Here is a 57,671-nt window from a genome sequence, read left to right on the forward strand (position 1 = left end):
CCCTGGTGCTACCTCCAGCCCGACATCCATGTCGGTCGTGCGCTCGGGCGGAACTGCGTTCCTAAAACATCCTCGCTCACCCCCATGTGAGAGCATATATAATGAATGTAGCTCGGGCTTTAGCCCGTGGAAAAGGCGCACTGGCATAAATTCCAGCCTACATTCTTAACGGTGTAGCGCGGGCTTCAGTCCTTGGAAAAGGCGCGCTGGCATAAATTCCAGCCTACATTCTTAATGGTGTAGCTCGGGCTTTAGCCCGTGAAAAAGGCGTGCTGGCATAAATACCAGCCTACATTCTTAATGGTGTAGCTCGGGCTTTAGCCCGTGGGAAAGGCGTACTGGCATAAATTCCAGCCTACAATCTTAACGGTGTAGCTCGGGCTTTAGCCCGTGAAAAAGTCGGACTGGAATAAATACCAGCCTACATTCTTAATGGTGTAGCTCGGGCTTTGGTCGGTGATGTCATTTGCAGAGTCTCCTAATTCAACTCTGTCATATTTATTTCGTGAAAGTGACTTGTATGCATCACAAAACGGTAATCAAAATGAAACCAACTATACCTAACCTTGCGCGCGGTCTACGAGAAGCAGTTTTGTTCTTTCAAATAGGATTGTTACCAAAAACAAATTAAACAGGGTTTTAGTTAATGAAGTCTACCTCTAAATTTCCACATTTTTTTAAAACGACAATAGCAGTTAGTATCCTTTCACTTGCCGGGTGCAACGGTGATAATGATTCTTCGCCTGACAGTGAAGTTGAAGTTACACCTACGTCGTATATCAACTTTACTGTCCTACCATATTTGCAAAATCCAACGACAACGGAAATAACAGTTAGTTGGATAAGTAATTCTGAACAGCCTGGAACGGTAACAATTGAAGGTGTTGGTTCATTTGTTTCTGACGTAGAGATAGCAGACTCTTTGACTTATGGAACCTCTGAAATTGAGTATATACATGGCGACACTAACTTTGGTGAAACCCATAGCGACGTTGCTGAGGGAGAAACTCCGGCATCTAGCTACAAACATAGTGTTAGGGTAACTGGACTTGAGGCTAATACAACTTACGACTACACCGTTGAACAACCAGATGAAAGTGCATTTACGTCAACCCTAACTTCTGCGCCAGCTCAAGGAAGTCGTGAAACAATTAGATTTATCACTATGTCAGATATGGAAACTGAGCCAGAATCAACAGAAAAAACTGTTCGTTGGACAGCGAGTGCTTTAGCTATTGGGGGAGATAAATTAGGAACTGATCCAGATACTTATACTCGTCAATATCCTGTCGACCAAACCACCGGCTATAAGGCTAATTTGGTTTATGCTGCTCAAAGGAGCCCCGATTTTTGGGTTATCGCTGGAGATCTCGTCGAGAAGGGTGGACGTCAACTGGATTGGGATGAGTTTTGGAGACATAGCGCAGGAGAATGGGGAACTCTTGCTTCTACCACACCAATATTTCCTGCATTAGGTAACCATGAAAATTATTGGCACCCAGAAGCCCCAGGTTATAACGCAGAAGCCTCAATGTTGTCATACGATAAATGGAATACTTATTGGGACTTACCGAACAACGACGCATCAGATGAACGCTACGAGAAGCGATATTATCGTGTTGATTACGGTCCTGTAACCTTAATTACCCTTGATTCTTCAAATGGTAACGATGACGACCCAAGCCAAGACACCAATCTATATATCAATGGCGAAGAGTCCCGTGTTCCAGATTTTAATCAAGGTAGTGAACAGTGGAACTGGGCGGTACGAGAGTTGTCTACAGCTCAAGCTGAAGGACAAGTGATTTTTGTTCAATTCCATCATACCGCTTTTGGTACAGGCGTACATAGCCTTCCATCGGGAAGTGCTGGTATTGCTAATGGTGAAGATAGTCAATCTGGTGTGCCCATGAGAATTTATCAACAGCTTTTCGAACAATATGATGTAACTGCTGTTTTATCAGGGCATGACGAATTACTTGAATATGTAAATATCAATGGCGTTAGTTATTGGGATGTAGGTTTTGCTGGTGATGGTCTTAGAGGACCAGGTTATCCACCGACGACTGAGTACGTACCATTTGATTTACTGCCCCTTGAAGCTCAATTAACTCATTGGAGTGCACATGGAGATGCTCCAGAAGTTTGGGACGGAGAGCAGTTAATTTCTGGCGGTAAGCATTATGGTTTCTTAGAAGTCGAGGTGCGTCCTTCTGGCGATTATAATTATGAGGTTGTTATGACTCCTCGGTATGTTTTCCCTGTGACTGATGAAACTGGTGCTGCTACAGGTGAGTTCGATCACCGTCAATATGACAAAGTTGTACGTATTACAGTTCAGCGTTAATTGACACTATCATCTTGGATGAGTGATTTAACTCATCCAAGATTTTATTAGCTAATTATTGTTTTGTTAAATCAGGAACGCCAACCTGCCATTCAGACCAATTTTCTACGATAGTATCAACCACTTTACTGCCTACCAATACTATGTTTTCGACTGTCTCTTCAAAACCACCGGCTGTTTCGCCTGGTGCCGGATCCAAGTGTTCAAGAGTGCTTTCGTTGGGATTACCCTGGTCAAAATTTACCGCTCCTCGAAGACTCATTACTCGATTTGTTCCCACGGTTCTTGATAGAACTTGCGCTAAAGCAGTGGCTTCCATTTCAGTAATGATATAATCATCAGCCCCATATAACTTGGAAATGTATTGTGCTTGCTGGGAAAGTCCAGGACCGTGAAAGAATGTATCTCCGGTCACATGGGTTCCGGTGGTGATAGACGGACTGCGTCTAGCTTCTGTTTGAGGGTAGCGCATGCGATACGTCAGGGCTGAGTGTGAATCTGTTAATTCGACGGATTGACTTAAGGATAAGCACCACTGGACTAATTTTGCATTAAGTTGGTAGCGTCGAATGTCTTCATACCCCTTACGTGGCATAAAAGTGGGCTCACCTTTCTTTCCTTCGTTTGCTTTCCATCGATGTCCCAGATCATAGTCAATTAACCAGGTTGCCCAGCTTACATCGCCAATAGTACCTTTCGAAGGGGGTGTGCCACCTACTCCACTAAGCACGTAATAGGCCTGTGTGAAATCGAAATGAGGGGAAAGTAAAATAGCTTGCATGGATGCTGAAGAGGCGACTTTGCCCATTCCTAACACTGAACCACATACGCCATCTGAATTACAAAAAACTGGGCTCTGAGCGCCTTTAACGTGCAACGGCGTGCTGTCTTTAAAGTAGCGCTTGTACCAATGTTGGAACTCCCCTGCTTTATCCCCACTGTTTTTACCTATTTCAAACATGGCAGCGACAAAGACTTTAACTTCGATCCTGTTCTGGTCATTTTTTGCTAGGGAAGCTGGCGAAAATACACAGGTTAGATTCAACACCAGAATACATATCAAAAACTTCTTATTGAGCATTATATTTTCCAACACACTTAAACTCCTTATAAACTACATTAAAAAGAGTTAAGTGTAAGTAAGAAAGCAATCAAGTTTAATTGACGGATCTATTTAAGTTCAGCAAAAACATTAATTTCGCCAAAATAACGCGTTATTAAATAACTAATAGGAAGACCAATGAATACCCATGAAAAGTTAAATTATGTAGAGTTTGCTGCAAAGGATCTCAATGGTACAAAACAATTTTTTGAATCTGTATTCAATTGGAAGTTCGTTGATTATGGTCCCGATTACACTTCTTTTTCTGATCAAGGATTAGATGGTGGTTTTTATAAGGCTGATTTGTGTAATCTCAGTGAAAAAGGGGGGGCATTACTGGTTTTTTATAGTGCTAACATTGAACAAACCTTAACCAAGATTAAAGTCAACAACGGTAGGATTACACGTCCTATTTTTTCGTTTCCTGGGGGACGCCGTTTTCATTTCGAGGAGCCTAGCGGCAATGAATTTGCTGTCTGGTCTGAAGGCCAATAAATAGGTGGATTTGGGTATATTTAAACAGTTAAAGGTATTGAAATATAACGGAATTATGTTGCAAAAGTGTTAATTAAAAGACGTTTTATGTCTGTTTTAAAACACAGATAAATGGTTTTACTCAAATTAAGATTAAAAAGTTCTTTAAATTCGTAGCTGATCGTAAATTAGCCATTGAGATCGTTGCACGGATACTTTAATATCCAGCATCAGGTGTCAAATACTTTCAAGGAAAAGTGATGAGAAAAAGTTTAATTGGATTAGCCGTAGCTACAGCTGTAGCTTCTGTTAGTGTACAAGCTCAGCAAGAACAAACTGGCGGTGCTGGTGCTGGCGGCGGTGCTTTAGGTGGTTTAACAGCAGGTACTATCGCTGCTGGTGCAGTTGGCGCTACAATTTTAGGCGCTGTTGTTTCAAATTCAAATGGCGATGCTCCAGAGCGTCCTGTTACTCCTACACCGACTCCAACTCCTACGTGTGAAGGTGATGATGATTTAGTAGATGGTGTATGTATTGGTACTACCATTACCGTCACTACTACTGGAACTGCAACTAGTACATCAACTATTACTGTTCCTGTTACCTATACTTATTCGCCTTCGATCTAAGTTTGGTTAAAGATTTAAAGCCGCCTTTTTGGCGGCTTTTTTATTGGTTGTAAATATCTATTCTGGATAACAATGAAAATAATATTTAGCTTACTAATCTGTAGCTTAGTTTTTCTGTCGGCTTGCTCGTCTACTCAAAGAGCTTATCAACAAAATATAAAATTGTATTTTAGTAGTAAAGACAATGTGACGTTAAACAAAGAATCTGTCTTAACAAGCCCGGTCGATCTTCTTTATATAAAAGCGGGCGAACGCCCCTATGTGACTTTGGCATTAGCCTTTATTGAAAACAGCCAATACAAATGGGTGTCTGCAGATGATGCTGTAATGATTACGCAAAATGGCAGGTTAGTGCGTACTCTAGGTTTAGATAATAACTTAATTTATGTTGATAATTTGGATAATGATCCTATGGCGTCCAAAAGCAATATTACGGAAAATGCGACTTGGAATAGTTATTTAGACTTAGATCCCCAACAGTATGGAGTTAAACTCCATTCTAGCTTTAGCCGTGAAAGTAATATTCCTCTGGCAATATTAGAACAGCAATTTTTGACCATAAAAATAACAGAATATGTGACTACCCAAGACGCGTTAGGGAATACTGAAAATTGGCAGAATGAGTATTGGTATCATATGCAAAGTGGACAGTTGTTGCGCTCATCACAACAGTTTTCAGGCTTAACTGAGCGTTATGATATGCAATATGTTAGCAGAGCTATGCGCTTGTTGGAGACGGCTAATGACTAGATTAATTGATCTTTTTAAAGTTACCCTGTTAACATTTTGTATTTCAAGTTATGCACATTCTCAAGTGGAAGTAACCGTTAATAATAGGGTGTTGAATTTTGCAGAAAACCCTAGATTGACCGAAGTGCTAGAATCCATAGATTTGAAACCTAATTGGTATTGGCCTAATACTCAATTATTCAAATTAGATAGCGATTTAGCGGAAAATAAAAGAATCGAGCTTATCCAAAAACTTGAAAACCTCTCCCAAGACCTTGATTCATCTACCCAAAAGAAACTTATCGAGCAAATAAAAAGCTGGAAACTCGCTCAACGTATCAACATTACTATTGATTATGATTTTGCTAGGTTTGTACTTCGTTATAATCCCTTATTTGATGATGGTAGGTACAGCTTAATATTTCGTCAGCGAAATCCTTCCTTATATCTCTTTGGGGCAGTACCACAGCCCAAAGTGCTAACATATGAAAACAATCAATGTATTGAAAATATTGTGGCAAATATTCGTAAATTAGATTCTGCAGAGAGCAGTTTTATTTATGCCATCCAACCTGACGGGGTCATTCGTAAATTACCTATTGCCTATTGGAACCATGATTGCCAACAAGTCATGCCTGGCAGCCAAATTTATGTTCCGTTAGCCGAATCTCAATGGTTTTCGGATAATACCCAGCTTAACCAGCTTATTGCTGAACTGGCAGTAAATAGGACAGTAATTGAATGATTAGAATTAAAAAAATGTGGGGTTCTGCAGCAATCGCTAACCTTGCGTTAGGTGCGCTAGTTACAACAACAGTATCAGCTGCAGAGCAACCTTTTGACGACGATAACGGTAACCTATCGCAAATGGTTCGCGGTGGTACCGGCCTAATACAGACTCCCACCGCCAGAATGGCTAAAGAAGGCTCGTTTACGCTAAATTACAACGATATAGATGAATATCGATTCTGGTCAGCAAGTTTACAGCTTTTTCCTTGGATGGAATCTACCGTTCGTTATACTGACGTAAGAACTCAACTCTACAGTCAAGATGCAAGCTTTAGCGGTGATCAAACCCTTAAAGATAAAGGGATAGATGTTAAGTTTCGATTGATCAAAGAGGGCTATTACTTACCAGATGTGTCTTTTGGATTAATGGACATAGGGGGAACAGGTTTCTTTAGTAGCGAATTTCTAAACTTTAGTAAAAATTTAGGCCCTTTTGATATACACCTTGGGATAGGTACGGGGTATTTAGGTGCTGGAGGAAATATCACTAATCCTTTTTGTGAACTTAAAGATTCGTTTTGTGAGCGCCCTGGTGGGTTTGGTGGCCGCGGCGGAAAAATCGACTATAACGAATTTTTTAAGGGGCCGGCGTCCGTTTTTGGCGGAATAGAATATAAAACGCCATTGGAAGGGTTAACGCTCAAACTTGAATATGACGGCAATGATTATGTAAATGATCGTGCTGGAACCCTAGAACAAGACAGCGAATGGAATTTTGGAGCGGTTTATAAATATAATAACTGGGACTTTAATTTGAGTTACCAAAGGGGAAATACTTTTGGTTTTGGTGTGTCATATAATTTTAATATGCATACGGTGAAGCAGCATAAATTTGACCGCTCTCCTAGAGAATTAACGAATGCCAAACCTGCAGATTCGATAGCGACGCTCAATCGTGATCGTCTTTACGCCGACTTAGTTAACGAAGGTAGTTTTATCATCAATGCTACCCATACTAGCGAAGACGAAATGACCTTTTATGGATCACAATTAGGTTATCGTGATCACAAAGAAGCCACTGAACGAGTTGGTAGAATTCTAGCCTCTGAGTTACCTGATTCTATTAAGACCTACAAGTTGGTGGATACACTGGCTAATATTCCAATGTTAGAAACAAAAATTGATGCCGAGCAGTTTAAAATTGCAGCAAATTACCAGGGGTTAGATACGGATATTCATTCTACCTATGTGCGTCAAAACCCCAATCAGTCCACGTTTGATAATTATGAACCTAAAGATTACTCCGGGGGATTTTTCAGTATGGAGACATTTTGGATCCAAACCTTCGGTAATCCAGAAGATTTCTATCTTTATCAAGGTGGAGCATATTTAAATAGCGGTTATCAATTCAATCCAAACTTCTCTATACGGGGGGGATTAAAAGTAACCCTGCTTGAAAACTTCGATAAGTTTAATTTCTTAGTCGATTCTGAAACTGCAGTATTACCTAGAGTACGTACCCAAGTTCGAGAGTATGTGACTCGCGGTAACGTGACTATGGAAAATGCTTACTTGCATTGGTTCGATCAAATCGCAGAAGATACTTATGCTCAAGTGTATGGCGGATATTTGGAAACCATGTTTGGTGGTATTGGTACCGAAATTTTATATCGTCCAGTGGATAGTAACTTGTCTTTCGGTATTGACCTCAATTACGTTCAACAGCGTGATTTTAATAACGAAACAGGTTTCTTCGACTACAAAGCCTTTACCGGTCATGCGGGCGTTTATTGGACCCCTGAGTTTCTACCAGATATGCAACTTACTGTAAAAGCTGGTCAGTTCTTGGCGAAAGATAAGGGGGTTAATATCGATATTGCTAAACGGTTCGATAGTGGCATTATTGTTGGAGCCTACGCTGCCTTTACCAATGTTTCAGCGGAAGAGTACGGAGAAGGAAGCTTTACTAAAGGTTTCTATATTTCCATACCATTTGATTTGTTTTCGTTGGCACCAGCTAAAGGACGAGGAAAGATCCCATGGGTTCCCATTGGTCGTGATGGTGGGCAAATGTTACAACGTCCTGTTGAGCTTAGAAGTTTAACGGAAGTTAGAGCTCCATTTTACGATTAACAAAAGCGATAGTCCCTGCATATAGAGCTCGGTGAAAATGTAGGGGCTAGTCTTACTAGTGTTTTTAGGTTTGAACATGTCAACAAAATTTACTCGGGACGATTATAACGCTTTTTATTCCATGCAAACTCGCTGGGGGGATAACGATATATATGGACATGTGAATAATGTCCAATACTACGCATATTTCGACAGTGCAGTGAACCGCTACTTAATCGAAGAGGGTGGTTTGAATATCCATAATGATGGCGTGGTGGGCTTTGTGGTTGAATCACAGTGTCAGTATTTCTCACCCATTGCTTACCCCCAAGAGTTACACCTTGGTTTACGGGTTTCTCGTTTAGGTAGCCGTTCTGTGACCTATGAAATAGGGATTTTTGTAGAAGGGGAGAGCGCTCCTTCTGCCCAAGGTTATTTTGTACATGTGTTTGTTGATAAGCAAAGTAACCAGAGTACTGCTATTCCTAGTAATATCCTAGATGCATTGAAACGGCTTCAGATTCAATAAACCTTGCGTTTTATTAAGGGCTTAGTGGAAATCCCTGGAGGTCGTATTCAAATCTTCGAGTAAGTGACTTAAATCAGTAATTTTCCCTGCAATGATGTGGGTCACATCACCGTCACCGCGTTCCAAAATACCACTGACTTTCAGTATTTTCGATTTTAAAAAGGCTTTTTTTTGCGCCCGGGCGGTGGCTTGCCATACCACTACATTACTACAGCCGGTATCATCTTCTAAGGTCATAAAGGTGACTCCTGCTGCAGTACCTGGCGCTTGCCTTCCGATGACAACACCAATCACATTTACGACGGATTTATGCTGCTTGCCAGCTAACTGTTTTGCCGCTGTGTATTTACCTAATTTCCCTGCGTTGCGTAATAACTTAATTGGATGATGCGTTAATGACAAACTTGTGGCGGCATAGTCTTCAACCATTTCTTCCACATCTGAGGGAGTAACATCAAATAAGAATGATTGTTCCTGTTCTCTAAACAAGGGTAGCTCGGACTCGGTTTCCATTAATGCCCAGCGTGCTTTATAACGATTTTCAGCTAAGGCTGCTAGGGCATTTGCGCTGGCTAGGGCTTCCATGTGATCTCGCTGGAGAGCTAGGTGCTTTAGTTCAACAACAGACTTATAGCCAGTGGCAGGACGCTGTTTAACCATTAACTCTGCAGCCCCTTTGGGCAGCCCTTTAACCATACGTAACCCTAAACGTATGGCAAAGGTCCCCCCATTTGCTTGTAAAATATGTTCATAATCAGATTGATTGATACAAATGGGGAGTATCTTGATGTGATGTCGCTTTGCATCCTGAATTAACTGCGCTGGGGGATAAAAGCCCATGGGCCAACTGTTTAATAGGCCGACATAAAACGCCTGAGGGTAATAGTACTTTAGCCAGGATGAAACATAGGCAAGTACCGCAAAAGAAGCAGAATGAGATTCTGGAAATCCATATTCGCCAAAACCACATATTTGATTGAATATGCGCTGCGCATAATCTTGAGTATAACCTCGCTCAAGCATGCCATTGATGAGTTTGTGTTGGAACTGCATCAGCTGTCCATTTTTTTTCCAACTGGCCATTGCCCGCCTTAATTGGTCGGCTTCGCCACCGCTAAAACCGGCTGCCACCATGGCTAGCTGGATAACCTGCTCCTGAAAAATGGGTACTCCCATGGTGCGGCTCAATACACCTGCTACCTCTTCCGAGGGGTATTCGATGGGCTCTTTGCCATCACGCCTACGTAAAAATGGATGCACCATATCGCCCTGAATAGGTCCTGGTCTAACGATGGCAATTTGAATAACCAAATCATAATAGGTCTTCGGTTTGAGACGAGGCAACATACTCATTTGAGCACGAGACTCGATTTGAAAAACGCCTACGGTATCGGCTTGTTGAATCATTTTATACACTTGTGGATCATCTTCGAGTTTGGTTATTTGCGCGATGCTAAGAGCGTGTCCGTAGTGTTGTTCGATTAATTGGAAAGATTTACGAATGGCGGTGAGCATGCCTAATGCCAATACATCAACTTTCAACAGGCCAAGACTTTCTAAATCATCCTTATCCCACTGTATAACGCTTCTGTCTGCCATAGCGGCATTTTCAATAGGTACAAGCTGATATAAAGGTCCTGATGAAATAATAAACCCGCCTACATGTTGAGATAGATGCCTGGGAAAGCCCATTATCTCATTTACCAATGTGATAAAGTGCTTACCTTTTATCGAGGCTGGATCTAAGCCTAGTTCGGCAATTTGTGCTTGCCAATTGAGGCCACTATCTCGACGGTTAATGTTCTTAATAAAAAAATCTAACTGGGTTTCATTTATACCTAGCGCCTTACCTACTTCTCGCAATGCACTTTTAAATCGATAGCAGGATACTGTTGCCGCTATGGCCGTGCGCTCTCGTCCGTATTTAGAGTAAATATATTGAATGACCTCTTCACGCCGTTGATGCTCAAAGTCCACATCAATATCTGGGGGTTCATCTCGTTCTTTAGAAATGAAACGTTCAAATAACACATTAATTTGGCGAGGATCGACAGAAGTAATTTCTAAACAGTAACACACTACTGAATTGGCGGCTGACCCGCGACCTTGATACAAAATGTGTTGAGATTGAGCAAATTGCACGACATCGTAAATAGTGAGAAAAAAGAATTCATATTCTTGTTCCTCAATAAGCACTAGTTCTTTCTCAATAATATGCCGGATCTCAGGTTTGATGCCTTCTGGAAAACGTTTCCTAATACCTACTTCTACCAGATCTCGGAGATGCTGTTTGGGTGTTTTTCCTTCTGGGATCAACTCTGCTGGATATTCATAACGTAATTCTCGTAAATTAAAGTCGCACTTACGTGCAATCTCTACAGCGTTATCTAACCAAGTTCGTTTGAATAGCTTATTGAGCTTTTCCTGACTTCGTAAACTCCGCTCACTATTGGAGACTAAGTCGCGCCCAAGCTCTGCAACCGTAGTTCGGTGCTGAATAGCATTGAGTATATGTTGTAAGGGAAGGCGACTTGGATTGTGCATCAATACACCACCGCAAGCACAGATTGGAAGGTCAAATAGCTGACTAAGCTTCTCATAATGTGCGAGCATCACATGCTCATTGGCGGTAAGGTGACGTTGTGCAGCGATCCACAAACGGTTTTTATAGTGCTTTTTTAACCAGCTCGCCCATGGCTCGTCAACACTTAATACTCCTTTGGGCAACCATAATAGTAAGCAATGTTTGATGGTTTTAAGATCCCACTTAGCTAAGCTATATTCCCCCTTAGGTGAGCGTCTTCGGGCATTCGTAATGATCCGGCATAGTTCCGCATAAGCCTCTCGATTAGGGCATAACAAAACGCACTCTAAGCTGTTATCGAGCTTAAAGTAACTTCCAACGATAAGTTTAATTGCCAGTTGATGATCTTTTATTTCGGTGTAAGCCCTTACTACTCCCGAAACTGAGCATTCATCGGTAATTGCAATGGCTTCATAGCCTAAAAAATGGGCTTGTTGAACCAGCTCTTGAGGATGTGAAGCACCATGCAAAAAGCTAAAATTAGATTGGCAGAATAACTCAGCGTAGGCCATAGGTTGCTCTCGAATTAATCTTCTTCACTCACAGCTTAGCTAAAAAAACCATGGGCAAACCACAGGCTTTTAGTGGTGCGATATATCCATAGCCACTGGCCATGTTGATTACGAGCGATGAAATAATCGCGGGTGATTTGTTGGTTGTCCCACCATCCAGTACTTATGCGCTCTGGGCCATGTATGATAGATACTTTTTCCGTTAATGGCTGAGGAGTTTGTAGCATAAAGCTAGGTCGTAATGGATAGGTTGAAATCGACTTTGGTGTTACCTCTAGGTGTGGTGGTACATATTTATTCACTTTCTCGGGACGAAAGTCGTCATCTAATACCACCTGCGAAATCGCTTCCTCCCCTAGTTTGGCCTGGAGTAATGAAATTAACTGTAAATAGGTGAGAGTACCTTTACTGGCACTAAATAAATCAGCTTTATCGGGACTACGTAATTGGGTGTCAGGAGCACTTAGCTCCAGGGCAAATATGGGAGCCTGTAAAACCAAGTTGTCTAATTTTAAGGTGCTGAGATTCGTCCATTTGTCGGCGAGATACTCTCCTTGGGCTGATCCTACTTCTAGTGTCAGTGTTCTATTATCCCTTTGATATAATGTAAAAATAATTTTTTGAGTAAGTAAATCGCGGATTTTTAAAAACTGTTCTAATGCTGCTAACAACTGTCTCATTGGCGATAGCAGAGTGTCTGTGTGACTTATTTCGTAGAGTAGCTCTAGATAACGTTGAAACTTCGATTGGGGGTGATAAAAATCCACTGAATGGTGAAATTCACCACTTAGCCTACCCAAGTATGTCACTAAATCTATGTCAAACCGTTTGGCGACATCTTTTAGGGGCAACGCCATCAAATCTGCAAGATTATGGATACCCACTCGGGCTAATTTGCTAACGCTTTTCTTATCTAGCTCAGAGTCCGTTAGTTGTCGTATACCAATTTGATGTTGCAGCATAGGCAGATGATCACTGACCTGATTCCATGCTGTACGGGCGAGGATCCTCGCTGCATAAGGGGATTGTCCGCTGGCGTAATAATAGGTTACCTGAAAGTCTTTTAGTTGGTTCTTAATAACCCGCCAGTAACCATTTAGCCCATTATATAGCATCAGCATATTGTGGATCCGTAACAACAGACCATTCGGTGGAAAAAGACTGATATCTGAGGTCACTAAGTACAAATGTTCGGCTATCTCAACTAATTTTTTTTGTTCAACATCTCTTTTATAAGGCAATACCTGTAAATGTTGATCTAGTGCGGCGGCAGTTCCCAATCCCATTCCCATGCGGATACCTGCATCAATAGCAGCTTGATTTAACTGCAATACGCAATTTGACTGATGATGCAATATAACTAGTGCATGTTGAGTGCTCATTTGCGGGTTAGTGCCTTCAGCAGACGGTTCCTGAGACAAGGAGATCCCATGACATAGGCTGTCCAACTGCAAATGCGGAAAGTGTAAATATAACCAAAGGGGCTGCATATTAACTGACTTTCGCCTGCGGGAATGACAGCACATTACTGGCGCGTTGACTGAGGGCCAATTCGGGCCAAGTGTGAGTCATATTGATATTGAAGGGCTGGGCTGGCCAACCGCCCTTACGTTTGGTTATTTGTACTGCAACTCCCTGTTCATGGGCATTGAGTTTCATTGCTAAGCTGACGGGCAATGATAAGCTTACTTGTCGACTTTGCCGCAGCACAAAATGCAAAGCGTCACCTTGTTCTGCAGCCAGTTGCAAACGTTTGGTTTGGGCTATTTCAAGCTGTTGATGCCACATTAGCACACTATGACAGCAGCCGCTTTTAAGGCACTGTTCGGCGCTCCAAAGGGCGTGCTCTGCAGAATTAGGTTGTACAATTAACACTTGCTCAAGGCTGAGCCCAAAGTGCGCTAACATTTCACCGTTAATTTGCATTGGGGCTGCAATAAATACCAACAAGCGTTTGTGTTGCTGACGATATCGCAAAGCAGGCAATAACAAGCGTAACTCGCCAATCCCTATGGGAGTATGGATATCAATCATTCCCGATTGTGGGAAACCACCTTGAAGTGCATCATCAAGTTCAACATAACCGGTACTATTAGAGGTTAGGCAGTGTTCTTGTTGATTACCTTGCCAGACTAAGCGTTTATTTTTTAAGTGTTCCAATAGTGTATTCATAAATAACCTAAACTCCGGATAATTCGCGCCGAATAAATGAGCAGATAATATACTGTATTTATGTACAGTATATTGATCAATTTCAGAGATGCAAGTTTTGCGGTAACTTGAGGGAATAGTTAGTATGATGAACCCCGGTAATACCGAAAAGCATAAAAGGTAGGTTATGAATTATTGGTTATTTAAGAGTGAGCCGGATGCATTTAGCATCGATGATTTAGCGAATAAACCTAATCAAACAGAGCATTGGGATGGTATTCGAAATTATCAGGCGCGTAATTTTTTACGGGATAAAGTGCAACTCGGTGATCAGGTATTCATATATCACTCTAGCTGTAAAAACGTTGGAATCGCAGGTTTAGCTGAAGTGGTAAAAGAGTCTTATCCCGATCATACCCAGTTTGACCCAGAGTCAAAATATTATGATCCCAAATCAGACCCTGAAAATCCCAGATGGTATATGGTCGATGTTAAATTCGTCAAAAAATTCAAACATGTACTGAGTTTAAAAAGCATAAAAGCAATGCCGCAAATACAACAGATTGGTCTGGTCAAAAAAGGCCATCGCTTGTCTATTATGCCAGTGGATCCAGAGGAATTTGCTTATTTGCTTAAAGAGTGTAACAAGCTTTAATCCAAAATTGATTGCAGAGCATTGAAGCTCTGCATATTTTGCTATTTATAATGCTTTTTGTTGTTCAATAAATAGAGCGATATTTTCTCTAAGAACTGACAATGGAATAGAGCCATATTCCAACACCGCATCATGAAAAGCGCGTAAATCAAACTTATCCCCAAGGGCTTCTTCTGCTTCAGCTCGTAACTTTTTAATCTCCAACTCGCCAATTTTATAGGCTAGGGCCTGTGCCGGCCAAGAGATATAACGATCGATTTCCGTGGTCACATTGTGCTCTGACAATGCTGTATTTTCTAGCATATAGTCCAAAGCCTGCTGTCGTGTCCAACCCTTCATGTGCATCCCAGTATCAACCACTAAACGACACGCGCGCCACATTTCATAACTTAAGCGTCCAAATTCTTCATAAGGAGTTTGATAAATACCCACTTCTTTACCCAAAAATTCAGAATACAAACCCCAGCCTTCACCAAATGCCGAAATATAGGTGTAACGGCGTACATTAGGTAAGTTCTGCATCTCTGACGCGAGTGAAATTTGTAAATGGTGGCCGGGAACCGCTTCATGCATTGTTAAGGCGGGAATAGCATATAAAGGTCGTTTATCTAATGCGTAGGTGTTTACCCAATAATAACCTGGCTCATCATCACGCCTAGGTGAAACATACCTACCAGTAGTGTATTTCGGTGCAATGGCATCGGGAACCGGTGCAACACCGTAAGGTGTGCGAGGGAGTTTGTAAAACAGCTTGGGTAACTTTGCATCCATGCGTTTAGCTACATAAGACGCGTGCTTCAACAATTCTTCAGGAGTTTTAGCATAAAATTGCGGATCTGTACGTAAGAATTCAATAAACTCATTGATACTCCCCTGAAAGTCTAGCTCATCAACAATGTCCTGCATTTGAGCGCGTATGCGCGCCACTTCGGTTAACCCTAGCTGGTGGATATCATCCACTGAAAGATCTGTAGTGGTATAGTATTGGGCACGATTTTGATACATCTTTTCGCCGTTAGGCCAGGTTTTAGAAGCAACATCTGATTTAGCATTAGGAATATAATCGGTGACCAAAAAGTCGTAAAAGCTTTGATAAGCGCCCATCACATCTCGTTTGATAACTTCCTTGGCTTCTATTATTAATGCTCGCTTCTGAGCTTCAGTGGCATTGCTATCATCGATTTTTAAGAATGGACTATAAAAAGTATTATCTTCAACTTTCCCACTGAAAAAACTTTCAACAGACTTTTCAAAACCTAGCATAACCGCTTTAGGTTGCACCATTCCCACTTCCATTCCTTTTTTCATCCACGCAATTTGCTGGGCGAAATAAGCTGGGATTTGATCAAGCCTAGTGAGGTAATTTTGATAGTCCTTCACATTAGCGAATCGACTCGAGCGTGGAAGTCCAGCCATTGCACTATGAAACCCATACTCTGAGGTTAGCGGAACATAATGTGCTTTGAAGTGATATTCATCGACATAATTTTGTATCCGATAACGTTGCATCAGCAGGTTAATTTGATCTGTTCGCGGTAACTGTTCTTGGTTTATGTTATCTAGTTTATGTAAGAAACTTTCGAACTGATCATTTTGCCTGGCGAGCCCTTCAGGGGAAATGTCGGCAAGTTGATCATCGAAGTCATGTACGCCTTGAGAGCTAGCATAAACAGGAGATATGGAGAGTTCGTATTGCCAAATATTGTCCATTAATTTGGTCAATTTTTGTTGTTCGGATGCCGTTGCTGGAAGGCATAAAAACAGCAAGAAAAATATCGTCATTCTGCTCAACGGGATATGCATTTGGGGTTCTTTCCTATTTATTTGGGCAACGCCCACAACTATAACGTTTCTAACACAAATTGTACTGAAACTATCAATTTACAGCTTACTGTATGGGGTACAGAAAAGTACTAATTTTTAGGAGTATAAATGGGACTAGGAAAGGCCGTTACTTTATCTGATAGTTCAGTAATCTTTGCCGTGCCTTGTTTCTTCACTTCATCAATTCTTAACACACTGTGCATTGGGATATAGGTGTGCTTTACATCGGCAAATTCAGTTTTTAACTTTTCATGACTTGGATCTAATACCAGTGTTGTATGGGTATCCCAGACAAAATCGCCAATCTCCACAAAACCAAACATACTGCCCTGACTGACTTCTCGTACGTAAACTTCATAACGTTCACCATTACTAACAAACTGTACACGAAATAAAGGATTTTTGGCTGTCATATTACTCACTTTAAGATGTTAAAACCGGCCTGAATTCTAACGATAACTGAGACAATCGCCAAGTGAAATCCGCCCCCTAATCACAAAACTATTAAGGTTCTTACGGATTAATCCAATAAGTCAGCCAGACAGACACTCATTAAGGTTTTAGGGGGCCCAAAATAGCTTGTGTTGCTAGCATGAGTTCATCTGTGTCACCGGCTAGAATTCCGTTAACTGCAAACCCTTGCACGTAGCTGCATAGTTGCAACCCGGTAGACTCAATGTTGATATCTTGTCTAATCTCGCCGAGCTTTTGAGCTTTTTCCAAGCATCCAATAAAATCAATCTGTAAGCGATCTAGATAATGCCTGCCAATATCTCGAATTTTTAAATCATCAAATCCCAACTCGGTGATAATGTTGATTAACAAGCAACCTCGACCTTTAACCAAATCGATGTAATCTGTAAAAAAACCATGAATAGAGAGCATGCCTTGATTGTGCTCTAAGTGTGAAATGGCTTTTGCCAAATGTTGCTCTTGATAATGGGCAAGTACGATGTATAAGAACTGCTGTTTAGAACCAAATTCAATATAAAACCCACGACGATTGAAATCGGTTCTAGCGATAATTTCATCCATAGCCGCACCGTGATAACCATGTTCCAAGAACACAGCAATTGCTTGCTCAAGCACTTCTTCTACATTGTATAAGGCCTTGCGGGGCATATTAATTTGCTCAAATAATAAAGAATAGGTGTTCTTTATAGACTAGCTGAGAAATTATTAGTGTCAAGGAATCTTCTTATGGGAACGTAAACAGATAAACCGTAGCAGGGACTTTAGTCCCTGAGGTCTATTTGAATTGCGCTAGCATCAATACCAGCCTACAAGGTAATTTGTAGCAGGGACTTGAGTCCCTGAGGTCTATTTGAATTGTGCAGGCATCAAAACCAGCCTACAAGGCAATTTGTAGCAGGGACTTTAGTCCCTGAAATCTATTTAAATTACGCTAGCATCAATACCAGCTTACAAGGTAATTTGTAGCAGGGACTTGAGTCCCTGAAATCCATTTGAATTACGCTGGAATAGATACCAACAGAAATAACAAAACTATTGAAACGAACCTATGAAAAAAACTGCTTGTTAATGAACTGCCAGGTCTCTTTAAAATCTTCGGTGGGGCGACGTTTGAAATCACTACGAATAAATAAATTAATACGGCCGTCGGTATAGCAAATCAGCATATTTGCAATTACAGCTTCATCCGCAGGTAAAGATTTACCTTCGCGGAGTTTACGCTCTCTCAAAACCTGTTTGATTTGGGTTTCAAGCCGCTCAAAAATTTGTGCAATTCTACTGCGTAAACGTTCTTGTTCACCCATTAAGGCATCGCCATTTAAAATTCGGGTAATACCTGGATTTTTTTCTGAGAATCCTAAAATTAAATGAATAATAAGCTGAATACGCACTGCACTGTCTTTTTCTTCATTAATGATTTTATTAATGCGAGAAAATAACGTTTCTTCAATAAATTCAATCAAACCTTCAAACATCCGCGCTTTACTGGGAAAGTGACGGTATAAAGCAGCCTCTGAAACGCCCACTTCTGTTGCCAACTTAGCCGTCGTAATGCGCTGTCCAGGATTACTTTCTAGCATACTTGCCAGACACTGCAAAATTTGCGCTCTGCGGTTTGGACGTTTATTCGCGGGCATCAATATGTCTCCCTGTCTGTAGGACTATATTATTATTTTTAGAATTATTGTGTTGCATGTTTATCTTTATATCTTTCGGATACTAATTGCATCAATTTAAAAGCAAGTTGTCTTTTATCGGCAACTTCTAGAGATTTTTCACCCTCTTTCCAAAAAACAGTCAAAGCATTTTGTTCGCTGTTAAATCCAATGTCGCTATTTGATACATCATTGGCGGCAATCATATCGAGCTGCTTACGCTGTAATTTATCTTTTGCATAACGACTAACGTCTTGCGTTTCGGCAGCAAAGCCGACAGTGAACACTGACCGTTGTTGTTTTGCGACATCTGCAAGAATATCAGGGTTTTTAGTAAAAGTAAGGGTTAACTCTTGATTGTTCTTCTTGATTTTTTGATTTACCGCTTGTGAAGGACGATAGTCAGCGACGGCCGCACAACCAATAAAAATATCCGCGCCCTGTATATTGCCCATTACTGCGTCATGCATCTGTAGCGCGCTTTCAACCTTAACTAGGGTTGCTTGATCAGGAGCCGTTATATTGACTGGACCACTAACCAAAGTCACTTTAGCGCCCATTGCTATTGCCGCATTTGCAAGTGCATAACCCATTTTTCCAGAACTATGATTACTAATATAGCGAACAGGATCTATCGCTTCTCGAGTAGGCCCTGCGGTAATCACCATTTTTTTACCCGCTAAAAGTTGAAGAGGTTTGGGTTGGGTGATTATTTCAGCCAAGTATTGCGGTTCGGGCATACGACCTTGCCCAACATCTCCACAAGCTTGTTCACCAGAGTCGGGGGGAATTATAGTGATACCGCGCTTAGCTAAAATAGCAAGGTTTGCCTGTGTTGCTTCTGCTTTCCACATTTGTTGGTTCATGGCTGGAGCAACAAATATTTTTGCGCTGCTGGCTAAACACAAAGTAGATAACAAATCATCGGCCATGCCATGGGCAAGTTTCGCAATGAAATTTGCAGTAGCGGGCGCAATCAGAATGGTATCAGCCCATTTGGCTAATTCAATATGCCCCATAGCTGCCTCTGCCGCAGGATCGAGTAAGTCATTAGAAACTGGATTGCCGGAAACTGCTTGCAGTGCTAAAGGACTAACAAAGTGTTCTGCTGAAGCCGTTAGAACAGCTCGAACCTCTGTATTTTTTGCAGTTAGCTTACGCACTAAATCAGGGGTTTTATAAGCAGCAATGCCGCCTGTAACCCCAAGTAAAACCTTGTCTTTTTGAATGGCCATGTGTCTACATATTCACTGAAAATCTGTCCAGTATTCTACCTAATATACAAGTTAGACAAAACACTTAGGTATTTGATATGACTTAATATTGGCCTGATCAGCGATCATTTGCTAGGTTTAATTGGTGGTATACGACTAATAGCTCGTTATTTTAACCTTAATTCAGGCACGGACGCATGAAACTATCAGAATGGCCAAAAATGGAGCGGCCTAGAGAAAAGCTCCTATCCATGGGCAGTGAAGCCCTATCAGACGCAGAACTTCTCGCCATTTTTTTAAGAACGGGCGTACAGGGCTCAAGTGCAGTTGATTTGGCCCGAGAACTGTTGATTCAGTTTGGATCTTTACGCAGTTTATTAAATGCCAGCAAAAGCCAATTTTGTTTGGGAAAAGGTCTAGGAGAAGTAAAATATGTGCAGCTTCAAGCAACCTTGGAAATGTCGAAACGTTACTTTGCGCAATCACTTACTCGAAAGCACACTTTCGATAGTGCCAATCGCACTAAACAATATCTTCTCAGTCAGTTAAGAGATGAACCTAACGAGGTATTTGCCGTATTATTACTCGACAGTCAACATCGCTTAATTTCCTTTAAAAAATTGTTTTTTGGGACGATTAACGCTGCCAGTGTTTACCCCCGAGTGATTGTTCAACAAGCCTTAGGGGTTAATGCTGCGGCAATCATTTTAAGTCACAACCACCCTTCGGGTATCGCAGAACCCAGTCAGGCAGATCAACATATTACTCAGCGTATCAAACATGCTTTGGAGTTAATTGACGTCACTGTACTGGATCACATTATTGTGGGGGATGGCGACTGTGTGTCTTTTGCTGAGCGAGGTTTGGTATAGTTTTATTGCTTACTGAAATCAATTAAAAAGGCATATATATGAAAGTATTGATAAATCATTGATTCATCATAAGGGGAACTTCATTAAAAACACAGGAAAGTATAATGACTTACCCCAATACTCTTATTTTTGTCGATCTTAGTGCTGATGACCCTGCAGCCGCTGGCGAGTTTTACGCCGAAGTTTTTGGTTGGGAGAATGACCCACGTCCAATGGGCATATATCACCGCATGGTTCCGGGCGGTGTTATGCATGATAGTGACGGAAATGAAACCACTATTGGAAACTTTCACCTTGGCATACATAAAGCTGAAAATGCACGTCCTCATCCAAACCGAGAAGGCGTTGAGCCTCGCTCTATTGCAACTGAAGGGCGCAAACCAAGGGTTTGGATTCTGGTCAGCGATGATGACAGCATTGATGCTATTTTAGAGCGAGCAGAAACGAGAGGGGCAAGTATTTTGTGGAAAGACCATTTTTGGGCTGAATTTAACGGTATAAATGCCGCTTTCCAAGATCCTTGGGGAAATGAAATTATATTGTGGGTGAAAGGTGGTGATTCACCGCAAATTCCAGCCCACTTTACCCAAGAGTAATTTACATCTATAACCTGTAGCAGGGGCCTTAGCCCCTGGGATCTATTTAACGTGCGCTAGCATCAATACCAGCCCATAAGATAACCTGTAGCAGGGACTTCAGTCCCTGAAATCTATTTGAATTGCGCTGGCATCAATACCAGCCTATACATCACCTACTGATATGGGCTTTTCGCCTTTAACCCATAATCGATGGGCCATACGTTGGTATTTTTTATCATCGTAAACGGTGCCAGTGTGCAATGTGCAGCGGTTGTCCCACATTAACACATCACCTTTTTGCCACTTGTGTGCATACACATATTTCGGTTGGGTTATATATTCTACTAGCTCATCCACCAAGGCCATGGCTTCGTCGTCTTCCATTCCTAAAATATGTTTTACCGTACCTGTACTAACCCACAAGGCCTTGCGGCCATCAGCGGGATGGACCCGTATCATCGGGTGAATAACGTCTGGGTTTTCACGGCGCAGCTCATCGGTTATTTCATAACTATTGAATTCTCGATTTTGAATAAAATGCACGAGGGAGTGATGAATCTTTAAGGGATCTAATTGTGCCTTTTTTTCTTCCGATAAATCTTCATAGGCCGCAACTTGGTCTGCTAATAATGTATCTCCGCCTTCATCAGGGACGGTTACAGCGTACAACATAGTGCACATGACAGGCTCTTCTTTATAAGAATAATCTGTATGCCAACCTAAACCATCGTTATGGGCACCAATGGGTTCACCTTTTTCACCGAGCATATTCGAAATTTTAAAAATATGCGGATAGTTAGGTAAGCAAAACTTAGTTTGAGTATGTAACTCTGGCTCACCGAAAGCATTAATAAAGCGCATTAGGTCATCGGGCTCCATGGTTTGATTGCGCAATAAAATTGCACCATGTTGATGAAATGCAGCCACGACTTTTCCTAAGGTCTCTTGATCTGCTGATTGTAAATCCACATCGACTATTTGCGCACCAAAGTCGCCTTTTAAGTGCTCTATGGTTAATTCTTCAGAGGGTTTAGATGGTGACGTATTCATAATTTGGTTCACTATTTTTAAGATTCACGTTTGCCACACACTGATAAAGCAGTTAGTGCATAAATTAATGCACTATCAACTAAATCTTGTGGCGTTGAGCGCCATCTAGGCATGCCGGAGGTCACTGCTGGTATGCGTTGCATATTAAATACGTTGTGGTCGCGCCACATACTAGAATAAGCAGGGTGGGCTAACTCAATGGGCGCATTTCGGGTTGCTTTGGTGGCATCACACAGAGACTTCACCAAGGGAGCGACAGCATTTGCATCTGCCTCGAAACCATTTCTTACAACCATTGGTTCTATATCGTACTCATCGATATCTAAGGATGCCATTACCTGCTTCAGCTGGTGGTATGGTTGTGCTGCCGTTTGCTGCGCAGTCAGACCAACTTCAATATAAACAGAGCACACATCCGTGCCGGCGCCAAAGGTTAATGGTGAACCAGCTTTAATCGAATCAATTTGCACTTTGGGAACAGAGACGCCACCGGTAGTAACATACTGGTTTTCCGCTTCATATTGTTGTGACCAAGTGTGTAATGCATCGATCACCGTGCCTAATTTGTATATCGGGTTGGGATGCTTATGAGTTTCTACTGGCGCTTCCAATATTGGTGTAAAAACTCCTTCACCAAATAACTGAATGCGAAATAAGGCATAGCCATTACCTTGCCAAGTTACGCCCCAATCACAGCCTTCTGCAGCAATGGCGTAATCTGCAACTACACCACCGTGGTGAAACAGATAGTGAGCACCTATATCTTTCCCCATATAATCAACGCCTTGCCACTGTTCCATTGGCTCAGGACCAATTTCTCCTGGGCAGGCCGTCAAATATAACTTTCCAGCTAATTCAATCCCTGCTGCTTTTAATGCTTTGGCAGCAATTAAAAAACAACTCATCGGGCCGCGATCATTACTGATGGGGAAACCGTGAAACTTACCGTCTTCCAACCAACACTTATCCCACTCTGGATTCTCTAAGGTCTTTTGCGAAAACTTGTGTTGATTAATATGTGGATTATCGCTTGGGCTTTCGGTATCTAAGTGAGCAGTAAATAATAGGTTTTTACCAACGCCTTTACCGCCATATTCGCCAATGATGTTTTGACGTTCTGGTGTAGCGCCACATTGACGGGTTTTGAAACCGTTAGTTTGCAACCAGTCGAAGACAAATTTCCCCGATTCGGCTTCATAACCGGATTGGCTGGGAATATTACCCAAAGTGAGAGCTAGTTCGGTTATTTCGTCTATGCTGATAGCCGCTTTAATCGCTGCAATATCATCGTCTGTTACCGAGTAGTTTACTTGAGTATCAGATGGGTACAAAGGACTGCTCATGCTGCCTCCCAATGTTTAATGATGGACTGGGTATCGCTTAGTAGAGCGAAATTGATAGCCATAGCTCGAAGACTGGCGTCATGTAATTCTATATCGTAAGCTGCACACCCATCACTCACCACAATACAATGATAATCACGGTGGAACGCATCTCTGACGCTAGACTCTACACAACATTCAGTGGTGATACCGCAAAACACTAATGTGTCTAGTTGCTTTTGTTTCAACAGGTCATTCAGTTGTGTTTCATAAAAGGCGCTATAACGTGTTTTATAAATTACCCAATCACCGTCTTGCGGCTCTGTGCCATAAAACGTCATACCAGCGGTATCTGCACGACAAATAGCGCTTTCAGCTTTAGCATCTCTACCTTGTCTACTCATCCACTCTTGCCATGCAGCAGAGTCGTCTTGTTCCGTGGTTTTTAAACCTACAAAGATAATTGGAATATCATTCTTGCGCGCGCTTGCGACTAATTTTTTAATGTTTTCAACAGCGGGTTGCACCACGCTCATGTCGAGTCCAAACTGTCCTAACAGACCATCTGGACTGGCAAAGTCGTTTTGTACATCAACGATGCACAAAGCGCTGCGATTGGATGTTATCCAATCGGATTTTAGTTCTATTAAATCAGCATCAGCCATAATGGGCTCTTACCGCCGGCAAAATTTCTTTGCCGAATTTGTGTAGCCCTTTTTCGTAATCGTCGAAAATCACCATGACGCCGTCCATTTCAGTGTTATCAATCATCTCGATCAGCTGTTGTTTCACTGATTCTGCAGTGCCAACTAATTCACGACTCATAAATGCACCTTGTGCTCGAATGACCATGGCATTGTCTTTTAATGCCGGGTCAATTCCGTATGAACGCATCATGCCCTCAATCGCACCTAAATCTTTACCTTCGCGGTAATAGTCTGCTTTAGCTTGGGCTTCTTCTTCGGTGTCTTCAATAATCAGTGTTGCCATACAAAAGCACTTCACTGGCGTATCGAGTTCATCGGCTATCTTGCGAGCCATGCGAGTTATTTTAAGGGTCTCTTCATCGTCTTTACCGCCTACAAAACATGCATCTGTATTTTTTACTGAGAAGCGTAAGCCGCGTTCTGATTGGCCTGCACAGACAGTGAATGGCTTGTTAAGTGGTTTAGGCTGTGACACACAGTCTTCAAACTTGAAGTACTTTCCATCATAATCTACGTGGTCTTCTTGCCACAGTTTATGCACCAAATCACTCCATTCCTGGGCATACACATATCGCTCGTCGTGGTCAATGTCATCACGCCACGCACCCATTTGGTTAAGCTCATCGCGAAATGAACCTGAAACAATATTTAACCCTGCTCGACCACCGGAAATCTGGTCTAAGGTGCTCATCATTTTGGCAACCGCACCAGGGTTCATCATTAGAGTATGCACAGTCGCGATAATTTTTGCGTGACTGGTGGCTTCGGCTAATCCCGCCATCATAGTGATGGATTCTAAAGAGGTACCCCAATGTTCGGTTTTACCGCCATACCCACGCCATTTTGCCATGGACATGATGAAGTCCATTTTATAGCTGTCTGCAATGACGGCTGCGGTTTTATTTTGCTGATAGGAAGCATCTAAAGTAGGGGTGTTCTCTGAAACTATCCAACCGCCATTTGCGATGGGTAAAAACACGCCAAATTCTTTACTGTTGGTTGTCATATTAAAAACTCCTGAATAACAACTACTTACTAGCTACTTTAGCTGCAAGCATATTATTTATTGATGGGTCTGATGGGGTTGGTTCGGATACTTTTTGCTGCTTGAGTCTAGGTGGTCGCATGAATGCTATTCCAACTAACACCAACATGGGAAGTATTCCAATCAAAACGAATGGAGGAACGAATGTCCCTGATATATCGCGCATGCGGCCACTAATAATAGGCGCTGCAGAAGCGATAGTTGCACCAATATTCATTAACGAAAACAAGGGTAAATATGGCCCTGTACCAAAATATCTTACAAGTAACACTGTGCAGGATAAAAAGGTTAAACCAAACCCAAAACCAATGGCAAAAGCGAAGAAGCCTAAGGTGACTAAAGACTGTCCGAAACTTAAGGCAAACATTCCGCCGGCCAGTAACAGTAACGCTATCTGCAACATGACTTTTGGATCAAAGAATTCACCAATAAAGCCACCTACAACACGAGATATGGCATTGCAGAATGCCTCAGCAGACAATAAAGTGCTGGCTAAGGCAAAAGTGATCCCGACTTCAGTCATATGCGCGACGGAAAAACTGTTCACTGTAATTCCCACAAATAGCACCGTGGAATAAGCGACGAGTAACAAAATATATTGGGGGGTACGAACTGCTTGTTTAAATGTCCAAGTTTGTTCCGTTTCATAAACCCGTTGTTTTTCGGTATCCACTTTTTCTTGTTTAGGAGGCGTTCTTAATCGGTTGGCATCTGTGAATAACAGCGCTAACAGCATTAATCCCACTGATATTACAATAGCCGCTAGCATAACTAACCAGTGTAAACGCCAGTTTCCTAGCACATTGGTTGCCATCCAAACCACGATTGGTCCAACAACACCGCCTAAACCTCCAACGGTATAATAAAAACCAAAAGCCGTTGAACGTCGTTTGAAAAAGTGAGTAATGATATAGGTGCCCGGAACTGAACCTACAAAGGTATACCCAGTTCCAGTGAGAATACATCCTAGAAAATAAGTAATAGGTTCAATTGTTAAATACAACACAATAAAACCGATAGCGAGTAACAGCAGGCCAATAATGAGCGTTGTCGCAACGCCCCACCTTCTAATTGTCACTGTAGGTAAGTACCCACTCAAGCCACAAGCTACGCCTAAGAACGTAAACCCAAGGCCTGCAGTGGTCCAATCCCAGCCTAACTCAGTTACCATGGCTGGAAGAATAACCCCCAGAGAAGTAAAGGTTGCGGCAGTAACAACAAAAAAGCTTAAACTGAAGGTGCATAAAACAAACCATGCTTGTTTATCAGCGCTTAACTTTCCCATAATGATCCTCAAAGTGTGCAGTGTGAATACAACTATTTTTCAGCTGCACACAGATGTTTTTATTTAAAACGCGTAATTGACAGTGACTCGCCATTCACGTCCCTTACCAGGCAATACAGCAACGTCGCCATATAGGTCCTGAAGCGATGTAAAGTAGGTTTCGTCAAATACATTGTCAATATTCAACATCAACGACCAATCACCATAATGGGCGAAGAAAGATCCCTGTACTGTCCAATAACTAGGGTATTTCACCGAATTTTCGACTAAGCCTGAAGTCTCCGATACATGACGAACTCCCCAAGTTGAGCCAATGCTATCGAACACGCCTGCTTCACTGGCATAAGTCGCGTAAATACTGGTTACCGCGTCAGGAATACGAGTGTCTTCTAATTCACCCAGGTAGTAGTCGCTACCCGTGGCTGAATACATGCTGCTGGCAAAACTCAATGCCGCTATCGAAACGCCATAGTTGTCGATATCGTTCAAACCAATATCTCTTGGATTAACTATGTAGTAACCAGCAAAGCCATCGATGTATTCGGTTTTTTGCTTATTGCTAGTAATGCTAAAGCTCAGATTTTCACTGGCAAGAATGCGCAGTTCTAATTCTGTACCTTCGCTTCTTGTGCGACTAACAGTACTTCCTCCAACGGTACTCAACTCGGTTCTTTCTTGTCTGTAGCCAGATAAAGAACCAGTTAACACGCCGTCAAATAGTTCGAGCTTTATACCACCTTCAAGCAACTCACCTTCAGACAACCATTCTCCGTTAGCAATCAAATCAGGAGAAACATCTCCGGCTTGGCTAAACTCGATAGCGGAAGATTCAGCGTAACTTACGTAGGGGCGAATACCTGACTCTAAGTCCAACAGTAACATCGCACTAAAAGTAAACTCACCTTCGCTATCTTCAGCGTATGTTTCCGTTGCATAGGAGTAGGTTGGATCGCCATTTTCAGTGGATTCTACATCGTAGTAGTCATAACGGCCGCTCAATGACAGATTCCAAACCTCCATTGCGGTTAGATCAACCATGGCAAATGCAGAGTTATAACTCCACTTCGATTCGGTATCTAGATCCCAGAAAAAATCAGAATTGAATGGCGAACCCATGATGTCGTTCGGCATTGCACCAACTGAGATATCTCTACGGTTGATAGCAATTTGGCCACCATTATAAGACTCTTTGCGGCGAGCATCATAATAACGACTACTGATACCCACATTGTAGGAACCTTGTATCGCGTCGCTGCTGTTTCCAAAAGCACTAATATAAGAAACGCGTAATTCCGCAGTTTTGGCTAAGTAATCAGCTGGGAAGCCGTAACTAACAAAGCGTTGATTATCGAGGTAGTCAGCAAACAATTGCAGTTTTAATTGGCTGTCATCTTCATAGGTTTTGATCAAATCGACGAAACCGGTAAAAGTCGAAGTATCTGAAAAATCACTATCACTTGTATACACATCGTGGCGCGACAACTGGGTCGTTCCTACGTTAGTGTCTAATGCAGCTACATTAGGATCGGCATACAAATAATAGTCAGGATAAGACGTCAACTTAGCAAAATAAGTGGGATCTTGTGCAGACAACTCCGCCCATTCCATTTGTCCATTACCGTTGGTGTCGACTAAGTCAGTATCGCGTCCGGTAATATAGGTCCCATCATCAATTAATTCTTGGGTGACCCGATTCCATCCTGGCGTTTGCACATAACCTTCAGCATTGTATGCCATTATACCTGCAACCAGCTTCCAATCATTGGCTAACTCAAAATCTGCGGTAACTTGAAGCATTTGATGTTCAGGTTCTATATCATTGTAATAACTGCCAGAGTCTTCCACCTCAATATAGGTATAGATCCCACCTTCAGCATCGCCCACATTCACTGGCAATCCGAATTGAAAACTGGCGTTCTTTTTGTCATATGAACCTAGTGTTACCTGCATTTCACCCACGGCTTCAGGTAAGTAACCACCACTTTGACTCAATCTAGCCGTTTTGGGTTCAAGATTAAGTAGTCCGCCAATTTTACCTGGACCAAAGTTGGCTGTAGGTGGACCTCGAAGAATGTCTACTCTCGATGTAGAACCAATTGGAGTTTGGTAGGTACCGCGATTTTCGATGCGTTTAAAACCATGAAAGTAAGTCTCTGCTAAGGTTCCTCTAACGTTTAAGGCACCTTCAACACCGTAGAATGATGCGGTAAAAGTACCAGGGGCTACAGCGGTTAAATCATCAACCGTAGTCACTCCAAATGCTTTTAATGTCTCATCACTTACAAAGGTTGCTGAACGGGGAGTTTCTAGCAAGGATTTTTCGAACCCAAATAACAATCCACTGGGTTGGTTTTCAAGGAAACCGGCGATATCTCGTTGAGCGACAACTGAAACTACTTCGATAGAATCAGCGTTTGAGTCGTTTGTATTTGTTGTTGTTAACTCTTCTGCCATTAACTTAGTGCTAGCGCCATGCATCGCAACTACAGCTAACGAAACTGATGTAAAGAGCTTATTCAATTTGAACATAGTGTGAACCCTTCTGTTTTTATTTTCGTTTTTGCTGCTGGGTATTACACTAACAACTTACGTGTCATCACTTTTGTAGTTATCCGTCTAAGTACTTGACTATTTGTGTAACTCGACGCTTTATCCTTTTAACGTTGGTAAATTTATCAACCTAATCTGTGTTTTCAGCCAAATTCGTGAATATTCCTTTCGGGATAGCTGCATGCACTCCCCAATTACCATCAACCACCTGAGTCACGCCAAAGTCCACAGCAACAGACAATAACGAAATAGCTTCATCTTCACTTAGGTTTTGCGAATTCATTAAAAATCGACGCGCTTTTCTAAACGCGTCTCGCATAGCCAAGTCAATTGTTGATTGGTTATAAATTTCACTTTGGGCATTGCTGCCCAGTTCTTTTAAATAATTAGGGTGACTGAACCCTAAAACAACCCATTCATCGTCAGTTTCGATTAACGGGAAGTCCATATCAAAATATTGTCCGGGTAAGTCGGCTTGTTTGTGCAAAATAACTTGGAATTCTCCCGTTAATGAGCACTCTATCGCCGTTCCGCATAGCTCAGAGTCTCCTTGACTCGCATGAGGATCACCCACTGACAGTATACCTCCCTTAACGGCCACAGGTAAAAATACTCTGGAGCCTTTGCCTAAACGCCAATTGTCTAAATTGCCACCTTGATTAGATGGTGGAACAGAATCGACCAAGTCAGCATGATTAGGTGCTAACCCAATAGTACCAAAATGTGGCCTAAGAGGTATTTCTACATTTTGTAAAATGTCGAAGTTTTTTTGGGTCTTACTATGGTCAACTGGTACACCTGGATAATCTATGCGCTCATGGGTAACCCCAAATGGATCTGTTTGCGGTATCCAACGATAATTATACACAGCGTGCGCACAGCTGGGTTTGTCTGATTCGTCAATTTCGTAGATAGTAACCACTTCTCTAGGCTTAGGTTCAGTGAGCAAATCATTGTAATGAAATCCCCAGAAAGTAGCGGCGTTAGAGCCAAAACTGCGGCCTTTGAACTGGTCACTGTGATTGTGTCGAGTATGAATATCTAATATTCGTAGCTCGATTACATCCCCAGGCATGGCTTCATTTATGTATATGGGGCCAGTACAAACGTGGACTCCAAATCCTTCCCCCGCGCCTCGACCGTAAATGGAGGCATCCATGGGACCTGCACCTCTGCGATCAACATTTTTCTGTTTAGATGTCCATTTAAAAACACTCTCGGCACCGGGATCATCTTTTATCATCCGTTCATAGTCGTCGTAGGCGTGGTGGGTGAGGGTCTCTATTGTTACCTTTTCATGGGAATTCATATACAGCACTGGAGTCAGTTCACGGTCGAAAAAGCCCCAGTGAATAGTATCTTTATTGACTGGAATGTAATGATGAACCGAAGATGCTTTGTCTTGGGCTAATTTAAGCGCTTGCGACTGTTTGGCCATTGCCGCCACATCAACTTGAGGCTTATTGCCGGTGTCTTCGCGGTTTTCGGTGGTACTCACACCTATGGGGCGGCCTCTGCTCTGCTTTAATTCATGCTCTTTCGCGGCCTTCTGTTTAGAACGTTTACGATATTCTCTGGGAGACATTTTTACGTAATCACGAAAAGAACGACTAAAATAAGCTGAATCGTTAAATCCCCAGCGGAAACAAATTTCAGAAATAGATAATTGCGCATGCACTGGACTATCGAAGTCATCTTTACAGCGCTCTAAACGCCGATTTCGAATGTAGCGGCTGAAGCTCTGATCTACCGATTCAAATAATTTCTGCAAGTATCGGGGAGACACTTTATGTTCACTGGCTACTTCATTTAAGTTCAAATCTGGATTGGATAGTCGGACTTCTATACTTTGGCAAATTCGATGTAATAAAGCGGCTTTTACTCCAGCCGAACCGCCGAGAGAGCGGGTATCTGCTTCTGGAAATAGCGCTGCGATTAGAAATTCAGGAATAGCCATTTCTAGTGGACGTAGCTGATCTTCAGTCATTTTTTCCAAATTATTAGCCACTGAAACTAGCATCGCGGCTAATGTTTGAGCAGGACCTGAATGCCCCGGTAAATGCAGCATGTGTGAAGGAAGAGGAGCGATTAAACGTGCATTGAATGCGATATTTGGTACGGTCACGAATAATTGTCTGAAATCAGAATGTAAGGTTAGTGAGGTTTTGGAACCCATAGCGCCAAATACAATATCACCAGGTAAAACCTCAAAAGACCGATTCCCCTCTCTAATTGTCATTCGCCCTTCGAGGGGGAAAGCAACCCAAACACCATTATTGGTATTTTCTTTTTTAGCAATAATATTCTGCGATGCCGAACTAATTCGAGTGAATTCAATCCCGTTAGGCGTGGTTAAATTATGCATCACAGCATAAAAATCCTCTAACTTGCCCTTATATTCACAAAATAAACCGAGTTTTTCTAACGCCCCCTGCCAACTAGGAAGTCGTTCAATTTTAGAATGGGCATCGGTGGAATATTCCCAACTTCGACTAAGCATAATTTTCTCTCTTCAAATTCTCGTGACTGCACGGATAGCAATTTGTATTTTTACGTAACGGATTGGTGTTACTAGGAAAACTTTTTCTTTAAGGTTAGGTAGCAAAGCAAGTTACATACCACAGCAGGGGAGTTGTGAAGCAAAGCATGAAATGAGAATGATTATAAAAAACGCACGCTCAAAGAGTATGCGTTCAGTGTGAGGATTCAACAGCCTTTAGTCTGAATCAGGCTCACCGGTGTCTACGATACTACGTGGTATTTTAACGTGAACACCCTGTACACTATCTACCACTTGAGTTACCCCGAAATCACTGGCAACACTCATCAAAGAGTAGGCGTCGTCGCGGCTCAAACCTCGATGTTCTGAAAGCAATTCAAGCATATCGATTGAGGCATTTTTCATAGCGACATTGAGATCTTCGTCAAAGCCATGTACCACAAAATAATTTGGTGTTTCTAACAGCGGGGAAGGGAATACAAAGTCTTTGCGCACAATGATTTGCATGGTGACATCCAATGAGGCTTCAATTGCAGTGCCACTGATTTCACCATCACCTTGTGATACGTGGGGGTCGCCAATAGAAAATAATCCACCTTCTACCTGCACCGGATAATACATGGTAGAACCTGCACCAATCCGCCAGTTATCAATGTTACCACCATGTTTACCAGGTGGAATAGTGCTCACTCTGCCACTGACATCCGGTGCCACTCCAGCAGTGCCTAAGTGAGGGCGAACAGGCACTCGGACGCCATTTAAAGTCGTTTCTCGTTCACATTCAGGACACTTAGTTATCGTTCCAGGCGTTAAATATTTTCCCTTAAAGTCATAAGCATAGTGACCATGAGCTTGCATACTCGCCATGTCTAAACGGTAAATGGTGACTCGTTCTTTTTGTTCGAATTCATCATATAAGTGTCCCCAGTTAGCTGCTAAGTTTGAACCATAAGAAAAGCGCGGACGCATCGACAAATAACGAACCTCTAGGATATCACCAGGTTGAGCACCTTCGACAAATATTGGCCCTGTCATGAGGTGGACACCTGGGTTTCTGTCTGCTTCTGGAATACCATCCCAAATGGCTTTGACACTATCGTCCATCATCAAGTCTGGTGCATCGCCAGCGTGATGTGTAATGGCTTCTGCTTGAATGATATCGCCACTTTTCACCTTTAATGCGGGGGCTTCGGTGGCAGAAAAATAACCCCAGTGACAGTTTTCCACTGTGGCTTTTAAGGTGTGCATAGCGCTTGCTTGACAACGATCCTGTTCTGACAAATCGTCAGTTTTCAACAGTGACATAAACTCTCCTTTCAATTATTTATTTGGTATTAATGAAAATCGTATTTTTCCAGATTAAAGGCTGAGGAAGTCTATTACTTGACTGTTTACGCCAGCTTAGTTGTGTGAAACCACCTTTCAGCTAAAGACCACAGTTGTCATGTCTAACGAACCGTATTCAACATAGGCGGTTTCAAAGCGCAATGTATCTTTAGGCAGGCGCGCACCCAAAATATAAAGTATCGGTAAAAAGTGGTCAGGATTTGGTACCGACTCTACGGCGTCGGCACCAAGGGAGCTATACTGCACTACTTTTTCGGGAGTATTCTCGACCATCGCAGAACGCATCGCATCACCAAAACGTTTGGCCCAAGGATAGGTTTTGTCTCGACCGCCCCAATCCATAGCGGGTAAATTGTGGACTATATTGCCACTGCCCATGACCAAGTATCCTTCGCTACGAAGCTGGGCTAGTTTTCGGCCGATTTTGAAGTGAAACTCCGCTGGTTGTTGACGGTTTATGGACAACTGCACTACCGGAATGTTGGCCTTTGGATACGCTTTTGCCAGCACACACCAAGCACCGTGGTCAAAGCCCCAACTATCATCTAATGCTGCGCCTTCTGCAGCCAAAATATCGACTAGTTTTGCGGCTAACTCTGGTGAACCTGGAGCGGGATATTGCATTTCATACATGGCTGGTGGAAAGCCCCCAAAATCATGAATAGTGCGAGGGTTAGCCATTGATGTAACACCCACACCTTGTGTGTACCAGTGGGCTGAAATACATATTATGCCTTTAGGGTTTGGAAATTCTTGTCCCAGGCTTTGCCACATTCGTGTTGCTTGATTATCTTCGAGAATATTGCCAGGGCTTCCATGGCCGAAGAAAATAGCTGGCATGGTAGCGTTTGACTGGTTATCAGTTTGAGTTTGCATATGCTTTACCTACGAAAAAGTCATATACCGGCTAAAGGGTATATGACGAAAAGATTTTTGCCTGCGCTATAAATTAAGATAATGATTATGCGCTCTGTTTAATGGGGATGATGTGCTTGGATTTATCCCAACAAGATTGATAACGCTCAACTAACCATTCATTTAATAATTGTTGTGCTTTTTCTTGCCAAGAGTATCTCCCTCTGGGGGCAAATCTAGACTGTAAGCCCACTTGCACCAGTTCATCTACGTGCAAGTCTTGTTCGGTAATTTCCATGGCAGCTTTCATATTAAAATCAATTTTGTCTTCAAATAAAGGATCTTTCATTGCGCCTGGGGCAACCAAGTAGCCAATGGTCATACTATGACTGTCGGCAGATTCGGCATGCAGAATCAGGTAAATAATCATATCGCTGGTAATGACTAACGACAAAGAGGGAGGTAAGTTAGCAAACACCGCTTGGTGACGGTCTTCGTCAGTTAAATTAGGAAAAATGGGTAGAATTGCTTTTTGCAGCGGGTTGAAGGCTGCATCGGGATGATTCGTCCCATTTAATCGAATATAGCCAGCTTCGCCTTCGGGCATTTCCGGGAATACCGATTTTTCACTGGGAATAAAATCGTGCAGCGGTCCTTTATGAAGTTTAGTGGCGTGGTATCCATCATTATTGTTTTCCATCATCACTTTCCAGTTCCAGTTGTATTTCTCTGGATCCATGGGCCTTGGGCCTTCGGCTTTTTCCAAGTCGTAGTTTTTCAGGTATTTGGTGACTTCCGTTAATCTTGATGCCAGCGGCGCTGCATTGAGGTCAAAGTTAACAAAAATAAAACCTAACCAAACTTCCACTTTAAGCTTGGGTAAGGCAATGTCATCACGACTGAAGTCACAGGTTTTATTCATTGCTGGCGCACCAGATAGGGTGCCATCTAAACGGTAACCCCAATGATGATAGGGACATAAAAAGGCTTGAGCATTACCATGCCCTTCTGCAACCAACATGGCTCGGTGTTGACATACGGCTGACAACGCATGAATTTCTTGGGTTCTATCCCTGCAGATAATTAAAGGCTCATTAACATGCGTAACCGTGAAGAAGTCACCTACTTTGGGAATTAACGACTCGCGTCCAACACAAAGCCACTCGTGATTAAATAGGGCTTCTTTTTCGAATTCAAAAAAATCTTGGTCGGCATAACATTCTGGCGGTAAGGTTTCCGCTTGCTCTACTTCTAATGTGGAGCTGGCCAAACTGGCAAAAAACTCTTCATCGAACACTTTTTTCATCATGCGCTATTTCCCAATGCTATTTTTATCGTTATTTAGTTATATTTTGTGGAATTTAATCTCGAAACAACTTCTATGGATTAGAAATTGTTTGCTTCCAAACTGACCCTAGTATAAAAATTTCATGGCGGGCTATCTTGGACATATCCGTCAAACAAGTTGTAAAAAGACGTCTTTTACAATGCTTGATTCAGTTTTAGAGTGGACTGGTTGCACCGAAATTGTGCGCCTGCGCACCACTGCAAAGCGAACCCCCTCAACTTTCTTAGGCTGACTCAATTTATCGGGCGTAAAACATCAAGAAGTTCTGGTCGAGCTTGTTTAAATTTGACTAAAACATAGCGAATGAAGACATAAACATGAAAATAGGTATTATCTGCGGTAGTCAACGAGCTAAGTCTCAAACCAGTAAAGTAGGTTGGTTTATTCAACAAAACTTAAATTCCCAAAATGTTGACACTTTCGTATTGGATTTAGGTAAGCAACCCTTAGAGAACTTTGACGATAGTTTTTGGTATGAAAAAGAAGGGCGACTACAAACCGCTTGGCAACCTATTGCTAAAGAGTTACAAAGTTGTGATGGGTTTATCGTGTTGACACCGGATTGGCATGGCATGGTTCCAAGTTGTTTAAAAAACTTCTTTTTATTCAGCAGTGCACAAGAAATGGCGAATAAACCTGGCTTGATAGTCGCCATATCGGCATCCGTGGGGGGTTACTTACCAGTGGCTGAATTGCGCATTAGCAGTTATAAAAACAATCGAATTTGTTGGATACCTGATCATATTATCGTGCGCAACGTAAAGCTTTGTATGAATGATACCAATCCACCCGAGAACCAAGACGATATTTATATTCGCACTCGTTTACAGCATTCTCTAAGTTTGCTAACTGAATACGCTAGCGCGTTAAGTGCAGTTAGAAATAGCCAAGTGGCAGATTACAAAACGTATCAATACGGTATGTGAGCATATTAGAATTCAATTTAAAGGTAACAATATGAGTAGCATCACTGTCACACCAATGACAAAAAATATTGGCGCGATTATCGGCAATGTGGATTTAACCAAGCCTTTATCTGAGCAACAGCGAGCGGATTTAAATCAGGCATTGATGGATCATCAAGTTATCTTTTTTCGTGATCAACCTTTGAGTCACGACCAGCATCGTGAAGTAGGGCAAGTTTTTGGTGACCTTATCATTCATCCAGGTGCGCCAGGTATTGAAGGTTATAAAGATATTGTCGCGATTCATGCCGATAAAGACTCTAAATATGTTGCAGGCGATAACTGGCACTCTGATTTAAGTTGCAACCCAGAGCCTCCCATGGGGTCGATGTTGTATTTACATACTTTGCCATCCATTGGAGGAGATACGCTGTTCTCGTCCATGTACGCTGCTTACGAGTCGCTTTCACCTGCTATGCAAACATATTTAAGCGGCCTTGAAGCTGAACATGATGCTAATCCCGTTTATCACAGCATTTACGGAGACTATGGTACGGCTTATCCATGTAGTCGACATCCGGTAGTGAGAACCCATCCAGTGACCGGTAGAAAAGGTATATTTGTGAATGCATCTTATACCACTCGCATCGTCGGACTGTCGAAAACGGAAAGTGATGGTATTCTTAATATGTTATTTGAATTGGCTAAAGATCCCAATTTCCAAGTGCGTTTTAGTTGGCAGCCTCATTCAATAGCTTTATGGGATAACCGATGTACCCAACATTTCGCGGTGTGGGACTATTTCCCAGAAACCCGTTCTGGCTATCGCGTTACAATTGGCGGTGATAAGCCCTACTAACGAGATAAGTGGCTAGTATCTCATGATTTTATTGGTGAATTATTGGCAAAAACACGGGGATTAGCGAGTAAAGACAAGATCTTTTTCACACAAAAACCTTGATCGTAGTTGGTATATGCTGTATAAAATGCGCCCTCTTGTCACTACCGCTATGCGTTTAGTGTGATTTATTGCTTTTCTTTAATATAGCGAAGCTAATTGTTAAAAGTTGTTTTGGAGACAAATACGATGTCCAGAGTATGTCAAGTAACTGGTAAGCGCCCAGCGGTAGGAAACAACCGCTCTCACGCGAAAAATGCGACCCGTCGTCGCTTTTTGCCAAATCTTCAAACCCACCGTTTTTGGGTTGAAAGTGAAAACCGTTTCGTTAAATTACGTCTAACGCCAAAAGGCATGCGTATCATCGATAAAAAAGGTATTGATTCAGTTCTTACTGATATCCGTGCCCGTGGCGAGAAAATTTAAGGAGCCCGACCATGCGTGATAAAATTAAATTAGTTTCTTCAGCGGGTACTGGCTACTACTACACCACTGATAAAAATAAACGTAATATGCCTGGCAAAATGGAGATCAAAAAGTTTGATCCTAAAATTCGCCAACACGTTATGTTCAAGGAAGCCAAAATCAAGTAAACCTGCTTGTTTTTGTCTCCCGAAAAACCCGGTATTTTGCCGGGTTTTTTGCGTTATTTGGCTATTTATTAAATAACCTTTTGAATAATCCCTATAATTCGTGCTTTATTGATATTTCTTATTCCCCGAGTCTAAATTAAAAATGCGTTTATCACGAAAAGCTTGGAACAATGTCATTATCATCAGCATGGTGCTAATGATTTTTTTATTCAATTCCACTAATAATATTCTTACTGGTGGCGGAGATGCTGAACTACAGGCCAGTATGCTGCCAAGCGGTTCTAGATTGATGACATTGCAAATGCCGTTAGTCACCATTGAGCGTATAGGGCAGGGCTGGCGAGCCAGACCATCAGGAAAGATAACTGAAGCGCAGATGTTAACGGTTGCGAAAAACTGGGAGATGGCAAAAATGACGCCTTCTGACAGCGACCTCCCTGAACAAATGCCGAAAATAGCCATTGCTTGGTTGGCGGGTGAAAATAGTGGTCGTGTGTTTCAGCTTTATGAAGACGGCAATAACACCCTAGTTTTACATCAACAACAGCTATTTGAAATTCGTGATATGTCTATTCAATCATTGTTACTTGAGAGTTACTGATGCCAGAGTTGCCAGAAGTTGAAGTAAGCCGTCTAGGTATTTCCCCCCATATGATTGGCAAGACAATTAGCCAAGTAGTTGTTCGCCACAAACAACTGCGTTGGCCAATACCCGATGAAGTACATCTAACACACGGGTTGGTGATTGAAACTATCCGCCGTCGTGCCAAGTACCTGTTAATTGATACGCTGGCCGGTAGTATTATTCTGCACTTGGGCATGTCAGGTCGGTTACGCGTTGTGCCTATTAATACGCCACTGCAAAAGCATGATCATGTGGATATTCAACTTACCGATGGATTGTGTTTACGCTTGAATGATGCCCGTCGATTTGGTGCGTGTTTATGGTTAGATAAAAGTGACGAATCCCACAGCTTGTTTCGCAACTTAGGACCAGAGCCTTTAACGGATGACTTTGACGCCCAGCGACTTGTTGATATGTCGCGAGGAAAGCTGGTTCCGGTAAAGAGCTTTATTATGGATAACAAGGTAGTTGTTGGAGTGGGTAACATATATGCCAATGAATCTTTATTTTTAGCTGGAATAGACCCTCGTCGTCAGGCCGGAAAAGTGAGTAAAAAGCGATATTTAGCCTTAACCCCTATTATTAAAGATGTTTTAACAAAAGCCATTGAACAGGGTGGAACCACCTTAAAAGATTTTGCTCAAGCCGATGGTAGTCCTGGATATTTTGCTCAAGAATTACGGGTTTATGGCCGTGCTAAGCAGCCTTGCGTAGCCTGTGAAAGCCCCATAAAGTCAGTGGTTATTGGCCAACGTAATACCTTCTATTGCCCAACCTGTCAGCGATAAAATCTCGCCTCAATGGGCTGTAGCATGGTCTTTAGACCATGAAAGGTTGCGCATACCAACGACATACCTACGGGGCTAAAGCACCCGCCTACAAGCCGTGGGTTTTTATCTCAAAGTTGTAGCACGGGATTTATCCCGTGGAATGATGATTGTCTTCGCGCGGAGAAAATACCCGCTTACAGATTATTGTGCGTGGGTATGGAATTTTTCAGATAAGGCTCTTTGTACAACAGGATGACAAAAACCATCCACTTTACCGCGATGCTTAGCCACTTCTTTGACCAATGTTGAGGAGATGAAAGAGTTTTCCTCTGCTGGGGTTAAAAATACACTTTCTAACTTTGGATTTAGGCGCCTGTTCATATTCGCCAATTGAAATTCATACTCAAAATCTGAAACCGCTCGCAAACCACGAATTAATATTGCGGTATCTAAACTATCTGCAAAATCCGCTAGCAACCCTGTAAATCCAACAACGTTTACATTCTCTAAATGGGCGGTTACTTGTTTTATTAAGTTTACTCGCTCTTCTAAGGTAAAAAGAGGGGCTTTGCTTGGATTTGCTGCAATAGCTACGGTCACTGATGTGAACATTCGGGCTGCTCTTTCAATTAGGTCAGCGTGGCCATTAGTGATAGGATCAAACGTGCCTGGATAAATGGCTTTTGTGTTCATATTAACAACTCAATGAAGTTCAATAATTAAAACACACAGCTTATAATAGACGTAAGCATAAATCCAAGGGTGAATAGCCCTAACTCATCATCGTTATTTATGATGAGTATTCATCAACTAACGGAATACATGAGGTTTTTTTACCCTTTTGTATTTTGTAGGTACTTAACTGGTGTTAAGGTTACTTTAATTATGGAGCGTTTTTAGTGCCTAAGTGCATTCAGTTTTGCTTGTTGTTTTTGATTTTTTCCGGACCAAGTTTGGCGTCGCCTTGGGTTGGTACAACCGATCCTCAACTTCACTATGATGTACAAATTCTCAACGAATTTGGTTATTTAGATAGCGTAACCACTACATTTCCTATGCCTTGGAAAGGCATTTCTGAGCAGTTATTACAGCTTGATACCGCTGCTATGCCTCCCGCGGCTGCCACAGCAGCCAAACGCTTAAAACATTACTTGACCCTGCAACAACACAAAGATACGTTTTCGTCGGTTACCGCATATGGTGCCAGTGAGCGAACACGATATGCCAGCTTTGATGGTCAGCAGGGTGAGAAAGGACGCTTTAATATTAATTCGGAAACACGAGTTGGTAGACTAGCTGGCAAGCTATCAGTTAATTTTGAGCCCAATGGCGAACAAAACTTAGACCAAAGCTATTTGGCTTATCAACTTGGTGATTGGAATTTACGCTTGGGCTCCATTGATCAGTGGTGGGGGCCGTCTCACGCAAATAGTTTAATTTTGTCCAATAATGCTCGTCCAATTCCGACATTGGCGTTATCCCGTTCTCGTACCAATCAATCTGATTCTAAATGGTTGTCATTTTTAGGACCTTGGTATGTCACCGCACAGGTTGGGCAGTTAGAAGACAGTCGCGATGTACCCGATGCAAAAATATGGGCCAGTCGTTTCACTTCCCGTCCTATTCCTGGGTTAGAAGTTGGCCTATCTTGGCTGGCTGTTTGGGGGGGAGACGGTCAACCAGATCGTATGAATGACTTTTTCAGAGTGCTTAGCTTTCAAAAGCGCTGTGCTGATGGAGCCGATGAATGTGACCCTTCGATGGAAACCCATATTGGTAACCATTTGGCGGGTATTGATGCGAAATATACATTTCGCTTGATGGAACGCCCCGTGAATATTTACGCTCAATACGCAGATGAAGGTAAGTCAAGCGAATTCAACGTCAGCAATCAAACTCGCAGTTTTGGTATATCTAGTTATGTGTGGAATGCCAAGGTCTATATGGAAAATAGCGATACTAATGTGTCTTGTGACGATGCAATTGTAGATGTAACTCACTGCTATTATGAGAGTGGTACTTATTCATCTGGCTACCGATATTACAATCGAGAGCTAGGAGAAGACCGACATACCGATGCCCGAATGACCTCTTTGGGTGTATTGAAACACTTTGCCGATGGTGATGTATTTGAAGCTGCTATTCGGTATATAAAAATTGACGATGCAAATGAAAATGAAGAGGTTGTGGGCCTAACCGAAAAAATAACCCAGCTAAGCGGGTACTACCAGACAGTATGGGGACATTGGCAGGTTAAAGTAGGGGCTGTTATTGACGCTAGTAAAGTGAATCAGCAGGGAACCGAAAATGATGTGACGGTGTTTTCTGAAATAAAATACAGCCTGTAACCATTTAAAATAGCATAACTGAGAGTCACCAATGACTAGACGAAAAATTTCCTGCTTTATGATTGTTTGTAATGAAGCAGATAGAATCGAGGCAAGTTTAGCGCCGCTAGCGGGTTGGGTTGATCAACTCGTTGTACTCGATTCGGGCAGCACTGATGGCACGGTTGAGCTTGCCAAGAAATACACAGATTCAGTGTATCAAACCGATTGGCCGGGCTTTGGCGCACAGCGCAATCGCGCTCTCACTTACTGTGAGCATGATTGGGTACTGAATATTGATGCTGATGAAGTGATTACAGCAGAGCTTAAACAAGAAATTGATGATGTGCTCAGTGAACCAAACCTAGACGCTACTTTTATTAAATTTCCGTGGCATACATTTTTGTTTGGTAAAACCCTTAAACATGGCCGTTATGCTTCGCCACAAGGAAAGCTGTTTCTCAAAGAGGGGGCTAATTTTAAGCATCGAAGTGTGCATGAATCTTTAGAAATGCCTGTTGAAAATGTTCGAATACTAAAATCGCCTTTACTGCATTATAGTTGGCGAGATTATTATCATGTGCAAGAAAAGCATCTTAAATATGCAGTTTTAGGGGCGGGAGATAAAGCTAAGAAAAATAAAAAGTCGTCATTGAGCTTTGCGGTACTGCGCTTCTTTGTGGATTTTTTGCAGCAATATCTCTTTCGATTGGGATTTTTAGATGGCAAGAGAGGTTTTTTGATGGCCGTAATCCTTGGGCAGTATGGATTTCATAAATACGCTGCATTGTGGGCTCTCAACCAAGAAAACGGTTCCGCCGAAGAAGATAAATAAGCATGTCTCATATTCCCATTAGTGTTTTTATCATTACGCTCAACGAAGAAAAATACCTGAAACAAGTATTGGAATGCCTTCAAAATTTTGATGAGATTGTGCTCGTGGATTCAGGTAGCACTGACAATACCGTTGAGATTGCTAAACAATATGGTGCCAAAGTGTATCATCAAGACTGGTTAGGATTCGCCAAACAAAAGTCCCATGCTATGTCTCTGTGTAAGAACGACTGGGTATTAAACATTGATGGTGATGAGATTCTTGGAGCAGAACTTGCCGATATTATACAGTCATCTGTGGATGAACAAAGGGCTGATGCTTATCGATTGTATTTTGAGGATGTGTTTTGGCATATGCCAATGTCTGCTAATTCGAAAAAACGTTCTATTGTTCGACTCTACAATAAAAATAAAGTGCAATTTCCAACCGACCGCTTAGTGCATGAAAACGTAAAGCTGGCCAAAGGAGCAAAAGAAAAAGATGTTGCTGGTTTGGTTACCCATCATGGCTATCACAGCACTGAAATGTTAATGGAGAAGCAGAATAAGTATTCTTCTCTGAAAGCCCAAGAAAAATTTAATAAAGGGAAGAAGCCATCTTGGTTGAAACTGTGTTTGGTTTTCCCATTAATGTTTGTGAAAGCTTATGTTATTGAGGGCATGTTTCTCTCTGGTAGAAGAGGGTTAGTGCATGCTTATATTTCGGCTATGTACGGCTTTTTAAAAGAAGCAAAACTTCATGAGTTACATTTTATTGAAAAGCATAAACGCAACAAATAACTGAAAGCTGAAGTCGTTAATCTGCTTGGTAACTGTTTATCAAAAATGACCAGTCTTGCTGTTCAAAATGAAAGTTAACAATTTTATTTTTTTCTTTTTTCAACGATCTTAGTAGCCTGTCTAAATTTTGCTGCTTCCAAGCATTCCCGCTTTGTTCTGCACATTTATCGAAATCAATTAGCCACACTTTTCCCATGTCATCCAGCATGATGTTGTGAATATTTAAATCGTGATGATAAATTTGATGCTGGTGAAACAGCCCTATGGTTTTACCTATCTCTGTCCATTCTGACTCCGTTAATGGCCGCGTTTGCAAAATGTGGTGTACATCTTTGGCATTTTCAATTTTCAGGCTAATTAAATCAGCTTGGTAGTAAATCCCTGTTTTACGTACTCGGTAGGCAACAGGTGTGGGGGCAGGTAAACCCATGTTATTCATCTTGTCTAATAAATTAAACTCTTTGACTGCGCGAGTAGATTCAATACCTAAATACAGATACTGATCGCTGAGTAATTTACCAATCATGCCTCCACGACGATAGTGCCTGAGCACTAACTGGTGATGCTGGGTTTGGATAAAATACGTGGTACCTCTACCCGTCGCCGAGCCAATAATCGCGTTTCGTTGTTGCCAAAACTCGGGGGAAAAGTAATTTGACTGACAATTAGGCAAAAACTCAGGATTAAACTGGATTATTTCCCCTTTTTCATTGGTTTGCTTTAAATCTGTCATATAAATTCTGATTCGCCCTTGTGTAATGGTATGAATTGTAATGAAATTGCACCCATATTACAGCAGCAATCGAATTTACTATTGTGAATGTCCAAAAACTCTGTCTACTGCGTCTATCCGCAATTGGTGATGTCTGCCATGCCGTAGCTATGGTTGATCGTATCGTCAAACATGCTCCTAATATTCAAATTACTTGGATTATCGGTAAGGTGGAATATCAGTTGTTGAAAGATATGCCAAACGTCCGTTTCATCATTTTTGATAAAAAAATGGGTAAAGAAGCTTATTCCAAATTAAAAGATGATCTGAATGGGGAAAAGTTTGACGCTTTGTTTTTGATGCAGGTGGCCTTTAGAGCTAACTGGGCGGCTAGACTCATTAATGCAAAAACAAAGATAGGTTTTGATTGGGCGCGAAGCAAAGAATTACATTGGTTATTTGCTAATCAGCGTATTGCCCCTCAGCAGCATGCCCATGTATTAGAAGGGTTTATGGGCTTTGCCGATAGCATTGGAGTACCAGCAACTAACCAATTGAGTTGGTCTATTCCAATGAGTGCAGACGAGCAAGCCATGGCTCAAGATTTACATGCTGAGCTAAAATCTTATGCAGTGATCAGTCCCGCGGCTAGCAAAGCTGAAAGAAATTGGTTGCCAGAGCGCTACGCGGCTATCGCTGATTATTTAACTCAAAAAGGAATGCAAGTTGTATTGTGTGGCGGACCAGCTGATTTAGATAAAAGCCTAGGTGAGCAAATAACATCCCATTGTCAGCACAAAGTGACCAACCTGATCGGCAAAACGTCCTTAAAGCAGATGCTTGCAGTGCTTAAATATGCGAATTTAGTTGTTGCTCCTGATACCGGTCCTGCACACATGGCCACGGCTGTGGGTACCCAGGTAATTGGGCTTTACGCACATAGTAACCCGCGCAGAACCGGCCCTTATTCGAGTTTGCAATACGTGGTATCTGTTTATGATGAGATGATTTTACAACAAACAGGAAAAACCTGGCAGCAGCTACCTTGGGGGACTCGGGCAAAAGGTCAAGATTTAATGAAATTCATCGAAGTGGAAAGGGTTAAAGCGAAAGTGGATGAACTCTTGTCGCTTCAAGGTTAATGAGCATCGATTAATGCAATGGTTCTTTGCAGCGCACCTTTGTTAGCTTTGACCACATCATACCCTTTCTGACCGGCGGCAATACGTGCGTTTTCATCAATCAACCAGTGACGCACGGTTTGCACAACATCTTCACTACTATTTACAGAAAATAGATTACCACTGGTTTTCAGCGCTTCACATATAACGGGGTTATTATGGGTGCTATTTCCCATCATTGTCGGAATACCCGCTACAGCCGCTTCCAGTGGATTGTGTCCACCCCTTACTGCTATGCTGCCGCCGATAAATGCGAAGTCTGCGTAATGATATAGGTCAGTTAAAACTCCCATTTGGTCGACTAAAACAATGTCAATATGAGGCTGTAAGTTTTGCTCCTGAGGCAGGCTTTTTTGTGATGTTCTCATGATATTTAAACCGGCGTTTTTGAGTAGTTCATAGACTTTGTCAAAACGTTGAGGGTGGCGCGGAACTATCATTAATAACAATTCAGGAAACTGACCAATGAGGGATTTCGCTGCATCGAGTAGAATCTTTTCCTCAGGGTCGTGGGTACTCCCAGCAATCAGTATTTTTCTATTTTCAGCCTTAAACTGAGAAACTAAAGGTTCAGCAATCCCGCTAATGCTATTGTCTAATTCAAACTTGATATTGCCAGTAATTGTCAGTTTATGGGCAGGAACGCCCAAGCTCAAGTAATTATCGTAATCTCTCTGGGACTGGACGCACACATGGTTGATGGATTGCAGCATAGGCACAATCAAAAGTGACAGTTTCTGGTAACCGCGAACAGAGCGATCGGTCATTCTGCCGTTGACTAACAATATTGGGATATGCTTTTTAGCACACTGTCTTATCATATTTGGCCATAACTCTACTTCCACAACCAGCACTTTTTTAGGGCGGACTTGATTGAACAACCGACTCATCATCCACCCTAGGTCAATGGGTAAATACAGGTGCTGTACTTTCTCACCTAATAAGTTCTTCACGTTAGCCGCACCCGTTGGGGTGGTGGTAGTAACAGTTACACTTAGTGTGGGGCTGGCAATTAACAAGGTATCGATTAAGCGAGCAGCTACAGCTACTTCTCCCACGGAAACACAATGAATTAAAATTTCGCTTTGTCTAACTTTTTGAGGATAAATAGCGAAGCGATTTAAACGATGCAAATTAAAATGTTTTTTGCGAAAACTAAATTTGATTAACCAGTGTATAAATAAAATAGGAGTGGCGCAGGACAAGATTAAAGAATAGAGCCAACGGCTAATTTTTAGCTTGATAGATTGCGGCATCGGTGATTGAGTCATGCTGGTAAATATTATACTCTAGTAGAATATGTTTATATAAAGTCGTTATTTTACTGTTAACTATTACTTTTTAGCCGAAAGGGTTAAAAAAAGTAGTCAAAACTAATATTAACCTAAAAAAGCATGCGCAAGTTCTAAAAACATAAACTAATCTTAATTTCTCAGGAGAAATCCTGCTTTTAGAGGAAAGGGGAAAGGATTGTTAAGTAGATTGGCTAACGTCACTTTTATTTTAATGACCATGTTAGCAACTGCGGCTTTTGCAGAAGACAGGACAGTCAATGTTATTGTGAACATTGATGTTAAGACTGAAGAATTAACTCCTGCTCAATTGCGCAAAATATTTTCCATGAGACAAACGGTTTGGCCTGATGGCCAGGCTATTACTGTGTTCGTGTTGAAAACCGAAAACCCTACTCATCAAGCTCTTTGTAAAAATGTGCTTAGAATGTTCCCTTATCAAATCGAAAGGCTTTGGAATAAGCTAGCTTACTCAGGGTTAGGAGATAAACCTATTGAGCTAGACAACGTCCAAGAAATGCTAAAAAAAGTGAGTACCACACCCGGTGCTATAGGGTATATGCTTGACGGCTCTAGTACTGAAAGCGTTAAAACAATACGGATTATGGAGAATAGCAAATGAAAATATCGGTTAATTTGCTAGTTCTACTGGGGTTTATCCTTTTGACAGCTTCGTTTGCTGCGAAAAGTTCAGATAATTTCAATTGGCGAGGGTTTGTTGCACAGGGAATTATTCAAGGAGAACATTCTAACTATATTGATGATGATGGCGATTTTACCCTCAAACTAACGGAGGTGGGCCTAAATGGCTCATATACCTTAGAAAACTCTAACTTTCGATTGGCAGGACAGGTTGTCTATTTAAATGGCGGTAACCGTTATCCAGAAGGTTTACGTGTCGATTATCTTTTTCTTGATTGGCGAGCTATTACCAATTTAGATTGGCAAGTTAATGTGCATCTAGGTCGAGTGAAAAATTATCACTGGCTATATTCGTCCACGCGAGATGTACCCCATACAAGACCTACCATCATATTGCCTCAATCTATCTATTTTGACGCATTTCGAGATGTTGCCTTAGGTGTGGATGGGGCGGCTGTTGTTGCCAACACAAGCAATGCCTGGGGGGATTGGGAGTTTAATTGGAGCTATGGAAGCTCGCCAATTAGCGAAGAGCAAACTAAAAATTTAATCGCACCTATTGCCACAGGCGACATTGAGCAAAAATTCGTACATCAAGGTAACTTGGTTTGGCATGATCAGGCTTTGAGATTGAGTGCTGGTTTGTTGGATTCTAAATTCGAATATAATAGTGGTGATGAAGATTTTTTTATCAATGGTGAAGGACAAATTCAACGGCTAATTCTGCAGGGAACCTATGAGACCCAAAATTGGTTATTGGCAGTCGAATTGTTTAGAGAAAGAAGCGTATATTCTAATTTGATTTTTGCAGGATTTAACACTAACACTCAAGCTGAGGGGGGCTACATCCAAGGGCGCTATTTTATCAATAAGGATCTGGCTTTAACCACTCGATTAGACATATTTGATTTAGATAGGAATGACCGGGATGGCGAAGTCCGAGCAGCAGAATCTAATGGTGAAGTCCCCGCATACTTTGGATTTCAAGACCAATTTACTTTAGGAGTGAGTTGGACATTTGCAGATGATTGGCAGCTACAAGCTGAATTTCACCGGGTTAAAGGGACAGGTCGTTTAGCACCTGTTTTTATGCCTAATACAATGCAAAATGACCGTAAATATTGGAATATTTGGGGTGTGCAACTCGCCCATTGGTTCTAATTATGAAGCCTTTTCTTAGCCTCACAAACAAAATGCTACTGTTATTGTTAATATTTCTTTTAACATTAGGAATATCCATGTCTTTTCTGTGGTTACAGAAAACCAACCAGGATTTTTTACTCAAACAACAAGAAATTAAGCATCAAAACCAAAGCCAATATCTACTACTGAATAAAATGTCTCTCAGCCGCATTGAATCTTGGGTTGAAATATTGGTTCAACTGCACCAGAACGAGTCTCAACCGATTAGGGCGTTAGGCAATACCTTTTCTTCCCGGTTTGAATTTTTGCAATTGAACATGCAAGTTGAACAAGGTTGGCTTTTTGATCATCAAAAAAATATAATTTTCTCTTCTGTATCCCAAGTACCGCAGCACATACAAAAAAATACTGAATATGTTTTCGAAAATCAGGTCTCTAAGGAAAGTACGTTTTGTGAGCGTCTTTGTTCACAAATTTTATCTATTCCTCTGCTTCAGGCTGATGGAAACACCGCTGTTATTACATTAAGTTTAAGTCTTATCGATACCTTAGCCTTTCTCAATCAGTCAACAGATGCCACCCTTGCCCTTTCATATATTCCTTTTAATCGCCAGACTAAAAACGCGCAAGATATTGAAATAAGAGAGCCCCTAGCAGGTAAACATCAAGCTTTATTTAAATCGTTGATTAATGCATTTCCTAACGATTTAACTATCGATGAGCTTCTTGTTAAAGGCGCACCACTAACCCTTGAAGATAATCATTATTTTGTAGTCGTCATACCCATGTCGACAACCAGTGCGGATGACGATTACATTTTAGCTGCTTATGACATTACGCCAATGATGGTGGCTCATTTGGCCTATAAACAAACCATAATCATAGTTGCATCCATTGTTTTTGTTTTGGCCATGTTGTTGTTTTATCTGATTAGTAACAATGTTCGCAAACGCTTAGTTGATTTTACTGAGCGCTTACCATTGTTAGCATTGCGAGATTATCAACAATTTAGACTCAAAAGCCGAGTGACTGAACACTATTATGAAGATGAACTCGATACCCTTAATGAATCCGCCAATAAATTAGCTGATCGCCTTGAGCAGCTTGATGAAGAAGTGTCCACTAAAACCAACGAACTTGAAAAAATGGCCATGTATGATCAACTAACAAATTTGCCGAATCGAAATATGTTGGTTATCAAAATCAAGGAGGCCTTAGCAAAGTTAGTTGAGAGTGAAAAATTCATAGTACTAATGATGTTCGACCTAGATGATTTTAAGAAAGTTAATGATAGTTACGGACATACTATTGGTGATGAACTATTAAGGGAAGCGGCAAGTCGCTTTCAAAGCGTTGTTGATGATAACGGTATCGTGTGTCGCCTTGGTGGGGATGAATTTGCCATATTATTGAATAATGTAGAAGACATAAAAAGTGCTATCAAAGTGGCCGAGAAACTCCTCGACCGCTTCAGAGCCCCAATTAATGTAGCTCAGTTACGTTTTTATGTGTCTACTAGTGTTGGATTCGCCCATACAAGCTCGGCTGAAACCAATGTTAATGAGCTGATTCGTTGTGCAGACATTGCAATGTACCATGCTAAAGGTGATGGTGGGAATTGCATTAAGTTGTATATTGAATCCATGTCGAAAAACGCTATCGATAAGGTCGCCCTAGAAGATGAAGCTAGAATAGCCTTAATAAATGATAATTTTAGTTTTTCGTTGCAACCACAAATAGAATTGAAAACTGGGCGTTTAATGGGCTTTGAGGCATTGTTGCGATGGAATCATCCTGACAGGGGGCCTGTTTCACCAGGATACTTTATCCCTATTTTGGAAAATACCGAGTTTATGCTTACTTTAGGGTATTGGTGTATTGAAAATGCCTTTGATCTTCTTCAAGGGTTTAGACAAAACGGATATCCTGAGCTTAAAATAGCCATCAACTTAGCAGGTATTCAATTCCTCGATCCTGATTTAGTCCCGTATTTGGAAGAGAAGATTAATAGTTCCGGATTAAAACCCAGTTTGATTGAATTGGAGTTAACTGAACGGACGTTGGTAAACGATATTCAACGTACCACCGATATTATGCAATCATTAATAGATAAAGGCTTTTTAATCTCTATTGATGACTTCGGCACTGGCTATTCATCATTAAGTTATTTAAAAACTATGCCTGCGACTTTTATTAAAATAGATCGCGCTTTTATTGATGGCATGCTTACCAATGATTCTGACAGGCAGATTGTGTCTTCTACGGTATCCATGGTGCAAAACTTAAAAATGAAAGTGATAGCTGAAGGAATTGAAGAGCAATTGCAAATAGATCTGCTTAAGCAGTTTGATTGTAATATGGCTCAAGGTTTTTATATTGCTAAACCTATTCCCGAGGATTTGTTGTTTGAGGAATTACAAAAGTATTGTAAAAATGGAATCTGGCAATATGGCCAGTCTGAATAATACTTGCCTTAGACGGTGAAAGTCGTTAGCTCCCATCTTGAATCTAATCCCTTCTCCTGATTATGTAATTAAAACATTACACAACGGTTTATCTAATAATTAACATTAAAGCAGTGATGAACCATATTATCTTAAGAAAATATCTTTTAATATAGCGCCATCTAATTCATTTGGGGGCATCATGAGCCAAGCATTTTATCAACATCTAAGTCAGCAAATCGAACAAGTTAAACACGACGGGCTGTACAAATCCGAACGTGTTATCACTTCTGCTCAGAAGGCTGATATTGTGGTGCAAAATGACAAGCATGTACTTAATTTTTGTGCCAATAATTATCTTGGTTTAGCCAATCATCAGTCTTTAATTGACGCGGCAAAGGTGGGATTAGATGAACATGGTTTTGGCATGGCTTCAGTGCGTTTTATCTGCGGAACTCAAGATATTCATAAGCAGTTGGAACAAAAAATCAGTGATTTTTTAGGAATGCAAGATACCATCTTGTATCCATCGTGTTTTGATGCGAATGGGGGACTATTCGAGACTATCATGGGCCCTGAAGATGCCATTATCTCAGATGCTTTGAATCACGCCAGTATCATTGATGGCGTGCGCCTATGCAAAGCTAAGCGCTATCGTTACGCTAATAACGATATGCAAGCATTAGAAGCGCAATTAATCCAAGCTGAAAAAGACGGCGCTCGTTTCAAACTTATTGCCACTGATGGCGTTTTCTCTATGGATGGTGTGATAGCTGATTTACATAGTATTTGCGATTTGGCTGACAAATACGATGCAATGGTTATGGTGGATGATTGCCATGCTACTGGCTTTGTCGGAGAAAATGGACGTGGGAGCCATGAATATAACGATGTTATGGGACGAGTCGATATTATTACCGGCACCCTCGGAAAAGCACTAGGTGGTGCATCTGGAGGTTACACCTCAGGTAAAAAGGAAGTGATTGATTGGCTACGTCAACGCTCTCGTCCTTATCTTTTTTCTAATTCTGTTGCGCCTCCGATTGTCGCAGCGTCACTCAAAGTGTTTTCAATGCTTGAGCAAGGTCATGAATTGCGTCAACAGCTTAATCGAAATGCTAAGCACTTCCGCACTCGTATGGAAAAAGCGGGATTCACCTTGTCAGGCAAAGACCATGCAATTATTCCTGTAATGTTGGGCGATGCCAAATTGGCCAGTGAAATGGCGGATAAAATGTTAGAACGTGGCGTGTATGTAGTTGGATTTTCTTTTCCGGTTGTGCCTAAAGGGCAAGCTAGAATTCGCACTCAAATGTCTGCCGCTCATACAATCGAACAAGTTGATCAGGCAATTGATGCCTTTATCGATGTAGGCAGGGAATTAAAGGTGATCCAATGAAATCATTAGCTAAACTTTACCCTGAAAAAGGGATTTGGATGAACGATGCTCCGGTACCTGAGGTCGGTCACAATGATCTTTTAATCAAAATTAATAAAACCGCAATTTGCGGCACGGACATGCATATTTATCAGTGGGACGATTGGTCACAAAAAACGATCCCTGTGCCTATGATTGTTGGTCATGAGTATGTGGGTGTTGTGGTTGAAATGGGGCAAGAAGTTCGGGGTTTTAAACCAGGGGACAGAGTTTCAGGAGAGGGGCACATAACTTGTGGTCACTGTCGAAACTGTCGTGCTGGTAGACGCCACCTTTGTCGCAATACCGAAGGTGTGGGTGTCAATCGTCCAGGTGCTTTTGCGGAATATCTGGTGATCCCTGCATTTAATGCATTTAAAATCCCCGACAACATTAGTGACGAACTGGCGTCGATTTTCGACCCTTTTGGCAACGCAGTTCATACCGCTTTGTCATTTGATTTAGTCGGCGAAGATGTGTTGATTACCGGCGCTGGCCCCATTGGTATTATGGCTGCTGCTGTGGCTAAACATGTTGGTGCACGGCACGTGGTTATTACCGATATCAATGATTATCGCTTAGACTTAGCTAATAAAATGGGGGCAACACGCGCGGTGAATGTTGCCAATCAAAGCTTAGAAGAGGTGATGCAAGAGCTAGGGATGTCTGAAGGGTTTGACGTTGGTCTTGAAATGTCAGGTGTCCCTTCCGCATTACGAGATATGCTAGCTAAAATGAACAATGGTGGTAAAGTTGCGATGTTAGGTATCCCACCAAAGGATGTGGCGATAGATTGGAACCAAGTGATTTTTAAAGGCCTAATCATAAAAGGTGTTTATGGTCGTGAAATGTTCGAAACTTGGTATAAAATGGCAAGTCTATTGCAGTCCGGACTGAACTTAGATCCCATAATTACCCATCAGTTTGATATCGATGACTTTCAACAAGGTTTTGATGCAATGGAATCGGGCAAATCGGGTAAAGTAATTTTAAATTGGTAAGCATAAACAATAAAAGTAGATAAGGGGGCGATTTGGAGCAGTTTGAACATATTTCCGTAGAGCAAACGCAAGGGCTTTTGGCTGATAAAAAAGCGCGATTAGTCGATATTCGTGATGAGCAATCATTTGCAGCTGGTCATGTTGAAGGTGCAGTACATTTAACTAATGGTAGTTTGCAGCAATTTATGTCAGAAACGGAGTTCGAAACGCCTGTTATCGTTTGTTGTTATCACGGTATTAGTAGTCAGCAAGCCGCACAATTCTTGATCCATCAGGGCTTTGAACAAGTTTATAGTATGGATGGTGGTTTCGAGGCCTGGAGAGCTAGCTTACCTTTCGTAACCGGGGACGCAGAATAAAATTTTGAGCAAATCACTTGAATTAGTTAGTTTTGGCCATGAAAGTCCAGCATTGCTGTTGGTTACTTATTTAATCAGTCAGAATATTCCAGCTAGCTATGCTTACACGGAAGGTGATCTCAATCATCAAGTTTTGTTAGATGACCCTTCTTGTCTCCAGGAAGCCGCTTTTATCGTTAAAGAGTTTGTTGATAATCCAACTGATCCTAAATATCAGCAACGAGCTTGGGAAACGGAACAGCAAATTTTTCGTGAGGCACGAGAAGCTCGGCAATCGGTATTTCCAAAAATAAGTTGGAGTATGTTTCAGCAAACTCCGGTTACGTGGTTGATCATGGGGATTTGTGTACTCGTTTACCTTAGTTCAATCGCTGGTGGCTTTATTTGGGTAAGAGAAAACATGATGTTGCTGCCATGGTCTTTACTCGTTGAAACTGGACAATGGTGGCGCACCATCACCCCTGCATTTATTCACTTTGATGAAATGCACATTATCTTTAATCTGCTTTGGTGGTGGCTGGCTGGTAAAGGCATCGAACAAAAGTTTGGTTCTAGTACGTTACTATTGATTTTCATTGTAACCGCAATTATTCCTAACATTGGTCAATTGTTAATGTCAGGCCCTGATTTTGGTGGATTGTCTGGTGTTGTTTACGGAATTATCGGCTTTGTTTGGTGGTGTGGTTGGCTTAGACCTCAATGGGGACTTGCTTTGCCTAACTATATTATAGGTTTTTCGCTAATATGGTTGGTTTTAGGCTATGTTGATTTATTGTGGGTGTCGGTTGCCAATACTGCCCATACATTAGGATTAGTCTGTGGTTGTGCTATTGCCTGGTGCTATGTGTTTTTTACCCAAAACACCCTAAAACGTCGCTAATCCATTCGTGTATCGGGGGATCATTTATCCGCCTTGAACAATAAACTTAGTGATGATGATGTCTTTTATCATAGGCTTGCCGGTTTCTTTCTCCATCAATTCTCTTAGTTGCTCTAGACTGCTTCTGCGGAAATCCTCTCTACCAGTAAGAGACTTTACTTTATCTTTAGGTTGCCTACCAAGTATGTCAATTACAGTCGCGCGTAATAATGGAGAATGATGTTCAATAGCTTCAATGTAATCAGCATCTTCTAACATTAGCTCTATGGTAGTGCGAACAAAACCTAAATTGGTCGCATTCGAACCTAAAAAATTGGTGACAATATCTGGTTCCAAGCCATAGTACGCAAAATTCGATTGAGCTTGAGCTGAACCGATAAATTGACTTGAAGTAATCGCTAAAATACACGCAAAAAACACAGATTTCATATTGTTGTCTCGAATTTTATAATTATCAAATTCATTGGCGACATTAACAGCCAATGCAGATAACTTTAGTTTAACAAGTGTTGAGAATTAATCTAACGCATTTGTTAGTTACAAAGTGAAAATTACAATCTTTACACTGTGACTATAGATCTTCTCACTCTATTGTCTTCAGTATGTTAACAGCTATTGGTATGATAGCGTCACATTTTCATAGACTTAGCGCAATTTTGATTCAACAAACTCACTTTCCCGTTTCAATTCCAGCAAATTGGGTGTCCGCAGATGACTTACCTGTGGCAGATCCCTATTTGAAAAACTGGCTTTTAGATACAGGTTCTCTTACCGAACGTTTGCAATCACACTGTGCAGATTTTAAGGTTGAATTAATTGGGCAACGGCAGATGCGGCCTGAACCTGAGGAGTTAACGCAATTAACTTCCCATAATCCTCACTCTCAAGATCTGCAGTGGCAAGTCAGAGAAGTGATTTTATATGGTAACGGCCAGCCTTGGGTATTTGCACGGTCAGTCTTACCGCAACAATTGTGCGAAATGGATTTGGCGGAATTAGGTAACAAACCATTGGGCAAAATTATTTTCAATGATAGCCGATTTTCACGTAGTCCCTTTCAATTGTTGAAGCTGCCTAATACGTTACACTTTACAGATTTCATTAGGGCAACTGAAGAACAACCTCTTTGGGGGCGTCGTTCGTTGTTTGACTTTAACCAATTGCAGTTAATGGTGGCTGAGATTTTTTTACCAGATTGTCCAGCCTATTCCAAACAGAGTTCAATATGACAAAAAGTAAATTTAACGCTTTTGTTAGATTAGCTCGAATGGACAAACCCATAGGCAGCTATTTATTGCTATGGCCAACATTATGGGCGTTGTTAATCGCTGGTGAGGGCTATCCTCCATTGGAAATAGTGGTCGTGTTTATTGCGGGTGTTTTTGCCATGCGCAGCGCAGGTTGCGTTATTAATGATTACGCCGATCGCCACGTTGACGGGAAAGTTGAACGTACTAAGTCTCGTCCGTTAGTTAGTGGAGAAGTGACAGAGAAAGAGGCGTTATTATTTTTTTCTGTGCTTGTCTTTATTTCCTTTTTACTTGTATTAACTCTAAATTACCAAACCATACTTTTGTCATTTGGTGCGTTAGCACTCGCTTCTATTTATCCCTTTATGAAGCGGTTTACCAATCTTCCACAGGTGGTGCTTGGAGCAGCATTTAGTTGGGCAATTCCTATGGCATTTATGGCAGTAAATGAACAAATTCATTGGATTGGCTGGGTACTTTTCTTTATCAATGTTATTTGGACAGTGGGATATGATACTGAATATGCCATGGTAGACCGAGATGATGATTTGCAGATTGGGGTGAAGTCTACTGCAGTGTTATTTGCTCAAGCTGATAAATTAGCCATAGGCATTACGCAACTGGTTACCTTAGTGTTACTTGGATTTGTTGCCTACACCTTAAATATGACTTGGCCAATGTATATGTCGCTTTTGGTTATGGCTGGACTTTTTATTTATCAACAGTATTTAATAAAAGACCGAATCAGAGCCAATTGTTTTCAAGCATTCCTAAACAATCACTATGCTGGAATGATTGTCGCGATAGGCATGCTTTGCCACTATTGGCTGTAACTTCCGGTTGAAAATATCTTAATTTTCGTCAGCAGAATGAGCCGGATTTTCTAATTTTTCTAGGCGAGCTTCTAAGGCTTCAAGCTTTTCCCGCGTGCGAATAAGAACCTGACTTTGTACATCAAATTCCTCTCTGCTAACAAATTCTAGTCGGCTCAATTGGGATTGAAGTACTTGTTTGACCTTGGCTTCAGCCCCTTCAGCCATAGTTTTTACACCTGGTGGAATTGAATCGGTGATTTGCTTCGCAATATCTTCCAGTTTTTTTGGGTCCAACATGGGTAGAGTCTCCATATAAAAATATGATTGTATCAGAGGTGTGTTGAAGTTGCTGCATTTGCAGTAAAACAGCTGATTTGGACTGACGAGGCTAGTAATTCCACTGTTATTTTTTTACAATTCCCGGCCATATTTAAAAGACGCTCCCATGAAACTCAACGACGGTCAAAATCAAGCTGTTAAATTTATCTCTGGACCCTGCTTAGTGCTTGCCGGCGCGGGCAGTGGTAAAACCCGAGTTATTACCAATAAAATCGCTTATTTGGTACAAGAATGTGGTATTCCTGCCCGTCAAATTGCAGCGGTAACCTTTACTAATAAAGCTGCTAGAGAAATGAAGGAACGTGTAGCTCAAACCATGGGCAAAAAAGATGCTCGGGGCCTCAAAGTTTCTACTTTCCACACCATGGGGCTGAATATCATAAAGTCAGAGTTCCGTAGCTTGGGAATTAAACCTGGCTTTTCTTTGTTTGATGACAAAGACACTATGGCGTTGTTAAAAGACCTAACTGAAGACTCTTTAGATGGTGATAAAGAGCAGCTGAATTTATTGCAGTCGTGTATTTCCAATTGGAAAAACGACTTAATTTTGCCTGAGCAGTTGCAAAAGCGGGCGCTATCTCCTGGAGAAGTAGAGTTCGCAAAAGTTTACCATGAGTATCAGACCCACCTTAAAGCCTATAACGCCTTAGACTTTGATGATTTGATACTGATGCCAACCTTGTTATTGCAAAATAACCAAGAGGTGCGGCAAAAATGGCAAAACAAAATTAAATACCTGTTGGTTGATGAATACCAAGATACCAATACTAGTCAGTATGAATTAGTCAGGTTGTTAGTTGGAGAACGCGCTAGGTTTACGGTTGTGGGTGATGATGATCAATCTATTTATTCGTGGCGTGGAGCTAGACCACAAAATCTGGCCCTTTTACAACAAGACTTTCCCAACTTAAAGTTGGTAAAACTAGAACAAAATTATCGCTCTTCAGAACGGATCCTACATACAGCAAATATTCTTATTCAAAATAACCCCCATGTTTTTGAAAAACGATTGTTCTCAGAATTAGGTTATGGTGAGCCTCTTAAAGTGTTGATTGCCAAAAATGAAGAGCATGAAGCAGAACGGGTGGTTGCCGAACTACTCGCCCATAAGTTTATGAAAAATACCCAATTCAAGGATTATGCAATTCTGTATCGGGGAAACCACCAATCTCGCTTATTTGAAAAAATTCTAATGAGTAATCGTATTCCATACAAAATAAATGGAGGTATGTCATTTTTCGGTCGAACTGAAGTAAAAGATTTGATGGCTTACCTAAGATTGCTA

General features: G+C 41.6%; 54 protein-coding genes (1 of these 54 running past the window's edge). 30 read left to right on the top strand and 24 right to left on the bottom strand.

Annotated elements, in window-relative coordinates:
• Positions 1–646: 646 nt before the first annotated feature.
• Positions 647–2,347 (top strand): FN3 domain-containing metallophosphoesterase family protein, encoded by a 1,701-nt coding sequence (locus tag Q4574_RS06740; RefSeq protein ID WP_303472857.1) that lies wholly within the window; start codon positions 647–649, stop codon positions 2,345–2,347.
• 55 nt (positions 2,348–2,402) lie between these two features.
• On the opposite strand, the gene Q4574_RS06745 is transcribed toward Q4574_RS06740, so the two are convergent.
• Positions 2,403–3,443, bottom strand: coding sequence for a purine nucleoside permease (locus tag Q4574_RS06745; protein WP_303472859.1), 1,041 nt, complete (start codon positions 3,441–3,443; stop codon positions 2,403–2,405).
• Between the two features lie 144 nt (positions 3,444–3,587).
• Between Q4574_RS06745 and Q4574_RS06750 the strand changes: the two genes are divergently transcribed.
• From Q4574_RS06750 to Q4574_RS06775, 6 genes are all read left to right on the top strand, one after another.
• Positions 3,588–3,944, top strand: a complete 357-nt coding sequence (locus tag Q4574_RS06750; RefSeq protein WP_303472860.1) for a VOC family protein — start codon at positions 3,588–3,590, stop codon at positions 3,942–3,944.
• A gap of 239 nt (positions 3,945–4,183) precedes the next feature.
• Positions 4,184–4,552: a hypothetical protein gene (locus Q4574_RS06755; RefSeq protein ID WP_303472862.1), complete on the top strand. Its 369-nt coding sequence runs from the start codon at positions 4,184–4,186 to the stop codon at positions 4,550–4,552.
• A gap of 72 nt (positions 4,553–4,624) precedes the next feature.
• Positions 4,625–5,302, top strand: coding sequence for a YjbF family lipoprotein (locus Q4574_RS06760; RefSeq protein ID WP_303472864.1), 678 nt, complete (start codon positions 4,625–4,627; stop codon positions 5,300–5,302).
• Positions 5,295–6,026: a capsule biosynthesis GfcC family protein gene (locus tag Q4574_RS06765; protein WP_303472866.1), complete on the top strand. Its 732-nt coding sequence runs from the start codon at positions 5,295–5,297 to the stop codon at positions 6,024–6,026. The genes Q4574_RS06760 and Q4574_RS06765 overlap by 8 nt, the downstream gene beginning before the upstream one ends.
• Positions 6,023–8,143: a YjbH domain-containing protein gene (locus Q4574_RS06770; protein WP_303472868.1), complete on the top strand. Its 2,121-nt coding sequence runs from the start codon at positions 6,023–6,025 to the stop codon at positions 8,141–8,143. Before Q4574_RS06765 ends, Q4574_RS06770 begins: the two co-directional genes overlap by 4 nt.
• 76 nt (positions 8,144–8,219) lie before the next feature.
• Positions 8,220–8,651: a thioesterase family protein gene (locus Q4574_RS06775; protein WP_303472870.1), complete on the top strand. Its 432-nt coding sequence runs from the start codon at positions 8,220–8,222 to the stop codon at positions 8,649–8,651.
• Positions 8,652–8,672: 21 nt separating this feature from the next.
• Here the strand turns inward: Q4574_RS06775 and Q4574_RS06780 are convergent, their stop codons facing one another.
• From Q4574_RS06780 to imuA, 3 genes are all read right to left on the bottom strand, one after another.
• Positions 8,673–11,747 carry an error-prone DNA polymerase gene (locus Q4574_RS06780; protein ID WP_303472872.1) on the bottom strand — a complete coding sequence of 1,025 codons (3,075 nt, stop codon included), beginning with the start codon at positions 11,745–11,747 and terminating at the stop codon, positions 8,673–8,675.
• Between the two features lie 35 nt (positions 11,748–11,782).
• Positions 11,783–13,168 carry a DNA polymerase Y family protein gene (locus Q4574_RS06785; RefSeq protein WP_303472874.1) on the bottom strand — a complete coding sequence of 462 codons (1,386 nt, stop codon included), beginning with the start codon at positions 13,166–13,168 and terminating at the stop codon, positions 11,783–11,785.
• A gap of 70 nt (positions 13,169–13,238) precedes the next feature.
• Positions 13,239–13,919, bottom strand: a complete 681-nt coding sequence (gene imuA, locus Q4574_RS06790; RefSeq protein WP_303472876.1) for a translesion DNA synthesis-associated protein ImuA — start codon at positions 13,917–13,919, stop codon at positions 13,239–13,241.
• Between the two features lie 166 nt (positions 13,920–14,085).
• Here imuA and Q4574_RS06795 point away from each other — a divergent pair, with 166 nt between their 5' ends.
• Positions 14,086–14,553 carry an EVE domain-containing protein gene (locus Q4574_RS06795; protein WP_303472878.1) on the top strand — a complete coding sequence of 156 codons (468 nt, stop codon included), beginning with the start codon at positions 14,086–14,088 and terminating at the stop codon, positions 14,551–14,553.
• Positions 14,554–14,598: 45 nt separating this feature from the next.
• Here the strand turns inward: Q4574_RS06795 and Q4574_RS06800 are convergent, their stop codons facing one another.
• The 5 genes from Q4574_RS06800 to coaBC all read right to left on the bottom strand — a co-directional run bounded on the left by Q4574_RS06800 (position 14,599) and on the right by coaBC (position 19,741).
• The gene (locus tag Q4574_RS06800; RefSeq protein WP_303473371.1) at positions 14,599–16,335 is read right to left on the bottom strand and encodes a DUF885 family protein; all 1,737 of its coding nucleotides are present in this window, start codon (positions 16,333–16,335) and stop codon (positions 14,599–14,601) included.
• 131 nt (positions 16,336–16,466) lie between these two features.
• Positions 16,467–16,790, bottom strand: a complete 324-nt coding sequence (locus Q4574_RS06805) for a DUF1820 family protein (protein ID WP_303472879.1) — start codon at positions 16,788–16,790, stop codon at positions 16,467–16,469.
• Positions 16,791–16,929: 139 nt separating this feature from the next.
• Positions 16,930–17,499 (bottom strand): TetR/AcrR family transcriptional regulator, encoded by a 570-nt coding sequence (locus Q4574_RS06810; RefSeq protein ID WP_303472882.1) that lies wholly within the window; start codon positions 17,497–17,499, stop codon positions 16,930–16,932.
• 398 nt (positions 17,500–17,897) lie between these two features.
• Positions 17,898–18,488 (bottom strand): nucleoid occlusion factor SlmA, encoded by a 591-nt coding sequence (slmA, locus tag Q4574_RS06815; RefSeq protein ID WP_303472884.1) that lies wholly within the window; start codon positions 18,486–18,488, stop codon positions 17,898–17,900.
• 44 nt (positions 18,489–18,532) lie between these two features.
• On the bottom strand, positions 18,533–19,741 hold the full coding sequence (gene coaBC, locus Q4574_RS06820) for a bifunctional phosphopantothenoylcysteine decarboxylase/phosphopantothenate--cysteine ligase CoaBC (protein WP_303472886.1): 1,209 nt from the start codon (positions 19,739–19,741) through the stop codon (positions 18,533–18,535).
• A gap of 176 nt (positions 19,742–19,917) precedes the next feature.
• Here coaBC and radC point away from each other — a divergent pair, with 176 nt between their 5' ends.
• Both radC and Q4574_RS06830 read left to right on the top strand, forming a co-directional pair.
• Positions 19,918–20,592 carry a DNA repair protein RadC gene (gene radC, locus Q4574_RS06825; RefSeq protein ID WP_303472888.1) on the top strand — a complete coding sequence of 225 codons (675 nt, stop codon included), beginning with the start codon at positions 19,918–19,920 and terminating at the stop codon, positions 20,590–20,592.
• 104 nt (positions 20,593–20,696) lie between these two features.
• Positions 20,697–21,188, top strand: a complete 492-nt coding sequence (locus Q4574_RS06830) for a VOC family protein (RefSeq protein ID WP_303472890.1) — start codon at positions 20,697–20,699, stop codon at positions 21,186–21,188.
• A 144-nt stretch (positions 21,189–21,332) separates the two neighbouring features.
• Here Q4574_RS06830 and Q4574_RS06835 read toward each other — a convergent pair whose 3' ends face one another.
• The 10 genes from Q4574_RS06835 to Q4574_RS06880 form a co-directional block, all read right to left on the bottom strand.
• On the bottom strand, positions 21,333–22,220 hold the full coding sequence (locus Q4574_RS06835; RefSeq protein ID WP_303472892.1) for a TauD/TfdA family dioxygenase: 888 nt from the start codon (positions 22,218–22,220) through the stop codon (positions 21,333–21,335).
• A gap of 17 nt (positions 22,221–22,237) precedes the next feature.
• On the bottom strand, positions 22,238–23,563 hold the full coding sequence (locus Q4574_RS06840; RefSeq protein ID WP_303472894.1) for a hypothetical protein: 1,326 nt from the start codon (positions 23,561–23,563) through the stop codon (positions 22,238–22,240).
• Positions 23,560–24,207: a cysteine hydrolase family protein gene (locus Q4574_RS06845; protein WP_303472896.1), complete on the bottom strand. Its 648-nt coding sequence runs from the start codon at positions 24,205–24,207 to the stop codon at positions 23,560–23,562. The genes Q4574_RS06840 and Q4574_RS06845 overlap by 4 nt, the downstream gene beginning before the upstream one ends.
• Positions 24,200–25,255 carry an LLM class flavin-dependent oxidoreductase gene (locus Q4574_RS06850; protein ID WP_303472898.1) on the bottom strand — a complete coding sequence of 352 codons (1,056 nt, stop codon included), beginning with the start codon at positions 25,253–25,255 and terminating at the stop codon, positions 24,200–24,202. The genes Q4574_RS06845 and Q4574_RS06850 overlap by 8 nt, the downstream gene beginning before the upstream one ends.
• 22 nt (positions 25,256–25,277) lie before the next feature.
• Complete coding sequence (locus Q4574_RS06855) at positions 25,278–26,579, bottom strand: CynX/NimT family MFS transporter (protein WP_303472900.1); 1,302 nt, start codon at positions 26,577–26,579, stop codon at positions 25,278–25,280.
• A 63-nt stretch (positions 26,580–26,642) separates the two neighbouring features.
• Positions 26,643–29,108 carry a TonB-dependent siderophore receptor gene (locus Q4574_RS06860; RefSeq protein ID WP_303472902.1) on the bottom strand — a complete coding sequence of 822 codons (2,466 nt, stop codon included), beginning with the start codon at positions 29,106–29,108 and terminating at the stop codon, positions 26,643–26,645.
• A gap of 151 nt (positions 29,109–29,259) precedes the next feature.
• Positions 29,260–31,629, bottom strand: a complete 2,370-nt coding sequence (locus Q4574_RS06865; protein ID WP_216049372.1) for an acetamidase/formamidase family protein — start codon at positions 31,627–31,629, stop codon at positions 29,260–29,262.
• Between the two features lie 216 nt (positions 31,630–31,845).
• The gene (locus Q4574_RS06870; RefSeq protein ID WP_303472907.1) at positions 31,846–32,934 is read right to left on the bottom strand and encodes an acetamidase/formamidase family protein; all 1,089 of its coding nucleotides are present in this window, start codon (positions 32,932–32,934) and stop codon (positions 31,846–31,848) included.
• A gap of 117 nt (positions 32,935–33,051) precedes the next feature.
• A complete protein-coding gene (ygiD, locus tag Q4574_RS06875) occupies positions 33,052–33,852 on the bottom strand; it encodes a 4,5-DOPA dioxygenase extradiol (protein WP_303472908.1) in 801 nt (266 codons plus the stop codon).
• Positions 33,853–33,937: 85 nt separating this feature from the next.
• Positions 33,938–35,140, bottom strand: coding sequence for an aromatic ring-hydroxylating dioxygenase subunit alpha (locus Q4574_RS06880; protein ID WP_303472910.1), 1,203 nt, complete (start codon positions 35,138–35,140; stop codon positions 33,938–33,940).
• Between the two features lie 356 nt (positions 35,141–35,496).
• Between Q4574_RS06880 and Q4574_RS06885 the strand changes: the two genes are divergently transcribed.
• The 6 genes from Q4574_RS06885 (at position 35,497) to mutM (ending at position 38,988) form a co-directional block, all read left to right on the top strand.
• Positions 35,497–36,105 carry an NAD(P)H-dependent oxidoreductase gene (locus Q4574_RS06885; protein ID WP_303472912.1) on the top strand — a complete coding sequence of 203 codons (609 nt, stop codon included), beginning with the start codon at positions 35,497–35,499 and terminating at the stop codon, positions 36,103–36,105.
• Between the two features lie 31 nt (positions 36,106–36,136).
• A complete protein-coding gene (locus Q4574_RS06890) occupies positions 36,137–36,943 on the top strand; it encodes a TauD/TfdA family dioxygenase (protein ID WP_303472914.1) in 807 nt (268 codons plus the stop codon).
• Between the two features lie 228 nt (positions 36,944–37,171).
• Positions 37,172–37,408, top strand: a complete 237-nt coding sequence (rpmB, locus tag Q4574_RS06895; protein ID WP_008845260.1) for a 50S ribosomal protein L28 — start codon at positions 37,172–37,174, stop codon at positions 37,406–37,408.
• A gap of 11 nt (positions 37,409–37,419) precedes the next feature.
• Positions 37,420–37,575: a 50S ribosomal protein L33 gene (gene rpmG, locus Q4574_RS06900; protein ID WP_216049366.1), complete on the top strand. Its 156-nt coding sequence runs from the start codon at positions 37,420–37,422 to the stop codon at positions 37,573–37,575.
• Between the two features lie 142 nt (positions 37,576–37,717).
• The gene (locus tag Q4574_RS06905) at positions 37,718–38,176 is read left to right on the top strand and encodes a hypothetical protein (protein ID WP_303472918.1); all 459 of its coding nucleotides are present in this window, start codon (positions 37,718–37,720) and stop codon (positions 38,174–38,176) included.
• A complete protein-coding gene (gene mutM, locus Q4574_RS06910; RefSeq protein ID WP_303472920.1) occupies positions 38,176–38,988 on the top strand; it encodes a bifunctional DNA-formamidopyrimidine glycosylase/DNA-(apurinic or apyrimidinic site) lyase in 813 nt (270 codons plus the stop codon). The genes Q4574_RS06905 and mutM overlap by 1 nt, the downstream gene beginning before the upstream one ends.
• A gap of 183 nt (positions 38,989–39,171) precedes the next feature.
• Here mutM and coaD read toward each other — a convergent pair whose 3' ends face one another.
• Positions 39,172–39,663, bottom strand: coding sequence for a pantetheine-phosphate adenylyltransferase (gene coaD / locus Q4574_RS06915; protein WP_303472922.1), 492 nt, complete (start codon positions 39,661–39,663; stop codon positions 39,172–39,174).
• 206 nt (positions 39,664–39,869) lie between these two features.
• Between coaD and Q4574_RS06920 the strand changes: the two genes are divergently transcribed.
• From Q4574_RS06920 to Q4574_RS06930, 3 genes are read left to right on the top strand one after another with little or no spacing between them, the layout of a single operon-like run.
• A complete protein-coding gene (locus Q4574_RS06920; protein WP_303472924.1) occupies positions 39,870–41,318 on the top strand; it encodes a capsule assembly Wzi family protein in 1,449 nt (482 codons plus the stop codon).
• Positions 41,319–41,349: 31 nt separating this feature from the next.
• The gene (locus Q4574_RS06925) at positions 41,350–42,132 is read left to right on the top strand and encodes a glycosyltransferase family 2 protein (RefSeq protein ID WP_303472926.1); all 783 of its coding nucleotides are present in this window, start codon (positions 41,350–41,352) and stop codon (positions 42,130–42,132) included.
• Positions 42,133–42,134: 2 nt separating this feature from the next.
• The gene (locus tag Q4574_RS06930; protein WP_303472928.1) at positions 42,135–42,911 is read left to right on the top strand and encodes a glycosyltransferase family 2 protein; all 777 of its coding nucleotides are present in this window, start codon (positions 42,135–42,137) and stop codon (positions 42,909–42,911) included.
• A gap of 16 nt (positions 42,912–42,927) precedes the next feature.
• On the opposite strand, the gene Q4574_RS06935 is transcribed toward Q4574_RS06930, so the two are convergent.
• Positions 42,928–43,644: a 3-deoxy-D-manno-octulosonic acid kinase gene (locus Q4574_RS06935; protein ID WP_303472930.1), complete on the bottom strand. Its 717-nt coding sequence runs from the start codon at positions 43,642–43,644 to the stop codon at positions 42,928–42,930.
• Positions 43,645–43,727: 83 nt separating this feature from the next.
• Here Q4574_RS06935 and Q4574_RS06940 point away from each other — a divergent pair, with 83 nt between their 5' ends.
• Positions 43,728–44,765 carry a glycosyltransferase family 9 protein gene (locus tag Q4574_RS06940; protein WP_303472932.1) on the top strand — a complete coding sequence of 346 codons (1,038 nt, stop codon included), beginning with the start codon at positions 43,728–43,730 and terminating at the stop codon, positions 44,763–44,765.
• On the opposite strand, the gene Q4574_RS06945 is transcribed toward Q4574_RS06940, so the two are convergent.
• Entirely contained in the window at positions 44,762–45,937 is a 1,176-nt protein-coding gene (locus tag Q4574_RS06945) for a 3-deoxy-D-manno-octulosonic acid transferase (protein ID WP_303472934.1), read from the bottom strand. The genes Q4574_RS06940 and Q4574_RS06945 overlap by 4 nt on opposite strands.
• Positions 45,938–46,274: 337 nt before the next feature.
• Between Q4574_RS06945 and Q4574_RS06950 the strand changes: the two genes are divergently transcribed.
• The 7 genes from Q4574_RS06950 (at position 46,275) to glpG (ending at position 53,982) form a co-directional block, all read left to right on the top strand.
• Entirely contained in the window at positions 46,275–46,718 is a 444-nt protein-coding gene (locus Q4574_RS06950) for a hypothetical protein (protein ID WP_303472936.1), read from the top strand.
• On the top strand, positions 46,715–47,899 hold the full coding sequence (locus Q4574_RS06955; protein ID WP_303472938.1) for a TonB-dependent receptor: 1,185 nt from the start codon (positions 46,715–46,717) through the stop codon (positions 47,897–47,899). The genes Q4574_RS06950 and Q4574_RS06955 overlap by 4 nt, the downstream gene beginning before the upstream one ends.
• A gap of 77 nt (positions 47,900–47,976) precedes the next feature.
• The gene (locus Q4574_RS06960; protein WP_303472940.1) at positions 47,977–50,346 is read left to right on the top strand and encodes a bifunctional diguanylate cyclase/phosphodiesterase; all 2,370 of its coding nucleotides are present in this window, start codon (positions 47,977–47,979) and stop codon (positions 50,344–50,346) included.
• A gap of 181 nt (positions 50,347–50,527) precedes the next feature.
• Positions 50,528–51,724, top strand: a complete 1,197-nt coding sequence (locus Q4574_RS06965) for a glycine C-acetyltransferase (protein WP_303472942.1) — start codon at positions 50,528–50,530, stop codon at positions 51,722–51,724.
• Entirely contained in the window at positions 51,721–52,743 is a 1,023-nt protein-coding gene (gene tdh / locus Q4574_RS06970) for an L-threonine 3-dehydrogenase (RefSeq protein ID WP_303472944.1), read from the top strand. Before Q4574_RS06965 ends, tdh begins: the two co-directional genes overlap by 4 nt.
• Positions 52,744–52,775: 32 nt before the next feature.
• On the top strand, positions 52,776–53,102 hold the full coding sequence (gene glpE / locus Q4574_RS06975; RefSeq protein ID WP_303472946.1) for a thiosulfate sulfurtransferase GlpE: 327 nt from the start codon (positions 52,776–52,778) through the stop codon (positions 53,100–53,102).
• A gap of 4 nt (positions 53,103–53,106) precedes the next feature.
• Positions 53,107–53,982 carry a rhomboid family intramembrane serine protease GlpG gene (glpG, locus tag Q4574_RS06980; RefSeq protein ID WP_303472948.1) on the top strand — a complete coding sequence of 292 codons (876 nt, stop codon included), beginning with the start codon at positions 53,107–53,109 and terminating at the stop codon, positions 53,980–53,982.
• Between the two features lie 24 nt (positions 53,983–54,006).
• Here the strand turns inward: glpG and Q4574_RS06985 are convergent, their stop codons facing one another.
• The gene (locus tag Q4574_RS06985) at positions 54,007–54,411 is read right to left on the bottom strand and encodes a flagellar basal body-associated protein FliL (protein ID WP_303473373.1); all 405 of its coding nucleotides are present in this window, start codon (positions 54,409–54,411) and stop codon (positions 54,007–54,009) included.
• Between the two features lie 191 nt (positions 54,412–54,602).
• Between Q4574_RS06985 and Q4574_RS06990 the strand changes: the two genes are divergently transcribed.
• Both Q4574_RS06990 and ubiA read left to right on the top strand, forming a co-directional pair.
• Positions 54,603–55,211 (top strand): chorismate lyase, encoded by a 609-nt coding sequence (locus Q4574_RS06990; RefSeq protein WP_303472950.1) that lies wholly within the window; start codon positions 54,603–54,605, stop codon positions 55,209–55,211.
• Positions 55,208–56,065: a 4-hydroxybenzoate octaprenyltransferase gene (ubiA, locus tag Q4574_RS06995; RefSeq protein WP_303472952.1), complete on the top strand. Its 858-nt coding sequence runs from the start codon at positions 55,208–55,210 to the stop codon at positions 56,063–56,065. Before Q4574_RS06990 ends, ubiA begins: the two co-directional genes overlap by 4 nt.
• Before the next feature lie 18 nt (positions 56,066–56,083).
• Here ubiA and Q4574_RS07000 read toward each other — a convergent pair whose 3' ends face one another.
• Positions 56,084–56,344: an accessory factor UbiK family protein gene (locus tag Q4574_RS07000; protein WP_303472954.1), complete on the bottom strand. Its 261-nt coding sequence runs from the start codon at positions 56,342–56,344 to the stop codon at positions 56,084–56,086.
• 148 nt (positions 56,345–56,492) lie between these two features.
• Here Q4574_RS07000 and rep point away from each other — a divergent pair, with 148 nt between their 5' ends.
• Positions 56,493–57,671 carry the 5' portion of a DNA helicase Rep gene (gene rep / locus Q4574_RS07005; protein ID WP_303472956.1) on the top strand. 840 nt of this gene lie beyond the right edge of the window, so only the first 1,179 of its 2,019 coding nucleotides appear in the window; it begins with the start codon at positions 56,493–56,495; the stop codon falls past the right edge of the window.

Source organism: Aliiglaciecola sp. 3_MG-2023, assembly GCF_030548205.1.
Classification (GTDB): domain Bacteria; phylum Pseudomonadota; class Gammaproteobacteria; order Enterobacterales; family Alteromonadaceae; genus Aliiglaciecola.

Bases quoted from the DNA above. Each gene is read 5' to 3' on its own strand.
- Q4574_RS06740 (WP_303472857.1), top strand. From the start codon at position 647: ATGAAGTCTACCTCTAAATTTCCACATTTTTTTAAAACGACAATAGCA.
- Q4574_RS06750 (WP_303472860.1), top strand. From the start codon at position 3,588: ATGAATACCCATGAAAAGTTAAATTATGTAGAGTTTGCTGCAAAGGAT.
- Q4574_RS06755 (WP_303472862.1), top strand. From the start codon at position 4,184: ATGAGAAAAAGTTTAATTGGATTAGCCGTAGCTACAGCTGTAGCTTCT.
- Q4574_RS06760 (WP_303472864.1), top strand. From the start codon at position 4,625: ATGAAAATAATATTTAGCTTACTAATCTGTAGCTTAGTTTTTCTGTCG.
- Q4574_RS06765 (WP_303472866.1), top strand. From the start codon at position 5,295: ATGACTAGATTAATTGATCTTTTTAAAGTTACCCTGTTAACATTTTGT.
- Q4574_RS06770 (WP_303472868.1), top strand. From the start codon at position 6,023: ATGATTAGAATTAAAAAAATGTGGGGTTCTGCAGCAATCGCTAACCTT.
- Q4574_RS06775 (WP_303472870.1), top strand. From the start codon at position 8,220: ATGTCAACAAAATTTACTCGGGACGATTATAACGCTTTTTATTCCATG.
- Q4574_RS06780 (WP_303472872.1), bottom strand. From the start codon at position 11,747: ATGGCCTACGCTGAGTTATTCTGCCAATCTAATTTTAGCTTTTTGCAT.
- imuA (WP_303472876.1), bottom strand. From the start codon at position 13,919: ATGAATACACTATTGGAACACTTAAAAAATAAACGCTTAGTCTGGCAA.
- Q4574_RS06795 (WP_303472878.1), top strand. From the start codon at position 14,086: ATGAATTATTGGTTATTTAAGAGTGAGCCGGATGCATTTAGCATCGAT.
- Q4574_RS06800 (WP_303473371.1), bottom strand. From the start codon at position 16,335: ATGACGATATTTTTCTTGCTGTTTTTATGCCTTCCAGCAACGGCATCC.
- Q4574_RS06805 (WP_303472879.1), bottom strand. From the start codon at position 16,790: ATGACAGCCAAAAATCCTTTATTTCGTGTACAGTTTGTTAGTAATGGT.
- Q4574_RS06810 (WP_303472882.1), bottom strand. From the start codon at position 17,499: ATGCCCCGCAAGGCCTTATACAATGTAGAAGAAGTGCTTGAGCAAGCA.
- slmA (WP_303472884.1), bottom strand. From the start codon at position 18,488: ATGCCCGCGAATAAACGTCCAAACCGCAGAGCGCAAATTTTGCAGTGT.
- coaBC (WP_303472886.1), bottom strand. From the start codon at position 19,741: ATGGCCATTCAAAAAGACAAGGTTTTACTTGGGGTTACAGGCGGCATT.
- radC (WP_303472888.1), top strand. From the start codon at position 19,918: ATGAAACTATCAGAATGGCCAAAAATGGAGCGGCCTAGAGAAAAGCTC.
- Q4574_RS06830 (WP_303472890.1), top strand. From the start codon at position 20,697: ATGACTTACCCCAATACTCTTATTTTTGTCGATCTTAGTGCTGATGAC.
- Q4574_RS06835 (WP_303472892.1), bottom strand. From the start codon at position 22,220: ATGAATACGTCACCATCTAAACCCTCTGAAGAATTAACCATAGAGCAC.
- Q4574_RS06840 (WP_303472894.1), bottom strand. From the start codon at position 23,563: ATGAGCAGTCCTTTGTACCCATCTGATACTCAAGTAAACTACTCGGTA.
- Q4574_RS06845 (WP_303472896.1), bottom strand. From the start codon at position 24,207: ATGGCTGATGCTGATTTAATAGAACTAAAATCCGATTGGATAACATCC.
- Q4574_RS06850 (WP_303472898.1), bottom strand. From the start codon at position 25,255: ATGACAACCAACAGTAAAGAATTTGGCGTGTTTTTACCCATCGCAAAT.
- Q4574_RS06855 (WP_303472900.1), bottom strand. From the start codon at position 26,579: ATGGGAAAGTTAAGCGCTGATAAACAAGCATGGTTTGTTTTATGCACC.
- Q4574_RS06860 (WP_303472902.1), bottom strand. From the start codon at position 29,108: ATGTTCAAATTGAATAAGCTCTTTACATCAGTTTCGTTAGCTGTAGTT.
- Q4574_RS06865 (WP_216049372.1), bottom strand. From the start codon at position 31,629: ATGCTTAGTCGAAGTTGGGAATATTCCACCGATGCCCATTCTAAAATT.
- Q4574_RS06870 (WP_303472907.1), bottom strand. From the start codon at position 32,934: ATGTCACTGTTGAAAACTGACGATTTGTCAGAACAGGATCGTTGTCAA.
- ygiD (WP_303472908.1), bottom strand. From the start codon at position 33,852: ATGCAAACTCAAACTGATAACCAGTCAAACGCTACCATGCCAGCTATT.
- Q4574_RS06880 (WP_303472910.1), bottom strand. From the start codon at position 35,140: ATGATGAAAAAAGTGTTCGATGAAGAGTTTTTTGCCAGTTTGGCCAGC.
- Q4574_RS06885 (WP_303472912.1), top strand. From the start codon at position 35,497: ATGAAAATAGGTATTATCTGCGGTAGTCAACGAGCTAAGTCTCAAACC.
- Q4574_RS06890 (WP_303472914.1), top strand. From the start codon at position 36,137: ATGAGTAGCATCACTGTCACACCAATGACAAAAAATATTGGCGCGATT.
- rpmB (WP_008845260.1), top strand. From the start codon at position 37,172: ATGTCCAGAGTATGTCAAGTAACTGGTAAGCGCCCAGCGGTAGGAAAC.
- rpmG (WP_216049366.1), top strand. From the start codon at position 37,420: ATGCGTGATAAAATTAAATTAGTTTCTTCAGCGGGTACTGGCTACTAC.
- Q4574_RS06905 (WP_303472918.1), top strand. From the start codon at position 37,718: ATGCGTTTATCACGAAAAGCTTGGAACAATGTCATTATCATCAGCATG.
- mutM (WP_303472920.1), top strand. From the start codon at position 38,176: ATGCCAGAGTTGCCAGAAGTTGAAGTAAGCCGTCTAGGTATTTCCCCC.
- coaD (WP_303472922.1), bottom strand. From the start codon at position 39,663: ATGAACACAAAAGCCATTTATCCAGGCACGTTTGATCCTATCACTAAT.
- Q4574_RS06925 (WP_303472926.1), top strand. From the start codon at position 41,350: ATGACTAGACGAAAAATTTCCTGCTTTATGATTGTTTGTAATGAAGCA.
- Q4574_RS06930 (WP_303472928.1), top strand. From the start codon at position 42,135: ATGTCTCATATTCCCATTAGTGTTTTTATCATTACGCTCAACGAAGAA.
- Q4574_RS06935 (WP_303472930.1), bottom strand. From the start codon at position 43,644: ATGACAGATTTAAAGCAAACCAATGAAAAAGGGGAAATAATCCAGTTT.
- Q4574_RS06955 (WP_303472938.1), top strand. From the start codon at position 46,715: ATGAAAATATCGGTTAATTTGCTAGTTCTACTGGGGTTTATCCTTTTG.
- Q4574_RS06960 (WP_303472940.1), top strand. From the start codon at position 47,977: ATGTCTTTTCTGTGGTTACAGAAAACCAACCAGGATTTTTTACTCAAA.
- Q4574_RS06965 (WP_303472942.1), top strand. From the start codon at position 50,528: ATGAGCCAAGCATTTTATCAACATCTAAGTCAGCAAATCGAACAAGTT.
- tdh (WP_303472944.1), top strand. From the start codon at position 51,721: ATGAAATCATTAGCTAAACTTTACCCTGAAAAAGGGATTTGGATGAAC.
- Q4574_RS06985 (WP_303473373.1), bottom strand. From the start codon at position 54,411: ATGAAATCTGTGTTTTTTGCGTGTATTTTAGCGATTACTTCAAGTCAA.
- Q4574_RS06990 (WP_303472950.1), top strand. From the start codon at position 54,603: ATGATAGCGTCACATTTTCATAGACTTAGCGCAATTTTGATTCAACAA.
- ubiA (WP_303472952.1), top strand. From the start codon at position 55,208: ATGACAAAAAGTAAATTTAACGCTTTTGTTAGATTAGCTCGAATGGAC.
- Q4574_RS07000 (WP_303472954.1), bottom strand. From the start codon at position 56,344: ATGTTGGACCCAAAAAAACTGGAAGATATTGCGAAGCAAATCACCGAT.